Genomic DNA, 44,367 nt, shown 5'->3' on the forward strand with positions numbered 1-44,367 from the left:
GCCCTGGAACGTAAAACTCCTGAAACAGGACTGTCAATACGCGCGACACAGCGGGGAGTTCAGGGACCCGTACGGCGTTATCCGTTCGAGTCTTGACGGCGGGCAGGCCGTCGGGGCACGCTCCAGACAAGGTTCCTGAGAGCGCTCTCAGATGCGGTCTCACGCTCGTTCGAAGCCAAGGGAGGCTTCTCATGCCCATCGCCCGAGCCGCCAGAAGGGCCACCAGAAGGGCCGCCGTACGAGTCGGGGCGGTCGCGCTCGCCGGTTCCCTCCTCGCCGCCTGCGGATCCGGCGGTACGGACGCCTCGTCCGACGCCGCCGGAGGCGACATCACGCTGACCGTCGACCTGTTCGGCTCCTTCGGCTACAAGGAGGCCGGGCTGTACGCCGAGTACGAGAAGCTGCACCCCGGCATCACGATCAAGCAGACGGACACCGAGGACGAACAGGACTACTGGAAGAGCCTGCAGACCCGGCTCGCGGGCGGCGGCGGACTCGCCGACGTCCAGGGCATCGAGGTCGGCCGCATCGCGTCGGTCACGCAGCAGCAGGCCGACAAGTTCGAGGACCTGAAGCGTTACGGCGCGGCCGACCTGAAGGACGAGTTCGCCGAGGCCAAGTGGTCGGCCGCGACGACGCAGGACGGCCGGGTGCTGGGCCTCGGCACGGACGTCGGCCCCGAGGCGATGTGCTACCGCAGCGACCTGCTGAAGCAGGCGGGCCTCCCCACGGACCGCGAGGAACTCGCGCAGCGGTGGTCCACCTGGGACGGGTACCTGGAACTCGGCAAGCAGTACAAGGCGAAGGCGCCCGCGGGCAGCGCGTGGATGGACAGCGTCGGCAGCCTCTTCACGATCATGATCGGGCAGGAGAAGGAGCGGTACTACGACGCCTCGGGCGCGCTGGTCTACGACACGAACCCGGCCGTCAAGGCGGCGTGGGACGCGGCGGCCGACGCCGCGCAGGAGGGGCTGAGCGCCAAGCTCGACCAGTGGTCGCCGCAGTGGAACCAGGCGTTCGCGGCGGGGTCCTTCGCCACCCTGCCGTGCCCGGCGTGGATGCTCGGCTACATCAAGGGGCAGGCCGGTGACGCCGGCGCGGGCAAGTGGGACATCGCGAAGCTGCCGGGCGGCGCCGGCAACTGGGGCGGTTCGTACTTGGCGGTGCCCCGGGCGGCCAAGCACAAGAAGGAAGCGTACGAGCTGATCGCGTGGCTGACGGCGCCCGAGCAGCAGGCCAAGCTGTTCGAGAAGCAGGGCAACTTCCCCTCGGCGACCGGCGCGATCGCGTCCGTGGCGGACGCCAGGGACCCGTACTTCTCCAACGCCCCGATCGGGCGGATCTTCGGTGACGCGGCGAAGGCGGCGCCGGTCCAGGTCCTGGGCGTGCACGACAAGAATGTGGCGGACCAGATCACGAACGCGCTGAGCGAGGTCGAGCGCAAGGGCCTCGCCCCGGACAAGGCGTGGGCCAACGCGAAGCGGGGCGTGGCCAACGTGATGGGCTGACCTGGGCGACGCCGCGGACCGAGGGCGCCCACGGCAGCGCTGCCGGGACCGCCGTGTGCCTTCCCCGTGTCCCGGATTCCGTCCCCGGGCCCGATCTCCCCGAAGGACCACCGTCGCCCTCCCGTCGCCAGCCTCCCCGCCGGCTCCTCCCCGGGCCCGGTCCTGGCAGGCCCCGGCCCGACGGTGCTGCCCGCCGGCCGGTCCGCGGCCGGGGGCGGGGCGGCACGGATCCGGGCGCCGGTCGGCGGCGGGCGGGGTCGGCCGGGAACGGCTCGGGTGCGGCCGCTCCTCGGCGGGGGCGCGCCGTCGCCCGGTACCGCGCCGGTACGGGCCCTCCGCTTCGTGTACGCCGGCCCGGCACCGGCCGGTACCGGCCAGCTCGTGCCCTGAGCGACCTGCACCGCCCCGCGCCGGGCACCGCTCGCCCCGCCCCGCCCGGAGGGACGCCGACGGGCGGTCTCCGCGCCCCCGGAGCAGCCCTCCCCCACCACGGTCCGCCCCGCGGACCCCACCGGGCACCGGCCGCGCACCGCCTCCCGGCCCACGCGGCCGCACTCCGCCACCCACCGTCCGCCACGACACGAAGGGCCGCACCGTGACCCTCGCCGCGCGACGCGCCTGGCGCGCCGTCTCGCCGTACGCCTACATCACCCCGTTCTTCGGGCTGTTCCTCGCCTTCGGGATGTTCCCGCTCCTCTACACCGCGTTCGTGTCGCTGTACCGGGTCGAGCTGCAGACACCCGGTGACATGCAGTGGCGGGGCTTCGGCAACTACGCAGCGGTCTTCACCGACCCGTACTTCTGGACCGCGCTGCGCAACACCTTCACCATCGGCGTGCTCTCGACCGTGCCGCAGCTCGTGATGGCGCTGGGACTCGCCCATCTGCTCAACTACAAGCTGCGCGGGCGGACGTTCTTCCGTACGGCCATGCTCCTGCCGTACGCCACCTCGGTCGCCGCCGCCACCCTGGTCTTCGCGCAGCTCTTCGGGAGGGACTTCGGTCTCGTCAACTACGTGCTCGGCCTCGTCGGGTTCGGACCCGTCGACTGGCAGACCGGGACCGTCGCCTCGCAGATCGCCGTCTCCACCATCGTCATCTGGCGGTGGACCGGCTACAACGCGCTCATCTACCTGGCCGGCATGCAGTCCATACCGAGCGAGCTGTACGAGGCCGCCGAGATGGACGGCGCCTCCCGCTGGCGGCAGTTCGTGCACGTCACGCTGCCCGGTCTGCGGCCGACCATCGTGTTCACGGTCGTGGTGTCGACCATCGGCGCGACCCAGCTGTTCGGTGAGCCGCTGCTGTACGAGGGGTCCGTGTCGGGCGGCATCTCCCACCAGTACCAGACGCTCGGGCTGTACATGTACGAGCAGGGCTGGGGCTTCTTCCACCTGGGCCGGGCCGCGGCGATCGCCTGGGTGATGTTCCTGCTCATCGTGGTGCTCGTGGGGGCGAACGCCCTGCTCGCGCGCCGACGTTCCCGTAAGGAGGCCGGCCGGTGACCTCACGTGCCGGACGTACGCTGCACGGGGGGAAGCTCGCGTACGCGATCCTCGTCGCCGCGGTGCTCGTGTCCGCCTTCCCCTTCTACTGGACCATCGTCGCCGCCAGCCGCTCCAACGCGGACCTGGCGCAGGTGCCGCCCTCGCTGCTACCGGGGCCGAACCTGCTGCGCAACGTCGAGGCCGTGATGGAGGAGGCCGACATCGGCCTGGCGCTCCTGAACTCGCTGATCGTGTCGGGCTCCGTCACCGTCGGCACGGTGCTGTGCTGCACCCTCGCCGGATTCGCCTTCGCCAAGCTGCGGTTCAAGGGCCGGAACGCGCTGCTGGCGGTCACCGTCGGCACCATGATGATCCCGCCGCAGCTCGGAGTCATCCCGCTGTTCATGCTCATCGCCGAACTCCAGTGGGTGAACCAGCTCCAGTCGGTGATCCTGCCCGGGCTGGTCTCCGCCTTCGGGGTGTTCTTCATGCGGCAGTTCCTGGTGCAGGCCCTGCCGGACGAGCTCATCGAGGCGGCCCGCGTGGACGGGGCGTCCACGGCGCGGGTCTTCTGGTCGATCGTGGTGCCCATCGCCCGGCCGGGCATGGCCGTGCTGGGACTGCTGACCTTCATGGCCGCCTGGAACGACTTCTTCTGGCCCATCGTGGCGCTGTCCTCGCAGAACCCGACGGTGCAGGTCGCGCTGCGCCAGCTGGGCGGCGGCTACGTCCACGACCAGTCCGTGATCATGGCGGGCACCCTGCTGGGGACGCTGCCGGTGCTGCTGGTCTTCGGGCTGCTCGGCCGGCAGATCGTCGGCGGCATCATGCAGGGCGCCGTCAAGGGGTAGCGGCGCCTCCGCCGCGTGCCGCGGGCGTCCGCCCCGGGAAACCGGCCGCGCCACGCCGGCCTTCCGCGCCCCCGACCGGCGGCGACGGCCGGCCGCCCCCGACGCTCGCGCTCCCCGGCCAGTGGCTTCCCGGCGCCGACCCGGTGCCCGTGATCCCCGCCCCGGCTGCGGCGCCGTGCCGCGCGACGCCGCTCGTGCGCTCCGTCGGCTTGTCTCTCCAGTCCTCATCCACGAAGGAGTTGTCCGTCCATGACCACTGCGCTCCGCTTTCCCGACGGGTTCCGCTGGGGCACCGCCACCGCCGCCTACCAGATCGAGGGGGCCGCCTCCGAGGACGGCCGAACGCCGTCCATCTGGGACACGTTCAGCCGTCTCCCCGGCAAGGTGCGCAACGGCGACACCGGTGACGTCGCCGCCGACCACTACCACCGCATGTCCGAGGACGTCGCCCTGATGAAAGACCTGGGCGTGACGGACTACCGGTTCTCCGTGGCCTGGCCCCGGGTGCAGCCCACCGGTCGGGGGCCCGCCCTGCAGAAGGGCCTCGACTTCTACCGGCGCCTCGCCGACGAGCTGCGGAACGCCGGCATCCGCCCGGTGGCCACGCTGTACCACTGGGACCTGCCGCAGGAGCTGGAGGACCAGGGGGGCTGGCCGAGGCGGGAGACCGCCGAGCGGTTCGCGCAGTACGCGGCCCTCGTCGCGGACGGCCTCGGCGACCGCGTCGCGACCTGGACCACGCTGAACGAACCGTGGTGCACGGCCTTCCTCGGGTACGCCAACGGAGTGCACGCCCCGGGCCGCACCGAGCCGGCCGCCGCGCTGCGCGCCGCACACCACCTGAACCTCGCGCACGGCCTGGCGGTCGACGCGCTGCGGGCGGCTCTGCCCCGCGGCGGCGAGGTGTCCCTCACGCTCAACCTGCACGCGGTGCGGGCCCTGACGGAGTCCGCGGAGGACCGGGCCGCGGCACGGCGCGTCGACGCCCTCGGCAACCGGATCTTCCTGGACCCGGTGTTCCACGGGCGGCTCCCCGAGGACCTCGTGGCGGACACGGCCGGGCTGACGGACTGGTCGTTCGTCCGGGACGGCGACCTTGCGGCCACGTCCCGGCCCGTCGACTCGCTGGGTATCAACTACTACTCGCCCACCGTCGTCGCGGCGGGCCGGCACGAGGGCCCCTCACCGTGGCCTGGGGCGGAGCCGCACGTGCGGTTCGAGCCCGCGCCCGGTCCGCGGACGGCGATGGACTGGCCGGTGGACGCGAACGGGCTGCACGAGCTGCTGACCCGGCTGAGGGACGAGCTGCCGGGCGTACCGCTGGTGATCACCGAGAACGGCGCGGCCTACGACGACTACGCCGACCCGGAGGGCGACGTCCACGACCCGGAGCGGGTCGCGTACCTGCGGCAGCACCTCACCGCGGTGCACCGGGCCGTCGCGGAGGGAGCGGACGTGCGGGGGTACTTCCTGTGGTCGCTGCTGGACAACTTCGAGTGGGCGTACGGCTACGGCAAGCGGTTCGGCATCGTGCACGTCGACTTCGCGTCGCAGCGCCGCACCCCGAAGGACAGCGCCCGCTGGTACGCGGGTGTCATCGCGCGGAACGGGCTCGCCGACTGAGCCGGTCCCGTCTGCGGGCCTCACGCGCGTACGGGAGGTAGCGCAGCCGCTCGGGGAGCGCGGGTACCACCAGGCGCACGACCCGGGCGAAGCGCCGCAGCTTCCGCTCCTGGGCGTCGGTCCACTCCAGGCCGATCGCCTCGCGGGCCTCGGGCGGCATGAAGCCGACCGTGAGGAAGGAGCGGAAGCGGACGACGCGGGGCCGGAGCACCGGCCAGCAGGCCCTCAGGACCAGGCGCGGAAGCAGCGGCCCCCGGTCCGGCGGCGGGAGGGGGATGTCGGTCGCCACGAGTTCCCGCACGACGGGGGTCATCTCGATCTCCTCGGCGAGGACCTTGCGGTAGTACGGCCAGAAGTCCTCGATGCTCTGGGGCATGTCCCGGTCGTGTATCCCGAGGATCCGGCCGACCTGGAGCCACTCGGCGTACAGCTGCCGCTCCTGCGCCTCGGTCATGGGGCGCATGAGGTAGCGGGCGGCGTGGCGCTGGACGGGGAACCCGGTGGCGTGCACCCAGGCGTAGTGGGCGGGGGTGAGGGCGTGGTAGGCGCGGCCCCGGGTGTCGGTGCCCTGGATGGTGCGGTGGAGGCGGCGGAGCCTGCGGCCCTCCTCGGCGGCCCGTCCACCGCCGTACACCCAGAGCTGGAGGGAGCTCAGGGAGCGTTCGGCGCGGCCCCAGGGGTCGGTGCGGAAGACGGAGTGCTCGTCGACGCCGGCGCCGACGGCGGGATGGGCGACCTGGAGGGCGAGGGCCGCGGGCAGCATGAGCAGGGTGCGGAGGTCGCCCGAGAGGGTCCACAGCACTCCGCCGGGCGGCGGGGGCGCGGGGTCGGCGGCTGCCTTGCTCATCGGTGCTCCGGGGACTCGCTGCTCGCTGTCGGTTCCAGTATGCGATCACGGGCGGTGCGCGCGGGGCCGGAGTCCGGGTCCGTAGGGGCGGAGGCAAGGTGGAGGGGGGCCGGGGGTGGAGCCCGGCCCGGTTCTCGGGCGGGCTCCGGGTGCGGCCGGAGGCCGGAAGTCCGGGGCGGGGCCGATGAGGCCGGATCGCGGCCAGGGCTTGAAGTCCGGGAGGGGCAGGGCGACCCGGACACGAGCCTGAGGTGAGGAACCGTACCCCTGAGAGGACGGCGTCCGTGCGCAGGGGACACCCCGTGAGGGCTGCTCGGCGATCGGAAGGCCCGCCACCCGGCCCGGGGCTAACGGGCGAGGAACGTACGCAGCGTGGCGGCGAGCTCCGTGGGCGCGTCCAGTGCGATGAGGTGGGCAGCGGTGGCGAACTCGACCAGAGTGGCGTCGGGAATCTCCGCGGCGTATCGGCGGCCGATGTCCTGGAAGTCGGCGATGTCGAGCGCTCCCACTCCCACCAGTACGGGGACGGAGATGGCGGCGACGTCGCCGGTTGAGGGGCCCGTGGAGTACGTGTCCACGACGGCCTGGTTCATCAGGGACGTCCGCAGCGGCTCCCGGAGCCGGTCGGCAAGCCCGGCGGGGACGTCGTCCCAGGTGCGGTCGGGGCCCCGCAGCCACATGTCCAGGTTGACGCGGACGGCGGTGTCCAGGTCGCCCACGGCCAGGGCGGCGGTCTCCGCTGCGTCGTAGGCGATCATCTCCGCGGACCAGTGGTATCCCGGCCAGGGCGGGGCCAGGAGTGCCAGGGAGCGGACCCGGTCCGGGTGGGTGAGGGTGAAGTCCGCGGCCACACGGCCGCCCCAGGAGGCGCCCACGAGTCGGACGCGGTCGCGGCCGAGGTGGTCCAGGAGACGCCTCAGGTCGTCGGTTTCGCTGAACGGTCCCGTCGGGGGAGCGGACTCGCCGAAGCCGCGCAGGTCGTACCGGATGACGGTGTGCTGCTCCGCGAGGGCAGGCACGATCGCGTCCCACATGCGGTGATCGGCGACGCCTGCGTGCACGAGCACGACCGGCGGTCCGTCTCCGGCAACGCTGTAGGAGAGGCGACCGAGATCATCTTCGAGGGTGAGCATCCGCAGATGCTCGCACGGAGGCGGAGCGAGGACCACCCGATATCGCGGGTACTCCGCGCTTCCTTGTCTCCGTGAGGAGGAGGGTGCCCGACTCGCGCCGGTGGCCGACTCGCCGCGGTGGTCCGTCCGGCCTCTGCCGGGGCCTGGCGGGCGGCCACCCCTCACCCCTTGGCGCCGGGGTCCACGGCACCGGATGTCCGCCGCCGGGGGAGGCACGGGGCGGTGCTGCCGAAGGCTCGCGCCCGGCAGGGTGACCGGCGGCCGGGCGTCGACGGCGGACGACGGTCCGTGACAGACGGAGTCCGTGACAGACGGGGATCGGTGGCGGACAAGTGGCCGCCTGCGGCTCGGGAGCATGGAGCCTGATACCGGGCGCGGCCGGAAGCATCCGGCAGCAAGAGCGGGGGCCGCCGAGGGGCCCAGCGCTGGCTGCGGGCCGACGGTCAGGGGCACAGCGACGCCAGGGTCAAGGAGCAGGAGGGGCGCCGGAGGCCGACCGGAAGGGGGTGGCGACAGGAGTACCCGGCTTCCCCCGGTGACTTCTTCGTGAACGCGCCCTGTGGGCGCAAGATTTTCTCCATCCGAGGTCTACCGGAGAGTAACTGCGGCTGATTTCATGTGCGTCGCCGAGCCCCACCCCCCACCTCCACGAGGAGTCTCCCGTGCCCCGACCCCTGGCGTTTGTCATGTCCGCAGCGTCCGCTGGCGTCCTCGCCGCCGCGTCGCTGACCGCCGCGGCGCCGTCGGCCACCGCCGCCGCGACGCCCGAGCTGCGCGTCCTGTCGTACAACGTCTTCCTCTTCAGCAAGAACCTCTACCCGAACTGGGGGCAGGACCACCGGGCCCGGCAGATCCCCGCGGCGCCGTTCTTCCAGGGCAACGACGTGGTGGTGCTGCAGGAGGCGTTCGACAACACCTCCTCGGGCGCGCTCCTGCGGAACGCCGCCGCCGCGTACCCGCACCAGACACCCGTGATGGGGCGCGGGAAGACGGGCTGGGACGCCACCGGCGGGGCGTACTCCTCCCTGACCCCGGAGGACGGCGGAGTGAGCGTCCTGAGCAAGTGGCCGATCGTCCGCAAGGAGCAGTACGTCTACAAGGACGCCTGCGGCGCCGACTGGTATTCGAACAAGGGCTTCGTGTACACGGTCCTGGACGTCGCCGGCACCCGGGTCCACGTGGTGGGCACACACGCGCAGTCCACGGACCCGGGCTGTGCGACCGGCGAGGCGGCACAGGTGCGCAGCCGGCAGTTCAAGGAACTGGACGCCTTCCTCGACCGCAAGAACATCCCGGCGTCGGAGCAGGTCGTCGTCGCGGGCGACTTCAACGTGGACCTCCGCACGGCCGAGTACGGGACGATGCTCTCCGACGCGGGGCTGGTGGGGGCGGACTCCCGTACGGGGCACCCGTACTCCTTCGACACCCGGGACAACTCCATAGCGGCGGACCGCTATCCCGACGACCCGCGCGAGGACCTCGACCACGTCCTGCACCGCGCCGGACACGCCCGCCCGGCGGACTGGACGAACGACGTGGTGAAGGAGCAGAGCGCGCCCTGGACGGTGACGAGCTGGGGCCGGAGTTACACCTACACGAACCTCTCGGACCACTACCCCGTGGTCGCCGGCTCGTAGACGTACGGGGTGGTCGTGCCGAGCCGGGCGAAGCCGAGGCGCCGCAGGATCGGCCGGCTCATGTCCGAGGCGTCGACCAGGAGGTGGCGGTACCCGCGCTCCGCGGCGATCCGCGCGCGGTGGGCGACCAGGGCGCGGTACAGGCCGCGCCCCCGCCACTCGGGCACGGTGCCGCCACCCCACAGTCCGGCGAAGTCCCCACCGGGCGTGAGCTCCAGGCGGGCGGAGCTCACCGGGCGCCCGTCGGCGAGTGCGACGACCGCGGCGACGGCGTCCGGCCGGGCGGCGAGCTGCTCCACGAGCCGGGCGCGCAACCGCTCCGCGTCCGCGCCGAACGCCGCCTCGTGGACGTCGGTCACCAGCCGGACGTGCGCGGGGCGGGTCACGGCGAGGAGGGTGATCCCTTCGGGCAGCAGGGGCGTGGTGGCGAGGGCGGCGCTTCCGGCGACCATGAGCGCTTCCTCCGGCTCGGCCCGGAACCCTGCCGCGCGAAGCCGCTCCCCGAGGTCCCGGGGCCCGTCGTGGTCGTGGAGCTTCCACTCGAAGGGCCGTCCGAGGTCCGTGTAGTGACGGATCTGCGCGGCGATCGCGGCATCGGCGGTGGCGTCTGTGAGGCCGGACCACAGCACGCCGTTCCACGCGTGTGCCGGCCCCGTCTGCCGGACCACGCCCCCGTCGCGCTCCACCCGGGCACCGGGCCCGTCGGGGTGCGCGTTCCTGCGCATCGTGCGGTCATAGAGGTCGAGGACGGTCGCGAGATCCATGCGCGCACCCCATCAGCCCACCGGCGGGCGGGACAACACGTTTACCGGCGACGAGGCCCTCAGCGCCGCCCGCACCCCGGGTCACAGAAGGGCGCAGCAAGCGGGACATCCCGCCGCCCCCCGCGCCACGCCCCCGCAGTCTTCGGCCGCTGCGACGCCACCGCCGCCACCGCCACCGCAGGCCCTCGCCGAGGACTCCCAGGCGTCCGGGGCCGCAGGACCCCGCTACACTTTGAACGCGTTCATTTGAACGCGTTCAAAGGCGTGGAAGGTTGGGGGAAGCCATGAACATCGTGACGGACGGCGGGGCGCCGCGGATCCACTGGCAGCAGCAGGCCCCGGTGGCGGTGGCAGTCCTGGCCGCCGTGCCGGCCCTCGGCTGGGCGGCGGGCACGGACCTGCTGCAGATCCTCCTGCCCTGCGCGGCGGCGGTGGCGGCGCCGCTCTTCCTGGGCCGCTGCCCGGCCGCCTTCCGGGCGGCCTGCCTGATCACCGGGACCACACTGCTCGCCCTCGCCTTCCCCCTCGCGATCCTCGGCCTGTTCCTCCTTGTTCCGTCGGCGGTGCTGCTCCTGCTGGCTCCGGCCGCGCATCCCGAGCGGCGCTCCCCGGCAGGTACCGCCGCAGCCGTGGCCGCAGTGCCGGCTGCGACGGCACTGACCCTGGCAGCGGCCTGGTTCCTGATCCCGGAGTAGCGGGACGCCCCTGGCCGCGCCCTCAGTCCGGGAGGTCGTACACCGTCACCGGTATGCCGCGCGACGAGAGGCGCTCGCGGACCAGCGGTTCGACACGCGCCCAAGTGCCGCCCGCCAGGCCGCAGCCGATCCGCGGCATGTGCATGGAGGCTCCCAGGCCGACGGCCCGGTCACCGAGTGCACCCAACGCCGCGTTGACGGCCTCGTAGCGGACCGGGGTGCCCCGGCCGCCGACCCGCAGACCGTGCCGGCCCACCATGTTCGCCACCCACAGGTCCGGTTCCGCCCGGACCGGTTGGAGGGCACCCAGGCCGAAGTCGTTGCGGTCCCGCTCCCGGTACCAGCGGCGGAACTCCGCCTCCGGCCCGTCCCACCGCCGTGACACCGCGAGGACGAAGCCCCTGCCCCAGCCGCCCACGTCGTTGCACACGTGTGCGACGATCCGGGCTCCCCCGCCCACCGGAGCGGTGGCGTCCCCCTGCACGTACGCGATCCCCGTCATGCGAACCACCGTACGACCCGCCACTGACAGCGGCCGCGGCCCACACCGGGGACCACCCCGCCACGAGCGGCAACGCCCCTGCTCGCGCGTCCCGTTCAGCCGTCGAAGCGCCGGCGTGCGGTGTCGATGTGACCGAGGTACCGGTGCGTCCAGTCGCACATCCCGCCGATCGTCACCCGCAGGGCGATCCCCGGCTCCGTCAGGGCGTACTCGACCCGCGGCGGCACGACAGGGTGCACCGTCCGCTCGACCAGGCCGTTGCGCTCCAGCATCCGCAGGTTCTGCGTCAGCATCTTGTGACTGACGCCCTCGATCTCGTTCCGCAGCTCGTTGAACCGCAGGGTCCGCTCACCCAGCGCCTCGATGATCAGCATCGCCCACTTGTTCGCGAGGTCCGAGAAGATCTCCCGCGCCAGCGAGTCCGCGCGCCGCAGGTCCGCCTCGTCGGGCAGCCCCGTGAACTGCTTGGTCACCATCAGGTTCCCCAGTCACTCGAAAGTGCGTTCTTCCACGTCAGCGCACACTCTCCTACGGTTCCTCAGTAACCGCAAGAAACCGCACGGCCGCGTGGCCGGCGGGTGGGGGCCCTGCGCCCACAGGAACCGAGGAGGACGACCGCATGTCCGTCACACTGCTGAACCCCGCCGGACTGCCCGGGATCGACGTCTACCGGCAGGTCTCGGTCGCCACCGGGACACGGCTCGTCTTCGTGGCCGGACAGGTGTCCTGGGACGCCGACGGCAGCACGGTCGCCGAGGGCGACCTCGCCGGCCAGGTCGAGCAGTGCTACGTCAACGTCGCCACCGCGCTCGCCGGAGCCGGTGGCTCCTTCGACGACGTGGCCAAACTGACCGTCCACGTCGTCGACTGGACCCCCGACAAGATGCCCCTGCTCCTGGAGGGCATCCGTCGGGCCTCCACCCGACTCGGCGTCACCCCGACGCCGCCCGCCACACTGCTGGGCGTCGCGGCGCTGGACGTACCGGAGCACCTGGTGGAGATCGAGGCGACAGCGGTCCTCGACTGATCACCACCCCACAGGGGGCGGGGCGGGGCCGGGCCCGCCCCGCACGCCGCTGCCGACGCGGGCACCACCGGGAGGCGACCATCCGGCATCCGGCAGGAGCAAGTCCGGCGCCTCCCCGGCAGGCCCCCGCCTGCCGGACGGCGCTACTGGAAGCTGAGCCGGTGCGGGTGCGCCGGATCGGCGGGGCACGTGTGGACCCGCATGTACCCGCGGCCGAGGTGGACCCCGACCGGGTCCACGACGTGCGGGTCGCGGGCCGCGGACCGGTCCTCGACCGGCAGCCAGCTGCCCGAGGCCCCGTCGCACTCCCCGGCGGCGACGGTGAGCAGAGGCGGCATCGGCGTGCCGCACACGTCGCAGTCCACCGGTGCGGGGTCGGTCACATGCCACGTCGCGAAGCCCCCGACCTTCCAGCCCGGCGCGAGGGACAGATCGCTCATGTAGTCGACCTCGTCCGGCTCCCCCGTGCGGGAGGCGGTCATGGCCGCTTCGTACTCCTCGTACGACGCGTAGCTCACCGACGCGGAGGCACTACTCCCCTGCCCGCAGCCGTCATCGTCCTCGCCCTCCTGGTCGCCTTGGCCGTCCTCGTCGTCCTCGTCGTCCTCGTCGTCCTCGTCGTCCTCGTCGAGCAGGTTCTCCTCCCACTCGGCGATCTCCTCTTGGAGCTCCTCGCTCAGCAGACCGAAGTACTCGTGCTCCACTACTTGTTCCGGGTGGAGGACACACGGCGTGGGAACGCACTCCGCGCGGCCCGCGACCGGCGGCTCGGGCTGGGGGGCGAGCACCGCGCCGACGTCCGCCGCCCGGCGCCACTTGAGGACCACGTCGATCGTGCGGCCCCGCCCGTGCACCTCGAAGGGGCACCAGAAGACCTGCAACAGGTCGCATCCTTCGGGCCCGACGAGGTCCGGGATGTCACGCGCGTACAGCTGAGCCACGGCCAGCAGGGGAAGCGGCTCGTCGTCCCGCAGTTCCGGCGCATGGGCACCCGTCGTCATCCCGTCGAGAAGTCGCCGCTCCTCCTCGGTGAACTCGCGCCCGCTCGCCCGGTCCTCGATGCGGCGTCGCAGGCGTACGTCGGAGAGGAGGTGACCGGTGCCCTTGCGGTGCACGGCGGTGCAGACGGGCCACGGCTCGGCGGCCGGCCACAGCAAGGGCCCCGCGATCGAGCTCTCCTCCGCCTTCGGCACGCCGCGCCGCGGGTGCAGCCGCGTCGCCGTGCGCCGGTACGCGGCGAGCGCGGGGAACACCTCCTCGACGTCGAGGGGTCGCGGGGGCGTGGTACGGGTCATGCGGGTCCTCCTGGCCGTTCGGAGCACCGATCGTAACGACGCCCGCACACCGCCCCGTCGCGCCGTCGCCGCCTCCGCACGGGCGGGAAGGCGAAGCCGCTTGCCTCCCCGCGCGGGCCGCACCGCACACCCGGGCCCGCCGGGAAGGCACGCCGTTCCCCCGTCGCCACCGCGGGCCCGGCTGAGGTGGCCGTGCAACGCCACGGATGCGACGGCCACCACGGGCCCAGCGCTGTCGAGGCCGCGACCGGCACCAGCGGCGCGGCCGGCCGGCCGCGTCCGTACCGGACCTGCGGGCGGCCGCCAGCGGCGCCGCTCGGCGAACCGACGGATCAGCCGGTGCTCTCGATCGCCCGGGCGATGTCGGCGAGGTCCTTGGCCAGCGCGCGGGCGACGGCCTTCGAGCCGAGCGGGGCGACGAGCCGGCCGAGGAGGCCGAGCGGGCGGCCGGAGGCGGGGCGTGCCGTGAAGGCCATCCGTACGGTGGTGGCCTGGGGACCGGCGGGGATCAGGCGGAGTTCCGAGGTGTAGTGCATGCCGTGCGACGCGGCGACCGTCACGTACCGTTCGGGCGGCTCGCTTTCGGTCACGGTCATCTCCTCGGTCGCCCTCTTCCCCAGCATCCGCCGGGTCTCGCGCCAGCGGGTGCCCACGCCGAAGGAGCCTCCGGTGAGGACCTCGACGCTCTCCACTCCGGCAAGGAGGCGTGGCATGCCCCGCAGGTCCGTCACGGCCTCCCAGACGTGGCCCTGGGACGCGGCGACCCGACGCTCGACGACAACGGTCTGCTGGGCGGAAGCGGTCATGCCTCCATGGAAGCACCGCGCCCGGGAACCCGCGCGCGCCCGCCCGCGTCTCCCCTGCCATGACGGCCCCGGCATGCCCCGACTGCGGGCACACGATGGTCCCCCGGCCCGTGCACCACCTGCGCAACCACCGCGCCGGCCGTCCTGCACCGCCCCGCCCGGAGCAGTGGTTCGCATGCCGCAGCGGATGCGGCCGCATCGCCTGCCGCCGTTCCGACGACAGTCCGCTCGTCCGCATGAGCCGTCCGGCGGGTCACGACGGCCCGTGCCCGTTCTGCGGCGAGGAGGGCGAGAGCGTGATCAGCAGGCCACGGGAACGCGACGGCCGCTACGAGTGGTGGGGCGTCTGCCTGGCGTGCGGTACCAGCAACCCCCTCGGCGGGACCGACCCGCCCGCCTGGCGGTGACTGTTCCTCGACACCTTCGGACGCCTGGCGGAAGCCTGCCGGCGGCCGCCGTGCCCCCGCGACGGGCATGGCGCCTCCGTCTCGCAGCGAGCCGCCCCGGACACGAACGCCGACCCCGCCGCGGGGGCGGCGTGGGACGGGGGTGTCCGCGCGGGTGCCCGCCGGCGCCGCCAAGGACGCCGGCCTGACCGGACGTTCACCGGCCGCTCCGCGGCGTGGGTCGCTCCCGTGCGGGCAGCTCCGACCGGGCGAGCGTCCACGTCGACGGGGTCGAGGCGGCCACCGTCCACCTGAAAGCCCCCGGCCGCGAGCTCCGACGCGCGGGAGGGCCGTGCACCCCGGGTGCCGCCGGCACGGGTGCCCGCCCTGTCCGCGGGCTGCGGCGGCCGGGGGTGCCGGCTCGGCGCGGCGGGGAGAGACGAACGGGGGGCGGCAGCGGGTCGAGGGCGGCCGGGAGCCCGGCCGCGGCGCCCCCGCCCGCAACGCCCGTACGGTCACGCCGCGTCTCTGCGGTCCGCGTCGCGTGCGGCGTCGGCGGGGTGCCGCAGCCGTGCCTCCACGCGGCCGCCGTGCAGCCGGGTCTCGAACGCCGGCTGGGGCGCGGTCGCCGGGCCGCGTACGTTCCACCCGTCCGTGAGTCGGAACACGCTCCGGTGCCAGGGGCAGCGCACGCAGCCGTCGCGCAGCTCCCCTTCCGACAGCGGTCCGCCCATGTGGCTGCAGTGGTCCGCGAGGACGTGGACGCGGTCGTCGGGCTCCCGCACCACCATGACCGCCACATCACCGATGTGGCGCCGGACGGCCCGGCCCACGGGGAGGTCCGTGAGGTCTCCGACCGGGTGCCAGCCCTCCTCCACTAGGTGGGACACCTGTTCGGCGTGGTTGGCTCCCGATGCCTGCCGGTAGGCGAGGTGGCCGCCCAGGGCGCCGCCCGCGGCGACGACGGACAGCCCGGCCAGCCCCAGTGCCTTGCCGCGTACCGTCTGCCTGCGCCACCGCGCGATGTACGAGGCCGCGTACAGGGCCACGCCCGTCACGTTGGCCGCCGCGTGCACGAATCCGACGCGCTGCTGTTCCCGGGGCAGCTCCGCCCAGTCCACCCAGCCGGCCACCGCCGCAGGCCCCGCCGCCACGAGGCCGACGCCGACGAGGGTGCGCGCGGCCCGCCGGTGGCCGGGGAGGGCGTCCAGCAGGGCGGCGGACAGCCACGTGCCCACAGGCAGTTGCACCACCAGCGGGTGCAGGGGGTGGCCCAGCCAGCGGCCGTGGAGCGCGTCGCGCGCCCGCCCCAGCGGGGCTGCCTGAACTGCCGTGCGGACCGCGTCCAGCAGCTTGTCCGCCGCGGACCACCGCTCCAGACCGTCCACGCCGCGCAACACGCGGCCGGGGCCCTCCCTGGAAGGCAGCAGGTGCGTCGCTGCCGCGTCACCGAGTGTGTGGGACCGGTTCATAGGCGCCGGGTACCCGGTTCTCCCGAACGAAACGGCCGGACCCGCCGGGGCCGGGGAGACGGCGGGGGACGTCGCCGCTCACGCCCACGTTCCGGGAAGGGTGGCTCCTGGTCCCGGTCGGGCCTGCCCTCCGGGGCGGCCTCCGGGGTCCGCCCTGGGCGGGGCCCACCGCCTCCGCGCCCGGTTCCCGCGCAGCCGGGTCCTGCGGGCCGGGGCGGTGTGTGCATGCGCGGCGCGGACCCGCCGGGTGGGGCGTGCTCCCGGTGCGTGCGGCCTCCGTGAGCGCCGCGCGGCTCCCCGACTCCGGCGGGGAGCCGATGCGACGGCCGGACGGGCCGATCGTGTCCGGGCTGACGCCCGGTACTCCCCCGTACGCGCCGTGCGTCGCCCGGTCGTTGCGGAGGTGTCGCCGGCCGGAGGGTGCGGGCACGTCAGGAGGCCGCCCTCCCAAGGGCTTCGATGAGCTGGTCCTTGTTCATCTTCGACCGGCCGGCGATGTCCCTCCGCGTGGCCTGCTCGTAGAGTTCGTCCTTGCTGAGTTGCTCCAGCCGCCCCCGCGCACCAGCGGCGCCCTTCCTCTCGTTCCTCTCCCCCTTCCCGCCCGCCGGCCGCCTTTCGGGGTGCCCGCGCCCGGTGGACGGCTGCTCACGGCCCGCGCGGGACTGCTCGACGCTGCGCTGCAGGAGGTCCATGAGGCTGATGACGTTGCTGGGTTCGGGCGGAGCCTCCCCGCTGACGACCTCCCGTCCCTCCGCCTTGGCGTCGACCAGTTCCCTGACCCGTTCTTCGTAGGTGTCGTGGTAGTCCTCGGGGTTCCAGGGCACGGACAGGGCGTCGATCAGCCGGCGTGCGCTGTCCAGTTCCCTGCTCGTGGCCTCGCCGCCCTCCGGCAGCGCCGGCAGCTCCTCATGAGGGTCGCGGACCTCGTCGGCCCAGTGCAGGGTGTGCAGCACCAGCACCTCTTCCTGGGCGCGCAGCGCCACGAGGTGCTGCTTGCCGCGCATCACGAACGTGGCGACACCGGTCTTGTTCTCCTGCTCCAGCGCGCGGCGCAGCACGTCGTAGATCTTGGCGTACTCCTCGCCTTCGGGCGCGAGGTAGTAGGTGCGGTCGAAGTACACCGGTTCCACCTGGTCGAGGTCGACGAAGCCGGTGATCTCCACCATCTGGGACCTGCCGGGGGCGATCTCGTCGAGCTCGTCGGGGTCGACCAGCACGTAGTCGCCGCCTCCCAGGTCGTAGCCCTTGACGATGGCGTCGTAGCCCACTTCCTCGCCGGTCCTCTCGTTCACCCGCTTGTAGCGGATGCGGTCGGAGGTGCCCCGCTGCAACTGGCGGAAGTGAACGGTGTGGTCCTCGGTGGCGGTGAACAACTGCACCGGCAACGTGACCAGACCGAAGGTCAGCACCCCGCTCCAGATCGCTCTGGCCATCGCTCCTCCCTGCTTCGGTGCGTCACGCCCCGTGCCGCGTGCGTCCGGCGAGTTCGCGGGCGTGACCTGCCGGCTCACTCCGAGCCCACGGCAGTCGGTCCACCGATCGGTCTGCCCGCCGGGAAGCGGGCACTCCGGCGACAGCATGGCTGCTGGGGACGGATTCTGGTCGGGTCCTGTAGCCGCGTCCACTGATCCGGGCGTCGGGCCGGTTCTGCGCAACTGTTCAAGCCGGGAGCCGGTGTGCGGATGATGGCGTCGTGACCGTCGCCGAGATAGTCCTCAAGTATGTCGAAGCGCTCGTGTGGCCTTCGGTGGTTTTGATCTTTCTCCATCGATTCCGCAGGGGAATCGGCGAGTTGATAGCCAGGACGCGGAGCCTGGCGACACCCGCGGGGAACATCGAGTTCGCGGAGCGAGCTGGTGAACTGCTCGATCATGCCGCCGCAGACCAAGAGGAGCGTGTGCTCGCGCCTGCTCGGCGCGGCGTACTTCGACGGCTTGAGCGATCTGCGGAGTCCCTGCAGGACGGCAGGATCCTTTGGGTGGATGACCGTCCACGCAACAACATCGCCCTGGTTCGCCTCTTCGAATCGATGGGCATGCAGGTCGACCTTGCTCTCTCCACCGAGGAGGGCTTGGAGCGCTTGGAGGTGCGGAGCTACCACATAGTGATCACCGACCTCGAGCGCAACGGCGACGAGGACGCCGGGAACACTCTGATCAAGCGCTTGAGCGAGACGGGCATCGACGTGCCGGTCGTGATCTACTCGGGCTCGTCACGGCTGAGGGCGCAAGCCGACAGGCGGGCATTCGCCTCCACCACCGGCCCGGATCGGCTCATCCATTACGTGATCGACCTGATGGAACGAGCCCGGTTCGCCTGACGCTCGGTGTGCCGGCGACGGCGGCGAGGGCGCCAAGTCTGCGACGAAGGACTCAAGGGCCTGCCCGACGCCGCCGAGACCGTCCGGCCCGCACCACCAGACCTGTGTGGTCCACCGCTACCGGCGCTCCTTCCGCGATGTCGCCCGCCAGGGCTGGGGCAAGACCGCCGCACCGCTCAAGCCCGTCTACACGCGGCGACCGGGAAGTCAGCCCAGGAGCCGTTCGCGAAGTTCGCCGACGCCTGGGGGAACAAGCATCCGGCGATCGCGAGGCTGCGGGGGGGCCGCGCGGTGGGGGGGTGCCCCCCTGGGGGAGGACGTTGAGGGGCCTTGACCCTTGATCCTGGACACACGAGACACTGGATCCTGAGGATCTGAGAACGGACATCTCGTGGTCATGAAGAACTATCCGCCGCAGTTCGAGGCGGACGCGGTCGCGCTGTACCGGTCGCGGCCCGAGGCGACGATCAGGCAGGTCGCCGCCGATCTGGGGATCAACCCCGAGACCGTGCGGAACTGGGTCCGTGCCGCTGGTGCGAGCCGGCGGCGGGGGCGCCGGGCGGAGGTGCCGACCGAGCCGCCGACACCGTTGGAGGCGGAGAACGCCGCTCTGCGCAAGAAGGTCCGCGAGCTGGAGGAAGAGCGCGAGATCCTGCGCAAGGCGGCGAAGTATTTCGCCGGGGAGACGCGCTGGTGAACCGCTTCCGTTGGATGCCGTGGTCGCGTGGCTGGTCACGCCACCGCCGGAGAAACAGAAAGACCCCAGATCAACTGGGGTCTCTGCTGGTGTCCGAGGGGGGACTTGAACTCTCCTCTCGGGCACCAGCCCCCAACCGCTCTGACCTGGGGAGACGCCCGTCGACAGGCTTGATTTCGGCGGGCGTTTCTCCTGTTCTTTCCTGCTGTTTCAGGCTCTCTCGGGCCCCTGTTGGTCATGCGTTGGTCACGTGACCAACCTTCCGACCCTGGGCTGATCAGGACTTTTCGATGACCTCGAAGATATCGGCGTCCGTCTCCTGCTGCCATGCTGGGAGGTCGGGCCAGTCGGCGACGTACCCCGGCTTGGGGCTCTCGAAGTGCTTGAACATCTGCGCTGTCCAGCACGTCGCGACGAACCGGCCCTTCTGCTCCCGAGACAGCTTGGACGTGTTGCCGTCACTGACCTCGATGAACTGGCGGACCTGTTCGTAGACGGCGCCTGCGGCGTCGCGCTCCCACTGTGGGGTGTCCTCCCAAGGGGTGACGTACCCGGGCTTCGGCTCCCCGGGGAAGTGGCGGTGCACTCCTTCGATCCAGGCTTCCCGGAACACTCGTGCGCCTTCGACCTGCGACATGCCATCCCCTCTCGTCACGGCGTGCTCAGCGTGGCGATCTCCGCCCCCAGCTCCGCTACCCGGCGGTCCCTACTCAGGGGGCCGAACTCATCGCACAGGGCTTGGAGTCTACGGGCGACGTACCCGGACGATGATGCTTGGGCCAACTGGGTGGCTTCCCGTCCGTACGCGACGACCTGTTCAGGGTCACGGCGCTTCGCCCCGACGGCGGCAAGATCGGTCAGGACTGCGCCCCTGCGCCGGTACGACTGTCCGGAGGCAAGGGCGGTCTGGTCCAGTGCCTTCTTGAGGGTCTCTTCCGCCAGGTCGAGGCGGCCAAGCTGTACGTAGCGGGCTCCCCGCTCCTCGGCCAAGCGTGTGCCATCGAAGCGCAGCCAGCCGCCATTGGTGCTGTCCGTGGTCAGCTCCAAGACCCGCTCGGCCTCGTCCAGTGCGCGCTCACAGGCAGCCAGGTCGCCAATGCCGGCGTACGCCTCCGCTTGGACGGCCGCGACCCAATGGCGGGTGGCGAGGATGCTGTCCCCCCGCTTGGCGAGTCTCTCCGCCGCGCCGAGTATCTGCGCCGCTTCCTGGTACCGGTGCTCGTACACGTCCACGTAGGCGTGCCGCACGAGGGCGCATGCCCACAGGTCGAAGGCTCCTGCGTCCTTGCTGACGGACGCCGCGAGGGAGTACGACGCTGCCGCGTCGGCGTAGCGGTTGGCGTCGAAGGCGACTTCTCCGGCGAGCTGGAAGAGGTCGGCTGCCGCGTTCAGGAGCGGGCGGGAGTTGCCTCGGGTGTCCGCCAGCGCTTCGTTCAGTGTCGAGAGCTGGTCTCGGACGATGGGGTAGACAGAGCCCTTGGAGCGGGCTAGCTGGTAGACCTGCCAGAGGTGGCTGTTCATCCGAGCGAAGTCGGCGGGTGTGCCCCTGCGCACTCCATCGGTGAGAGCCTCTGCCTCATCTAGCGGCAGGGCGGTCAGGGCTCCGCTGACGGTGAGGATGCGGAGGAATTCGCGGCGGATCATTTCGTCGGGGTCTCCCGCGCCTTGATGGTCACTGGACTGCTGCCCTGCGGCCTCCTGGCTGACGGCTCGTGGCTGCGTCAGGAGGGCGTCAAGCTCGGTGAGGCTGACTTCAAGGGCACTGGCCAAGCCTCTCCGCTGGGGTGGCTGAGGTTTGATCCTGCCGCTTTCCCAGCGCCCGACCGTGGTGCGGTCCACCCCGAGTAACTCGGCCAACTTCTCCTGACTGTAGCCCAGGGCCTTGCGCCGTTCCGCCAGTCCCATGACGGCCCCTTCCCCTGACCTGAACGTGCGGCATTCGCGTGCACGGATCTGCCACAAGCCTGCCGCATTGATGCCGTGGAGTGCTTGGACTCCCTCCGCTTTTCTTGGGGTTGCCGCAAACGGGCACGGTGATGAACCTGCGGAGGGGCGCGGACATGGCAACGGAGAACGGCGTGAACCTCGGGTCGGGTGGGACCAGAGGTCGGCATCGCGGGGCGCCGCACGACCCCATCGGATCGGCGCTGACCGCCACCTGGGTGTTGGGCCACGTCCTGGCTCTGTTCCTCCTCGGCGCCACCGTGACTCAGCACAGCGAACTGGAAGACCTCGTGTCGCCCTTGGTCGATCGGTCGGTGCCGGACCAGGAAACGCCCGGCTGAGGGGACCTACGCGGATCACCAAGCGATCCGGCCCACGCTCCTTCCGGGCCGCACCACTCGCACCGGGAGGTTGCACCACCGTGGCGGGGACGCCACCCCTCCACGCCCTACGGATTTCGGACGGAGGTGAACACCATGGAGAACCGCTCTCAGCTCGACACCGAGCCGGAGGAGGAGGTCGTGACCCTGGAGGACGCGACGCGCCTGACGAAGGGCAACACCAACTCAAGCGTGGAGAACAAGCGCTCGCCCTACGGGGCCTGACGCCCGGCGGCGGCATTCCTGCGGGGGTGCCGCCGCGCCCTTTCCCACTCGCAGAAGGAGGTGACGGCATGCGTTGGTTCGGCGGGGCACTCGCCCCCTATGGCAAGACCCCGAGACCCATGGGCGCCGATGCCCTATGGCACAAGCCGGACGCTTGGACCGTGGGCACTACGGTGCGCCAGGCGGAGAGCGAGGGCGGGCGGAGGCTGGCGGTGTTCGGCCCGTGCGGAGCGACGAACCCGGAGCTGGAGCGGCTGGCCCGCTCCACGGACCTGCGAGAGCTCGACGCGGCGGCCTCGGCCTGGTCTGGCTCCTACGCCCTGGCCCTGGACGACGGCGCGGGATCGTTCACCCTGTGGGCCGACCCGGCAGGCTCCTGCCCCCTGTACGTGGCTGAGGTTGACGGCTCGCCCGTCTGGGCGTCCAGTTCCTTGGCGCTCGCCTCCCTGCTGGGGAGTCGGCCGGACACGGCTTGGCTGGCCGCCCACCTTGCACACCCGACCGCTTGCGTCCCGGGACGGTCGGCGTGGACCGGGGTAGCGCAGATACCGCCGGGCCACCGGTGGACGGCTCCGCGTGACGGGGCGCCGTTCTCCGTCCCCTACTGGCGGCCAAGCTCCTCCACCTGGTCGGAGGCGGTGGACAGGCTACGGCTCGACCTGGCGGACGGCGTGCTGATCCGGGTGAGCGGGCGGGAAGTCTCCTCCGATCTGTCCGGCGGTCTGGACTCCAGCACTCTCGCGGCCTATGCCGCGCAGTGCGGACCCGTCCTGGGGGTCACCTTCCACCCCAAGGGCCGGGAGTCGGGTGGAGACGTGGACCACGCGCGCACGGTGGCCCGTGCGTTCCCCTCCATCCGGCACCGGTTCATGGCCCTGGGCCGCGAACACCTTCCGTTCACCGATCTGGATGCCTTGGTGCTGACCGACGAGCCGGCACCGTCCGCCGTGACCATCGCGCAGCTCTGCCACGAGTTCGCTCTACTGGCGGAGGAGGGCGCCTCCGTGCACCTGACCGGGGATGGCGGTGACACCCTGTTCATGCCGCCTCCGGTCCACCTGGCAGACCTTGCCCGCTCCGGCCGCCTTGTCCGCCTGGCGCGTGATGCTCAGGCTTGGGGCCGCCTCTACCGTTCGAGCCCCTGGCCTGTCGTGACGGCGGCCTGGAGCGCGCCCGATCGACTGGCAGGCATGGCGCTCCCGAAGCCCTGGCTCACCCGCCAGGCGACCACGCTGGCCGAGTCGGTCATCTCGCCGGAGGCGGACGCTGACGGCTTGGGCTACGCCGACCGCCACCTTCTCGCCGAAGCACGGTACGTCGGCCGTACCGCCGCGACGGAGAACCAGCTTGCCGCCGTGTACGACATCGAGATGCACAACCCGTACACGGACGCCCGGGTTCTGGAAGCGGTGATGTCGGTCCCTGCCTCGGACCGATGGTCGGCCCGCCGGTACAAGCCGCTGCTTGCCGATGCGGTCGTGAGCCTGCTGCCCCGTGAGGTCGTGCGGCGTGGCTCTAAAGGGCTGTTCGCGGTGGACCACCACCACGGGCTACGAGCCAACCAGGCGAACGTCCTGGAGCTGGCTGACGGACACCTGGCAGACCTCGGACTTGTACGCCCGGCAGTCCTCCGCTCGCTTCTCCGGCGTGCCGTGCTCGGAGTGGACGTCCCCTGGGGACTACTCGAACCGCTGCTCGGCACCGAGCTATGGCTACGTGCCAGCGACACCGCAACCGAACGAGTCCGCTGGGAGGGCAGACCGTGAACGTCCCCGCTCCGAGCCGTCACACCCGTACCGCACTGACCGGAGCGGCGGGCGTAGTCGTCAACTACCGGACAGGAACAACCGTGGTCCTTACCGGCGACTCCCAATCGTGCTGGCTCGACTGGCTGGAACACAGCGAAGCACCCGCCCCCGTTACGGTCTGTCCCTCGGAAACCTCATGGGGGACGAGTGAGTCATCCGTTCGGCTGGACGCTCCGGCACCGCCCCCGTGGTCATGGCGCATCGCGGCGAGCGTGCTTCTCGCGGGCACCCTCGCCACGCGTCATCTGGGACGAGGGCGCACGCGCTTCGGTCGCCTGGTACGGCTGGCAGAAGCGGGCCGCAACCTCCCTCGCCCGACCCGGGCGCACGCCAGCCTGGCAGTCCGGTCGGTCCGCTGGGCCGCGCGCCTGTTCCCCGCCCGCGTCGCATGCCTGGAGGAGTCCACGACAGCCGCACTCCTGCTGGCGGCTGGCGGTTGTGGAGGAGCCTGGCGGCACGGCGTCGCCACTGACCCGATTCGCATGCACGCGTGGATCTGTGACGTTCACGGCCAGCCTGTCGAGGAACCGGACCAGACTGGGGACTACTCGCCCATCAACGGGCCAGAGCCAACGTCGAAGAGGTATCGATGACCGACCCGCACATCCTGCTCCCGGGCCAGCGCGTCAGCCTGGCTATGCCGGACCGCGACCACCTGCCCGACTACCACCGCTGGGAGAACGACCCCGGCACGATCCTGGGCTTCGGGACGCAGGTCCCCCAGTCCTGGGAGGTCCGTGCCGGCGGATGGGAAGCGGCCGGACGGAACCGGGACTTCCCCCAGTTCGAGGTGATCACGACTGAGGAGCGCACGCCGGTCGGTCTCACAACGCTCCAGATCGACTCAGCCGTGCGGACCGCCGAGTACGTCATCCTGCTTGCGCCGGAAGCGCGAGGCAAAGGGCTGGCCACGGAGGCGACGGCCCTGACGCTGCGGTGGGCATTCGAGTACGCCGCGCTGCGGATGGTCTGGCTGAAGGTACTGGAGCCCAACGCAGCAGGACTCACCGCCTATGAGAAGGCCGGGTTCAAACCCGCCGGGCGCCTGCGTCAGTCCGGCTACTGGCGTGGTCGGCCCTGCGACGAACTCCTGATGGACGCGGTAGCCGAAGAATTCCCCGCTGCCCCCTGACGTGACGAACTGATCCCGGAGCCCCGGCGAGCTTCCCTCTGCCGGGGCCTGGCGTCCGGCTTCCACACCCTTGTGCGCCCGTCTCAGGCGCTCTCACCGATGTGCCGGTACAAAGTCGCACGGGAGATCCCCAGCGCCTTGGCGATGGCGGTGACGCTCTCTCCCTTGGCGTGCCGGGCACGGGCTACGGCTAGCTTGTCGTCGTCCACAACAGAGGGGCGTCCACCGTGGTTGCCCTTGCGGGCCGCAGTGTCCAGCCCCTCCAACGTCTTCTCCCGGATGCCTTCCCGCTCCACCTCTGCGGCCACGGCCAGGACGGCGAACACGATCGCGCCTGCACCGTTCGGGTCGTACACACCCTGCAAGGGACCGGAGAGGAGTTCCAGTTGGATGCCGTCCGCTTGCAGGGTGGAGGACAACGTCATGAGCTCTGCCGCGTTGCGTGCAAGGCGCTTCATCTCCACCACCGTGAGGATCACCGGTTGGTTCGGGGCGGCTGTCTTGATCTCTCGCGCCAGAGCCAACGCCTTCTCCAGTTCCGGCCGCTCCTTCACGCGGGTACTGATCTTCTCGGAGAAGACCCGGTTGCAGTCGGCACGGGCGAGTAGATCCAGCTGGGACTGGAGTTCCTGCCCGACCGTGGAGCAACGGGCGTAGCCGATCCGTATCGCTGCGCCCGGAGTCGCCTCGGGTGCCTGCACCACGGGTGCGCCTTGCGTCCACGCCTTGCCAGGGTTGCGGTCGGCCGGGGTCTTCACGGCGAGTTCCGACTTGAGAGACGGCACGAGGGCGAAGCGGCCCGTGTGGTAGTTCGCTGCCACCTTGCCCGCTCCCGTCCGGCAGGGGCTACCGGCGGGGGCTTCGCACTTCGGGCAGGGGTGACGCTCGACCTGATCGGCCGGGGTGTTCGTGGTCATGACGTGACAGCGTCATAAACGTGTCTCGAAAGCCAGTCAGGCGGACCACAGGACCCCGAGAAGGTGTCGGCCCGCTGGCGGACGGCGCGTAACCGTCTGCACCTGCCGGAGAACTTCCGGCTGCACGACTGGCGGGCATCGAAGATCACGAACGATCTCGACAACCACGAGAACCCGGTAGAGGTCTCGGCCAACGCCCGGCACCACTCGCCGGGCTACACCATGGCGCGCTACGGCAGGCGTCGCGCTGAGGGAGCGAAGAAGCTGGCGGCTTCGACGAGTGCCAGCCGTATCGGCCTGTCATCCCTGGTCTGACCAGGAAGTTCGCTCGGCTGTTGGTCACGTGGTTGGTCACGCCACAGCCGGAGAAACAGAAAGACCCCAGATCAACTGGGGTCCTTGCTGGTGTCCGAGGGGGGACTTGAACCCCCACGCCCGATAAAGGGCACTAGCACCTCAAGCTAGCGCGTCTGCCATTCCGCCACCCGGACCAGGTGTCTTGCCGCTTTGCGGGGTGTTCCCCGCGGCGACATGGATAACTCTACCAGGCGTTCGAGGTGCCCTTCACCCACATATCCCGTGGTCAGGGGCCCTGGGAGCGGAAGGTGACCGGGTGCTCACGGAAGGGTCAGGGCACGTGGACGACCTGTCCCGCGTAGGAGAGGTTGCCGCCGAATCCGAAGAGGAGGGCGGGGGCGCCGGAGGGGATGTCCCCGCGGGCGACCAGCTTGGACAGGGCCATCGGGATGGAGGCGGCGGAGGTGTTGCCGGACTCCGTGACGTCCTGGGCGACGACGGCGTTGACGGCGCCGATCTTCCGGGCGACCGGTTCGATGATGCGGAGGTTCGCCTGGTGGAGGACGACCGCGGCCAGGTCCTCCACGGTGAGGCCGGCGCGTTCGCAGGCGCGGCGGGCGATGGGCGGGAGCTGGGTGGTGGCCCAGCGGTAGACGGACTGGCCTTCCTGCGCGAAGCGGGGCGGGGTGCCCTCGATGCGCACGGCGTGGCCCATCCGGGGGACGGAACCCCACAGCACGGGGCCGATGCCGGGGGCGTCCGCCGCCTCGACGACCGCGGCGCCCGCGCCATCGCCGACCAGGACGCACGTCGTGCGGTCGGTCCAGTCGGTGATCTCGGTCATCTTGTCGGCGCCGATGACCAGGGCGCGGCGTGCCGAGCCGGCCCGTACGGCGTGGTCGGCGGTGGCCAGCGCGTGGGTGAAGCCCGCGCAGACCACGTTGAGGTCCAGCGTGGCGGGGGCGTCCATGCCGAGGCGGGCGGCCACCCGGGCGGCCGTGTTCGGTGAGCGGTCGATGGCGGTGGAGGTGGCGACGAGGACGTAGTCGATGTCGCCGGGGGTCAGGCCCGCGGCGGCCAGGGCCTTGGCCGCCGCGTGGGCGGCCATCTCGTCCACCGTCTCGTCGGGCCCCGCGACGTGGCGGGTGCGGATGCCGACCCGGCTGCGGATCCACTCGTCGCTGGTGTCGACCATGGCGGCCAGGTCGTCGTTGGTCAGCACCTTCGCGGGCTGGTGGTGCCCGAGCGCGGCGATTCGCGTGCCCGTGATCACGGGTGGAACCCCCTCTGTTCTCTGCGGTTCGTGAGTGCCTCAGTCTGGTCAGCGACTGGTGGGTAACCCGTCGCGTGATCCCACAGGATTCCCGCCCGCCACTTGGAGGGACCGCAACATCGCCGGGTGAGAGGCGGCGGAGCCGCGCTGGTGGGGGGCGCGTACCGCGGTACGAAGGGCGCGCGTACCGTGCGGGACAATGGAGTGGTCGTGCCGTCGAGGGAATGCGGGGCTGGGCAGACATGGGACGGGTGACGGAGCGGCGCCGCGTCATCAGGGTGCGGGACGGCGTCGTGTCGGCCCGCCCGGACACGCTGGTCGCCGAGGAGCCCCTGGAGATCCGGTTGAACGGCAAGCCGCTGGCCGTCACGATGCGCACGCCGGGCGACGACTTCGCGCTCGCCGTGGGGTTCCTGGTCAGCGAGGGTGTGCTCGCCGCCCCGTCGGACGTGCGGAACGTGGCGTACTGCGCGGGCGCCACCGAGGACGGGCGCAACACCTACAACGTCGTGGACGTGCGGTTGGCGCCGGAGGTTCCCGTGCCGGACATCACGCTGGAGCGGAACGTCTACACCACGTCGTCGTGCGGGTTGTGCGGCAAGGCGAGCCTGGACGCCGTCCGTACGACCACCCGCTTCCCCCTGGAAGCGGCGCGGTCTCCGGTGCGGGTGGGTGTGGAGGTGCTGGCCGGGCTGCCGGAGCGGCTGCGGGCCGCCCAGCGGGTGTTCGAGAGGACCGGGGGCCTGCACGCGGCCGCGCTCTTCTCGCAGGACGGTGAGCTGCTCGACGTACGGGAGGACGTGGGCCGGCACAACGCCGTGGACAAGGTCGTCGGGCGGGCCCTCCGGGAGGGGCTGCTGCCGCTGGACCGCACGGTGCTGCTGGTGTCCGGCCGGGCGTCGTTCGAGTTGGCGCAGAAGGCCGTCATGGCGGGAGTCCCGGTGCTGGCGGCGGTGTCCGCGCCGTCGTCGCTGGCCGTGGACCTCGCCGCGGAGGCGGGACTCACCCTCGTGGGGTTCCTCCGGGGCGGCGACATGAACGTGTACGCGGGGGCCGAGCGGATCACCGGACTGTCCTGACCTACGGCACGCCCCTCAGACGGCCCATGCCGGTACGGGGGACGCGGAACCGCGGCCGCCGGCACGGGGCGCGGAACCGCGTCGATACGGGGACCCCTCCCCGTCGGCGCGGCCTCGTGTGGCGACGGCTCCGGAGCGGCGGTGGCTGCGGGTGGTGACCGTGGGACGGTGGCCCCGTGCGGGGACGGCCGCAGAGCGGTGAGCCGTCGGGCGGTCGCCGCGGAGCGGTGAGCCGGGTGCCGGGGTCCGGGGCCGGAGCGGTCGCCTTCGGGCTGCGGGCCCGCCGCCGTGGGCCTGCGACGAGGCACCGGTCAGCTGCGGCGGGTGGGCTCCGGCGGGTCGACCATCTGCAGCGTCAGCGTCGCCGGCGGCTCGGCCACGCCGGGGCCGCCCGCCGACACCCAGGCGAGGATGTCGTCCAGGCAGTCGTCGTCGAGCGCCCAGCCGATCCAGGCGGCCCGCGCCCCGCGGCGGCGCGCTTCGGTGGAGGGTTGCACCACCACGATGTTGGCCTGCCCGCACGGGCCGAGGCAGTCGCTCGTGCGGACGACGAGGCGGCCGCCGGAGGCGGCGGCCGCCTCCTGGAGCCGTTCCAGCTGGCCGGCGTGGTCGGTGCCGGGGTGCTTGCCCGCGTTGCCGCAGCAGCAGCCCCGGCACACCACCAGGGAGCAGGGGCGCCCGGCGCCGGGGCGTATCCAGGGTCGGCGGGGCGTGGTCACCGGGCACCGCCGGGGCGCGCGGGCGCGGAGGCGCGGGATCGTGTGGGCATGACATCACCGTATCGGGCGTGATCATGCTCTGGGGAGGGCCGGGCCGGTTCTCGCCAGGGCGGGGGCTGCCTGTGGCCGGGATCCACCGCCGGGTCTCCGGCCGACGGTGGGCGGTGGGCGTCGGTCCCCGGGCGGGTCCGCGGCGCGGCGGCGTGCGACGGCCGCGCACACCGCCAGCCGCATCCGGTGGACCGGTGTTCCGGGAGGACCAGCGGCAGGTGTGGGTGCCGAGCGAGCGAGCGAGGCCGGCGGCAGGACCCGCAGGGACGCGTCGTCACCGGTGGGGTGGCGGAGGACGCTGGACGGCGGAGACCGTGTGGCGGGATCGTCGCTGTGCGTGCGCGGTACGGATTCCGTGGAGATTCGCCCCTCCCGTTCCTTACCGGCGGCTCAGTAACCGGGGCGCCGCACCGTCGTGACCACGGGGTTGCCCATCTGACCTGTGGTGATGTCGGGATGATCGGGGCTCCGCCGACCTTTCGGCGGAACTCTGCGTGGGGTACCGTCACTCTCCGCTGTGCTGAGCGCCACAAGGAGCAGGCCCGTGCGCGAGTTGACAGTCCCCCCTCTGGTGACGGAACCGCTGGTCGGCGGGCTGGCCGACGCGGTGTTCGACCACGCCTCCAGCGATCCGGACCGGGTGGCCCTCGGGCGCAAGGACGCGGCCGGGCGGTGGACGGACGTCACCTCCGCGCAATTCCGGGACGAGGTGCTGGCCCTGGCGAAGGGGCTGCTGGCGCACGGGGTGCGGTTCGGTGACCGGGTCGCGGTCATGTCCCGCACCCGCTACGAGTGGACGCTGTTCGACTTCGCGCTGTGGACCGTCGGGGCGCAGCCGGTGCCCGTGTACCCGACGTCGTCCGCGGAGCAGGTGCGGTGGATGTTCCACGACGCCGCCGTCACCGCGTGCGTCGTGGAGCACGAGGACCACGCGATGACGGTCGGCTCCGTGGTGGACCGGCTGCCGCAGCTCAGGCAGCTGTGGCAGCTGGACGCCGGGGCCGTCGACCGGCTGGTCGCGGACGGGGCGCGGATCGACGACGAGGTGGTGCAGCGTCACCGGCGGGCGGTGACCCCCGACTCGGTCGCCACGGTCATCTACACGTCGGGGACCACGGGCCGCCCCAAGGGTTGCGTGCTGACCCACGGCAGCTTCATCTTCGAGGCGGACACGCTGGTGAGGCACTGGGACCCGGTCTTCCGTTCGCTGTCCGGCCGGGAGGCGTCCACGCTGCTGTTCCTGCCGCTGGCGCACGTCTTCGGGCGCATGGTGGAGATCGCGGCGGTGCGGGGCCGGGTGAAGCTGGGCCACCAGTCCGCGCTGAGCGCGGAGGCGCTGCTGCCGGACCTGGCGGCGTTCCGGCCGACGTTCGTGCTGGCCGTGCCGTACGTCTTCGAGAAGGTGTTCCGGGCGGCGCGGCGGGCGGCGGAGACGGAGGGGCGGCTCGGCATGTTCGACAAGGCCGTGGACGTGGCCGTGCGGTACGCGGAGGCGCTGGAGCAGCGGGCGTTCGGGCAGGGGCCGGGCCCTTCGGCGGCGCTGCGGGTGCAGCACCAGTTCTTCGAGCGGGCGGTGTACGGCAGGGTGCGCGACACGTTCGGCGGGCGGGTGCGGCACGCGATGTCCGGGGGGTCCGCGATGGAGCGGCGGATGGGGCTGTTCTTCGCCGGGGCGGGCGTGGCCGTGTACGAGGGGTACGGGTTGACGGAGTCGGCGTCGGCGGCCACGGCGAACCCTCCCGAGCGGACCCGGTACGGCACGGTGGGTCTGCCGGTTCCGGGCACGTCGGTGCGGATCGCGGAGGACGGGGAGGTGTGGGTGCGGGGGCGCAACGTCTTCTCCGGATACCTCAACGCCCCGGAGGCGACCGCCGCCGTGCTGCACGACGGGTGGCTGGCCACGGGCGATGTGGGCCGCCTGGACGCCGACGGCTATCTGACGATCACCGGGCGGAAGAAGGAGATCCTGGTGACGACGAGCGGCAAGAGCGTGGCGCCGCTGGCCCTGGAGGAGCGGGTGAGGTCGCATCCGCTGGTCGCTCAGTGCGTCGTGGTCGGCAACGACCGGCCGTACATCGCGGCGCTGGTCACCCTGGACCGGGAGGCCGTGGAGCACTGGCTGGCGATGCAGGGGCGGGCGTCGATCCCGTCGGCGCGGCTGGTGCGGGATCCCGCGTTGGAGAAGGAGATCCGCCGGGCGGTGATCGCCGCCAACACGCTGGTGTCGAAGGCCGAGTCGATCCGCACGTTCCGGATACTGGCCCATCCGTTCAGCGAGGAGCACGGGCTGCTGACGCCGTCGCTGAAGCTGAAGCGCCGGGCGATCGAGGCGGCGTACGCGGACGAGGTGGACGCGCTGTACCAGTGAGGCGGTCCGCGCCGCGGCCGCCTCCCGTGTGCCGGCTGCACCGGGAGGCGGCCGCCGGGCGGATCAGGGCCGGTGGCCGGGGGCGGCTCCGGGCACGCCGGCGGGCCGGCCGCCGCCGCGGGTCAGGGTGTACCCCCAGATGCCTGCGAGGGCCGCGAGGGCGGCGCCGCCGGCGGTCCACAGCCAGCGGGCGGACCACCAGCCGGACGACCAGCCGTCCTCCGGTTCCACCGTCGCCGCGGACCCCTGCACGAGGGGGGCCGCGAGCCGGCCGTCCGTGTCGGCGGCGGAGCCCGCGTCGTCCAGGGACACGTCCAGGGCCGCGCGGAACGGCAGGCCGCTGTCGGAGGCGCCGAGGTCCACCGCGGTCACCCGGGCGTAGTACGCGCCGGGCAGCGGGTCGTTCGACCAGGACTCCGCCCCGCCGCGCACGGTCCTCAGGTGGCAGGTGAGCTGCACGGAGGTGGCCGCGGCGGCGAGGGTCGCGCGGTCGCTGCCGTAGCGGCAGGCCTGGCGGCGGCGCAGCCCGTCGTACACGTCGATCCGCCAGGTGGCGGCGGCCGAGCGGGCGGAGGTGTCGGGCAGCTCGACGGTGGCGCGGACGGTGGCGCGGTCCCCGGTGTCGGCGGGGAACTGCCAGTACAGGTAGTCGCCGGTCGATGCCTGTGCGGTGGCCTGCTGTCCGGGGCGTACGGCGGTGGCCGTACGGAACGACGTGCCGGCCTCGGTGGGCGCGGGCGGTTCGCCGTCGGAGCCGGCCGACACGGTCGGCGCGGGCGTGCCGGCCAGCGCCGTGCCGGGGGCGGCGGCGGTGCCGAGGAACGCGGCGGCGAGCACGGCGGACGCCGTGAGGAGTCGGAGTCGGGCGGGTCGCATCAGTTGGTCCTCCAGACGGTGACGCGCCAGCGGGACACCCAGCCCCACAGCAGTCCGGCGAGGAAGCCGGCGGCGGCGAGGGCGGCGAGGAACCACCAGCCGCGGCCCAGGCCGAAGAAGGCGGTGTCGTCGGCGTCGGCGGGGGCGTCGACCACGGCGATGCTGAGTTCGACGGGCATGCCGGGGGTCGTCTTGACGTTCGCGGGCGCGGAGAACGAGTTGCTGACGCGCAGGCAGACCGTCTCGGCGGCGGGCTTGCCGTCACCGTCGGCTCCGTCCGCGTCGGCCCCGTCGTCCTCCGGCTTCGGGTGGCGCAGGCCGGTCGATATGACGTCGGTGCGGCCGTCCCCGGCCGCCTCTCCCCGTACGAGCTCGCGGCCGGCGAGGGTGGAGGCCCGCAGCATGACGCCGTAGTCGCGGTTCACGGCGCGGTCCGCGGCGACGCTGACCGCGGCGCGCAGTTCCTGGCCGGGCAGCAGCTCCACGCGGTACCAGCGGTGCTGGCCGAACTCCTCGCGGTCGCTGTACAGGCCGGGGGTGAGGACGGGGGCGCCGTCGCACCGGTCGGTGCCGCGGGTGGCGACGGGCTTGACGGTGGGCTTCGCGGCCCGGTCGACCAACTGGCTGACGCGTTCGGACAGTTCGTCGGTGTGCTGGACGGAGGTGTACGTGCCGCCGGTGGCTTCCGCGATGCAGATGAGCTGGGCGCGGGTCTTGGCGTCGGGGACGAGGCCGAGCGTGTCGATGGTGAGGTGGATGCCCTTCGCCGCGATCTCCCGGGCGACCTCGCACGGGTCGAGGGGGGCGCAGGTGTCCTCGCCGTCCGTGATGAGGACGATCCTGCGGGTGGCGTCGCCGCCTTCCAGGTCCTCGGCGGCGCCGAGGAGGGCGGGGCCGATGGGCGTCCAGCCGGTGGGGGTGAGGGTGGCGACGGCGGTCTTCGCCTCGGTGCGGTCGAGCGGACCGACCGGGTAGAGCTGCCGGGTGTCCTTGCAGCCCCGCTTGCGGTCGTCGCCGGGGTAGTCGGCGCCGAGGGTGCGGATGCCGAGCCTGACGTCCTGCGGGACGGCGTCGAGGACCTCGTTGAACGCCTGCTTGGCGGCGGCCATCCGGGACTGCCCGTCGATGTCGCGGGTCCGCATGGATCCGCTGACGTCCAGGACCAGTTCGACCTTGGGTGATTCCTTCGCGGCGGGCTCCGACGCGCCGTCGTCGGCCCAGGCGGGCGCCGCGGAGAGCCCGCCCGTCAGGCCCGTCAGTGTGACCAGCAGGCCGCACACGGCGGCCGCCAGTCGCTTTCGTGTGATCATCGCCGGATCATATTGACCGGGCTCACGCCTCCCCAACTCGCCTCCGGGGCGGGTGGTACGCCGCACGGCAGTCGAGCACGCGGTGCATGACGGAGGCGGGCAGAGCCGGGTTCACGCCCGCTTCATGCAGGAACTCCCGCTCGGTCGGCAGCCGTACGTGGACCTGGGCCGGAAGCCGCGCGTGACGGGCCGTCAACGCGCGCGGCGGCTGCCCGGGTCGTCGAGGGGACGCACGGCGGAGGCGGGCGCCGGCCGGGGTCGGCCGCGGCGCGCCGCCGCGGCCTCCGCGTCCCGGTCCGGAGGGCGGCGGGGCGCAGGCGGTCCCTCGGCGAGGTGGACGGACACCCGTTGCTGCTCGGTGGGTTCGCGGCGCACGGACCCGCGCGGTCCCGTCCCGTCGGGGCCCCCGCCGGAGCCTTCCGGTGGGGGCCTCGACGGGCCGCCGGTGCGGGTCGTCGCCGCGTCAGGTGGCGCGCCGGGCCGTGTGGACCGTGCGGGCCGTGAGCAGGTGGAGGTCGGGACGGTGGTGCAGGGACTCCGGGTCGTCCGGGTCCGTGAGGCGGTCCAGGGCCGCGCGGTCGTCCTCGGCGAGCCGGTCGTCCAGGGATTCGTTCCGGCGGGTGAACTCCGCGACGACGTGGTCCCGTACGGCCGGCGGGACGGGCGCCGGGATGTCGAGGAGGAACGAGCGCGTGCCGCGCGGGGCGAGTCCGGCGGCGGTGAGCAGCGCCCGCCAGTCCTCGGCGGCCTGCCGGCTGCCGGGGAGCGCGGCCCGCATCTCCGCGAACCACTCGGCGGCCGCGGCGTCCAGCCGGGCCTCCAGGTCGGGGCGGCCGAAGCCGATGTCCCGGGGCAGGCGGCGGGTCGGGAGGCCGCCCTCCACGAGCGCCAGCAGGCCCCCCGGCCGCAGCAGCCCCGCCAGGCCGGACAGGGCGGCCGCCTGGTCACCGAGGTGGTGCAGGGACTCCCCCGCCCAGATCAGGTCGGCCTCGCCCAGCCTGTGCAGGTCGCCCGGCAGGTCGGCGAGCAGGGTCGTCACGCCCCGGGTGCGGGCGCGCTCCAGGAGTTCGGGGGTCGCGTCGACGGCGACGACCTCGGCGTACGGGAAGGCTTCGGCGAGCAGGGCGGAGACGACGCCGGGGCCGCTGCCGACGTCGAGGACGCGGCGGACCGCGCCCATCGGGAGCAGTTCGGTGAGCCAGGTGAGGGCCTGCCGGTACATCGGGGTGCGGAGCTGCGCGCCGCCCTCCAGCAGGGGCAGCAGGGCCGTCCAGTCCATGTGGGCGGTGTGGTCGTGCGCGTGGGGGCGGGTCGCCTCGGTGTGCGTCATGGGGACAGGGTGCTGACCGGCGAGCGCCGGGGCGAGTCAGCGTGCCGTTCCGGCACGCGCGGGTTGCGCCGGACGCCGGTCCGGTACTCCTGGGGGCTGACGCCCCGCTCCCGTTTGAAGGCGGCGCTGAACGCGAAGGCGCCGCCGTAGCCGACGCGCCGGGCGACGGCCTCGACGGTGGTGTCGGTCTCCCGCAGCAGGTCGGCGGCGAGGGTGAGTCGCCAGCCCGTCAGGTACGCCATCGGGGGTTCGCCGACCAGTTCGGTGAAGCGGCGTGCGAGCGCGGCGCGTGAGACGCCGGCCTGGGCGGCGAGCGCGGCGACGGTCCAGGGGTGGGCGGGGTCGTCGTGCAGCAGCCGCAGGGCGGTGCCGACGACCGGGTCGCCCGTGGCCCGGTACCAGGCGGGGGCGGCCGCTTCCGGCCGGGAGAACCAGGCCCGGACGGAGGCGATGAGCAGCAGGTCGAGGGTGCGGTCGAGGACGACGCTCTGGCCGGGTTCGTCGCGGCTGATCTCGTCCTCCAGGACGGGCGTGAGGGGGCAGTTCCAGGAATCCGCGGGCAGGTGCAGCAGCGGTGGCAGGGCGTCGAGGAGCCGCCGGCCGACCTCGCTCTCCATCCGGTACGTGCCGACGAGCAGGGTGTCGGGGCCGCCCGCGGCGTTGCCCCAGGTCCGCACGCCGAGCCGCATGGTCTCCTCCAGCGGCTCCCCGTGCAGGGTGCGGCACGCCCCGCCGGGGTCCACGACGGCCTGCGGCGGGGTGTCGGGGGCGCCCGCGACGGTGTAGGGGTGCGGGCCGCGGACGACCGCCACGTCTCCGGTCCGCAGCCGTACGGGCCCGCCGGCGCCGGGATGGCCGGGGACGATCCACGCCTCTCCGCCGGTGACGCACATCAGGCACAGGGGGGCGCGGTCCTCGATGCGCACCGACCAGGGCGGCGCCATCACCATCCGCAGCAGGAAGGCCCCCCGGGCCCGTGGTCCGTCGAGCAGTCCGGCCAGTGCGTCCATGCGGGTCAGCGTAGACGCACGCGTAGGCAACCGAGCCTCTGGCGCATGGATCGTCCAGCCGGGGACGGCGAAGCTCGTACCCATGAACGAGAACACGAGCAGGGACACGGGCAACGGCACGAGCGGCACGGCGGCGGGCACGGCCGGGGGCGCGGGGGCGCCGCGGACGGTGCTGGTGACGGCGGCGACCGGGAAGACGGGCCGCCGGGTGGCGGATCTGCTGGACGCGCGGGGCGTGGAGGTGCGCAGGGGCTCCCGGAGCGGTGCGCCGCGCTTCGACTGGGAGGACCCGGCGACCTGGGGTCCGGCGCTGGGGGGCGCCGACGCGGCGTACGTGGCGTACTACCCGGACCTGGCGGCGCCGGGCGCGGTGGAGGCGCTGCGGGAGTTCGGACGGGTGGCGGCGCGGGAGGGCGTGCGGCGGCTGGTCCTGCTGTCCGGGCGCGCGGAGCCGGAGGCGGTGCGGACGGAGCAGGCGCTGCGCGAGGCGCTCGCGCCGGGCGGGGAACTCGCCGTGGTGCGGGCTGCGTTCTTCACGCAGAACTTCACGGAGGGACTGATGGCGGAGGGGGTGGCGGCCGGGCGGATCGAGTTCCCGGCGGGTGGCACGCCCGAGCCGTTCGTCGACGCCGGCGATGTGGCGGAGGTGGCGGTGGCGGCGCTGCTGGAGGACGCGCACGCGGGACGGGTGCACGAGGTGACGGGTCCGCGCCTGCTGACGTTCGCGCAGGCGGCGGCGGAGTTGTCGGCGGCTGCGGGCCGCGAGGTGGCGTACGTGCCGGTGTCGCCGGAGCAGTACGCGGAGGGGATGCGGGCGTACGGGCTGGCGGCGGAGGAGGCCGACTGGCTGGCGGGCCTGTTCTCGGGGCTGCTGGACGGGCGGAACGCGTCGGTGGCGGACGGGGTGCGGCGGGTGCTGGGGCGTGAGCCGCGGGACTTCGCGGAGGGGGTGAAGGGCGCGTTCGCCTCCGGGGTGTGAGAGGGGTCGTGAGCCGGTGACCCGTGGTGGCCGGGCGCACGGGGGCCGGGGGCCCCGGGCGCCCGGCGCGGTTGCCTCCGGGCCTGTCGGGCCCGGAGGGCCGGCGGCGCTCTTGCAGGACCGCGAAACCATGCCGGGGCGGGGTCCGGAGTGCCGGGGCGGGTACGGGTCGCGGGGTGTCAGGCGGCGCCGTGGACGGGGGCGATGGCGTCCACGCGGGACGCGAGCTCGAAGTCGCGTTCGGTGACCGCGCCGCCGGCGTCATGCGTGTTCACCGCGAGGGCGACCGTGTTGTAGCCGAGGGTGAGGTCGGAGTGGTGGTTCAGCTCGTCCTGGATGCGGGCGACGTGGACCACCATCGCGGTGGCCGCGAAGTGGGTGGAGAGGCGGTACGTACGGGTGATGCGGTCGCCGGTGAGCGACCAGCCGGGCAGTTCGCGCAGCCGGTCCTCGATCTCCTTCTGCGACAGCGGCTCCGTGGGCATGGGGCGTGTTCCCTTCCGTGAGGTCCCGACCGACCTTACGGTTCCCGGGCGGGCGCCGCCGGTCAACACGGCGGCCCCGCCGACCGCCGCCCGTATACCGTCTGCCGTATGACAACGGTCGTGACGGGCACGGGAGTAGGCGCGCTGCTGCGGCAGTGGCGGGAGCGGCGGCGGCTCAGCCAGCTGGAGCTGGCGCTGAGGGCCGGCTCGTCGGCCCGGCACATCTCGTTCGTGGAGACGGGGCGGTCCCGGCCCAGCGAGGAGATGGTGCTGCGCCTGGCCGAGCACCTCGACGTCCCGGTGCGGGAACGCAACGCGCTGCTGCTGGCGGCCGGTTACGCGCCCCGGTACGCCGAGTCGCCGCTGGACGCGCCGGAGCTGGAGCCGCTGCGGGAGGGGATGGAGCGGCTGCTCACCGGCTACGAGCCGTACCCGGCGCTCGTGGTCGACGGCGCGTACACGGTGCTGGGGGCGAACCGCGGCGTCACGCTGCTGCTGGAGGGCCTGCCCGAGCACCTGCTGACGCCGCCGCTGAACGCGATGCGCGTCACCCTGCACCCGGAGGGGCTGGCTCCGCGGATCCGGAACCTGCGGGAGTGGCGGGGCCACCTGCTGGCGCAGATGGAGCGGCAGCTGGCGCTGGTGCGTTCGGAGCCGCTGCGCGCGGTGTACGAGGAGGTCGCGGCGTACCCGGTGCCCGCCCCGGAGCCGTTCGGCACCGAGGGGGAGCCGGCGGCACCGCATCCGTACTTCGCGCTGCCGCTGCGGATCGAGCACGCCGGGCTGGTCCTGTCGTTCGTGTCGTCGATCTCGACGTTCAACACCCCGCTGGACATCACGGTCGCCGAGCTGGCCATCGAGACGCTGCTGCCGGCGGACCGGGAGACGGCGGCGTACCTGCGGTCCGCTGCAGGGTCTGAGCGGTGACGTCACCGCTGCGGCTCCGCGACGGTGCGGCTCCCTCTGGCGCGGCCGCGCTAGAGGGAGCCGCCCGCGCGGAGGGCGGACCACTGGAGCGCGGCGAAGGCGGCGACCGTCACGGCCTGCGCCGGGACCCAGAGGGTGCCCGCGGTGGTGGGCTCCAGCCAGGCCGCGAGAGCGACGACGCTGAGGGCGGCCCAGAGGGCGTTGGCGTCGACGATCAGCCTCACGGCCGTGGCGGAGGGCCGCGCCGCGACGAGGCCGACCGCCGTGCTGTACAGCACGAGGAGGACGCCGAGGGCCGACAGCAGCGTGGCGTCGACGCCGAGCAGCCTGCTCAGCGGGGCGGACGCCACCGCGTAGGCGAGCCCGTTCGCCCCCGTGACGGCGGCGTCGAGGGCCAGGAAGCGGCGCAGCATGGTTCGCGGCTCGGTGGTGCGGGCGAGTCCGGCGAGCAGGGCGTGGGACATGGCGGATCGGCCTCCTGCGAGGTCGTACGGGTGGGGTGGAGCCGGCCGCCGGGGCGCCCCCGGGTCGTGGGCCGTCCGGCGGCCGGCAGGGAAACCTTGCCGGTCGGCCGGGGGGCGGGTCGATTACCGCGGAGGTAAGGGGGTCCTCTGCGGGACCTCACTGGAGGACCCTGGTTCCGGGGCCCCGGGGCGCCACTCGGTACGCCGGCGTCCGCCTGAGTCCCCTCGGTGTCGCGGTGCGTGGCTCCCTGTCGGGCTCCCCGGCCGGTGGGGGCGCTGCGCAGGGATGTCGGGGCACGAGCAGGGCGGCGGCCGGGCGTTGACGCCGCGGCTCGTCAGGGCAGAGGGGTGCGGTGCAGCGTGACGAGGAGACGCCAGACGCGGTGCGTGATCGCGGCGGGGGTGGCGTCGATGAGCCCGTGCAGCCAGTCGGCGAGGACTCCGGTGAAGGTCGCGGCCACGGCCGTGGCCACCAGATCGGGCTCCGGTGCGCCGGCCAGGGTGCGTTCGGTACGACTGCGTGCGCGCAGGTCCTGGTGGAGTACCTGGCCGAGTGGGCCGCCGCCGCCCGGCCTCAGCAGTTCCCGGTAGAGGCCGGCGTGCGGGGCGAGGCTTTCGAAGAAGGAGAACAGCGCCGGAGGCGGGACGGCGGGATCAGGTGTCCCGCGCCAGGCATGCAGGGAGTCCACGGCGTCGCGGACCACATCGGCACAGGCATCGACGGCCAGTGCCTCCAGGTCCGTGTAGTGGAGGTAGAACGTGGCACGGCCGACCCCGGCCCGGCGCACCAGTGAGGTGACGCTGGCCTCCGCCAGCGGACGGCTGGTGCACTCCTCCAGCAACGCCCGGCGCAGCTTGGCCCGTGTCCGTGCGGTACGGGGGTCCTGCTGCTGGGACATCACCGGGCCAGCAGGACGGCGACGAGCGTCACTGCCCCGGGCAGTGCCTGCGCGGTCAGGATGCGCCGGTTCGCAGTGAGGCCGCCGTACAGACCGGCGACCACCACGCAGGCGAGGAAGAAGACCTGGACCCGGAAGCCCGTCGGGTCCTCGGCAATCAGTCCCCAGACCAGTCCCGCGGCCAGGAATCCGTTGTAGAGGCCCTGGTTGGCCGCCAGAGGCGCTGTGGCACGAGCCGTGGCCGCATCGAATCCGGAGAGCTCGCGGCCCGGCCTCTTCTCCCACAGGAACATCTCCAGAACCAGGATGTACGCGTGCAGGGCGGCCACCAGGCCGACCAGCACCTTCGCAGTCGTCTCCATTGCTGTTCCCACTCCTCGGGCTACTTGGACAGATGTCCAGAATACATGGACAGTCGTCCAGAATGCTCGCACGCGTACGGGCGGGGCGTGCGTGCAGTCCGCGGGTCGGCCACCTCAAGGTCGAAGGCGTCGCGTCGGCCGCCGGTTCCTTCCCCGTCTTCATCGGTGACGACGAGGACCACGGCGGCCCGCTTCGCCGGCTGCGGGTGACACGGCCGGGCATGCGCCCCGGAAGTACCGCCCGCGGCGCTCGGCGGCGCCGACCCGGCACGTGGACAGGGCCTCTCCGCGCCGGGGGCGGCACACCGGCCACGGGTCGGCGGGTGGGAGGCGCCGGCACCGGGGACTGCGGAGGTGAGGGGCGTGGGCGGAGAGGCGGCGGGGGCGCCCAGGTCGGCCGCCGCCCGGGTGGGAGCGGGTCGGTGCCGGGCGGTGGGGGGCCGCGCACGCGGTGGTTGCGGTGACCCGTTCGGTGGGGCGCGGGGGCGTGGCGGCGGGGCGTGTGAAGCAGGGCTGTTGTACCGGTTAAGAAAACCTCGATGGACTCCGGGCGTCGCACTCGGCAGATTGGTCGCGTTCACCACTCCCCCTTCCCCTGTCTCCCGCATGGAGTCGCCTCGATGAAGGCCCTTGTCAAGCAGAACGCCGAGCCCGGCCTGTGGCTCATGGACGTCCCGGAGCCCGAGTACGGCGCGGGCGACGTGCTGATCAAGGTGCTGCGTACCGGCATCTGCGGCACCGACCTGCACATCCGCTCCTGGGACGGCTGGGCGCAGCAGACGGTGTCGACGCCGCTGGTGCTGGGCCACGAGTTCGTCGGTGAGGTCGCGGCGGTCGGCGCCGACGTGCAGGACGTGGCGGTCGGCGACCTGGTGAGCGGCGAAGGGCACCTGGTGTGCGGCAAGTGCCGCAACTGCCTGGCCGGGCGGCGCCACCTGTGCCGTGCCACGGTCGGTCTGGGTGTCGGGCGGGACGGGGCGTTCGCGGAGTACGTGGTGCTGCCCGCGTCGAACGTGTGGGTGCACCGCACGCAGGTGGACCTCGACATCGCGGCGATCTTCGACCCGTTCGGGAACGCCGTGCACACGGCTCTGTCGTTCCCGCTCGTCGGCGAGGACGTGCTGATCACCGGCGCCGGCCCGATCGGCATCATGGCGGCGGCCGTCGCGAAGCACGCGGGCGCCCGGAACGTGGTGATCACCGATGTGAGCGAGCCGCGCCTCGAACTGGCGCGCAAGGTCGGTGCCACGCTGGCCGTGAACGTCGCCCGCGGCAGCATCGGGGACGCGCAGCGGCAGCTCGGGCTGCGCGAGGGCTTCGACATCGGCCTGGAGATGTCGGGCCGCCCCGAGGCGATGCGGGACATGGTGGCGAACATGACCCACGGCGGCCGGATCGCCATGCTCGGGCTGCCGGCCGACGAGTTCCCCGTGGACTGGGCCAAGATCGTGACGTCGATGATCACGATCAAGGGCATCTACGGCCGGGAGATGTTCGAGACGTGGTACGCGATGACGGTGCTGCTGGAGGGCGGACTCGACCTCAGCCCCGTGGTCACCGGGAAGTACGCGTACAAGGACTTCGACGCCGCGTTCGACGAGGCGGCGACCGCCCGCAGCGGCAAGATCATCCTCGACTGGACCGTCTGACCGCCCCACCCCGACCTTCCCGCACCGGCCCACCCCGCCCGTCCTGCTAGGAGCAGCTTCCATGTTCGCGTCCGTCCGTGACGAACTCCGCGCCGCCCTCGACGAGATCCGCGACGCGGGCCTCTACAAGCCCGAGCGGGTCATCGGCACCCCGCAGTCCGCATCCGTCGCCGTCACCGCGGGCGGTGCCCCCGGGGAGGTGCTGAACTTCTGCGCCAACAACTACCTGGGGCTCGCCGACCACCCCGAGGTGGTGGCCGCGGCCAAGGAAGCCCTGGACCGGTGGGGCTACGGCATGGCGTCGGTGCGGTTCATCTGCGGCACCCAGGACGTCCACAAGGAGCTGGAGCAGCGCCTGTCGGCGTTCCTCGGCCAGGAGGACACGATCCTGTACTCCTCCTGCTTCGACGCGAACGGCGGTGTCTTCGAGACGCTGCTCGGTCCGGAGGACGCGGTGATCTCCGACGCCCTGAACCACGCGTCGATCATCGACGGCATCCGCCTGTCGAAGGCGGCCCGCTACCGCTACGCGAACCGCGACCTGGGTGAGCTGGAGGCCCGGCTGGTGGAGGCGGCGGGGGCGCGGCGCAAGCTGATCGTCACCGACGGCGTGTTCTCGATGGACGGGTACGTGGCGCCGCTCCGGGAGATCTGCGACCTCGCCGACCGGTACGGGGCGATGGTGATGGTCGACGACTCGCACGCGGTCGGCTTCGTCGGGGCGGGCGGCCGCGGCACGCCGGAGCTGCACGGGGTGATGGACCGGGTGGACATCATCACCGGCACGCTGGGCAAGGCGCTGGGCGGCGCGTCCGGCGGCTATGTGGCCGCTCGGGCGGAGATCGTGGAGCTGCTGCGGCAGCGGTCGCGCCCGTACCTGTTCTCGAACTCCCTCGCGCCGGTGATCGCCGCCGCGTCGCTGAAGGTCCTCGACCTTCTGGAGTCGGCGGGCGACCTGCGGGAGAAGCTGGACGCGAACACGAAGCTGTTCCGCACGCGGATGGCCGAGGAGGGTTTCGAGATCCTTCCCGGGGAGCACCCGATCGCCCCGGTGATGATCGGGGACGCGGCGGAGGCGGCCCGGATGGCGGAGCTGCTGCTGGAGCGCGGCGTGTACGTGATCGGGTTCTCGTACCCGGTCGTGCCGATGGGACAGGCCCGCATCCGGGTGCAGCTGTCCGCGGCGCACTCCGCGCAGGACGTCGAGCGGGCCGTGCGGGCGTTCGTGGACGCGCGTGCCGCGATGGCCTGATGAGCCGGGCCCTGGGCCCGGCCGGGCCCCCGCGGGCGCGGTCCCGCGTCCGCCCGGCCTCGTACCGGCCCGGGGTCGGACCGACCGGGCCCCACGCCGGCCCGGTGCCGTCGCATACCTGACCCGGCCCCGGCTGCGGACCGGGGTGGTCCGCGCACGGCCCGCCGTCGGCCCGCGCACCGGCTTCCGGTTCGGCCGGTCGGTGTCCGCGGGCGGCCCGGTGGCCCGCGCGGCCGGGTGACAATGGCAGGGTGATCGACCCCCGCCGACTGCGCATCCTGCGGGCGGCGGCGGACCACCGTACGGTGACCGCCGCCGCCGCAGCGCTGTATCTGACCCCGTCCGCCGTCTCCCAGCAGCTCGCCGCCCTGGAGCAGGAGACCGGGCACACGCTGCTGACGCGCAGCGGCAGGGGCGTCCGGCTCACCCCGGCCGGGGAGATCCTGCTGGGGCACGCCAACGAGGTGCTCGCCCAGCTGGAACGGGCCGAGGCGGAGCTCGCCGCGTACGCCGACGGCACTGCGGGCGAGGTGCGGATCGCGGCGTTCGCGACCGGTATCGCGGAGGTGCTGGCCCCGGCCGTCGCCCGGCTCGCACGGCGCCACCCCGGCATCCGCCCGCGGGTGCGCGACGCGGAGGGCGACGCCTCCCTGCCGATGGTGCTGGACAGGGAGGCGGACCTGGCCGTCGCCGTGGAGTACCGGGGTGCGCCCCGCGAGGACGATCCGCGGCTCGCGCGCGTGCCGTTGTACGCGGAGCCCTTCGACGCGGTGCTGCACGCGGGGCATCCGCTGGCGCAGGCACCGGAGGTGGCGCTGGCGTCGCTCGCGGACAGCGACTGGATCGGCCAGTCCGCCGGCAATCCGTGCCAGGACATGGTGCTGCTCGCCTGCGAACTGGCGGGCTTCGCACCCCGGCTGGTGCACGTGTCGGACGACTTCCGGGCCGTGGCCGCGCTGGCGGGCGCGGGCGCCGGGGTGGCGCTCGTGCCGCGCTCGGCGCTGCGCGGCATCGGGCTCAAGGACGTCGTGGTCCGCCCGGTGGCGGGACCGGCCGCGTTCCGGCGGGTGTTCGCGGCGGTCCGGCGGGGCGGCGAGGGCCATCCGCTGATCCGGCCGGTGCTGGACGCGCTGGCGGAGTCGGCCGCGGGTCTCTCGCAGCCGGACACCGCCTGAGCGGTGTGCGGCGGGACACGCGCCCGCCGGGCCGGCCCGCAGCCGACGGAGGGTGTGCTGCGTGGCCGCCCGGCAGGCGGGTCGGGTGGCGGGTCACGAGTCGCTGCGGCTGGGGCCGGTGGGGCCCTCGTGGGCGGGCGGGGCCGGCGGCACGGGCGCGGCCGCTGCCGGCTCGTCGCCGCGGTGCTGCCGCGGCGCGTCGGGGGCGCTGCCCCGGGTGGCTTCCGCCCGTACCAGGGCGGCCAGGGCGGCGAACGGGTCGATGGGCATGGGGGCTCCTCGGACGGTGCGCTGGTGGGGACTGCGGGTGCCGGGCTGCCGGTCAGCAGCGGATCACCACGCAGCGCACGGTGCGGAGCGTCGGGTGCGGGCGGCCGGGGGCCGCGGGGCACGTCGCGGGGCGGGGT

Annotated in this window: 46 protein-coding genes and 1 tRNA gene; 23 read left to right on the forward strand and 24 right to left on the reverse strand. The window is 73.0% G+C overall.

What is annotated here, in order from left to right:
• The first annotated feature begins 191 nt into the window (after window positions 1-191).
• The 4 genes from BJP40_RS11595 to BJP40_RS11610 all read left to right on the forward strand — a co-directional run bounded on the left by BJP40_RS11595 (window position 192) and on the right by BJP40_RS11610 (window position 5,468).
• Entirely contained in the window at window positions 192-1,508 is a 1,317-nt protein-coding gene (locus BJP40_RS11595) for an ABC transporter substrate-binding protein (RefSeq protein WP_071273242.1), read from the forward strand.
• A gap of 595 nt (window positions 1,509-2,103) precedes the next feature.
• On the forward strand, window positions 2,104-3,012 hold the full coding sequence (locus tag BJP40_RS11600; protein ID WP_071280296.1) for a carbohydrate ABC transporter permease: 909 nt from the start codon (window positions 2,104-2,106) through the stop codon (window positions 3,010-3,012).
• A complete protein-coding gene (locus BJP40_RS11605) occupies window positions 3,009-3,845 on the forward strand; it encodes a carbohydrate ABC transporter permease (protein WP_071280297.1) in 837 nt (278 codons plus the stop codon). Before BJP40_RS11600 ends, BJP40_RS11605 begins: the two co-directional genes overlap by 4 nt.
• A 249-nt stretch (window positions 3,846-4,094) precedes the next feature.
• On the forward strand, window positions 4,095-5,468 hold the full coding sequence (locus BJP40_RS11610) for a GH1 family beta-glucosidase (protein WP_071280298.1): 1,374 nt from the start codon (window positions 4,095-4,097) through the stop codon (window positions 5,466-5,468).
• On the opposite strand, the gene BJP40_RS11615 is transcribed toward BJP40_RS11610, so the two are convergent.
• On the reverse strand, window positions 5,440-6,315 hold the full coding sequence (locus BJP40_RS11615; RefSeq protein ID WP_071280299.1) for an oxygenase MpaB family protein: 876 nt from the start codon (window positions 6,313-6,315) through the stop codon (window positions 5,440-5,442). The two genes, BJP40_RS11610 and BJP40_RS11615, sit on opposite strands and share 29 nt — an antisense overlap.
• 347 nt (window positions 6,316-6,662) lie before the next feature.
• The gene (locus BJP40_RS11620; protein ID WP_071280332.1) at window positions 6,663-7,448 is read right to left on the reverse strand and encodes an alpha/beta fold hydrolase; all 786 of its coding nucleotides are present in this window, start codon (window positions 7,446-7,448) and stop codon (window positions 6,663-6,665) included.
• A 686-nt stretch (window positions 7,449-8,134) separates the two neighbouring features.
• Here BJP40_RS11620 and sph point away from each other — a divergent pair.
• Window positions 8,135-9,085 carry a sphingomyelin phosphodiesterase gene (gene sph, locus BJP40_RS11625; RefSeq protein WP_071280300.1) on the forward strand — a complete coding sequence of 317 codons (951 nt, stop codon included), beginning with the start codon at window positions 8,135-8,137 and terminating at the stop codon, window positions 9,083-9,085.
• Here the strand turns inward: sph and BJP40_RS11630 are convergent.
• Window positions 9,061-9,849 carry a GNAT family N-acetyltransferase gene (locus tag BJP40_RS11630; protein WP_071280301.1) on the reverse strand — a complete coding sequence of 263 codons (789 nt, stop codon included), beginning with the start codon at window positions 9,847-9,849 and terminating at the stop codon, window positions 9,061-9,063. The two genes, sph and BJP40_RS11630, sit on opposite strands and share 25 nt — an antisense overlap.
• A gap of 284 nt (window positions 9,850-10,133) precedes the next feature.
• On the opposite strand from BJP40_RS11630, the gene BJP40_RS11635 reads away from it, so the two are divergent.
• Window positions 10,134-10,544, forward strand: a complete 411-nt coding sequence (locus BJP40_RS11635) for a hypothetical protein (RefSeq protein ID WP_071280302.1) — start codon at window positions 10,134-10,136, stop codon at window positions 10,542-10,544.
• A 22-nt stretch (window positions 10,545-10,566) separates the two neighbouring features.
• Here the strand turns inward: BJP40_RS11635 and BJP40_RS11640 are convergent, their stop codons facing one another.
• Window positions 10,567-11,046, reverse strand: coding sequence for a macro domain-containing protein (locus BJP40_RS11640; RefSeq protein ID WP_071280303.1), 480 nt, complete (start codon window positions 11,044-11,046; stop codon window positions 10,567-10,569).
• A gap of 95 nt (window positions 11,047-11,141) precedes the next feature.
• Window positions 11,142-11,522 carry a helix-turn-helix domain-containing protein gene (locus BJP40_RS11645; RefSeq protein ID WP_071280304.1) on the reverse strand — a complete coding sequence of 127 codons (381 nt, stop codon included), beginning with the start codon at window positions 11,520-11,522 and terminating at the stop codon, window positions 11,142-11,144.
• A 143-nt stretch (window positions 11,523-11,665) separates the two neighbouring features.
• On the opposite strand from BJP40_RS11645, the gene BJP40_RS11650 reads away from it, so the two are divergent.
• Window positions 11,666-12,073 carry a RidA family protein gene (locus BJP40_RS11650; protein WP_071280305.1) on the forward strand — a complete coding sequence of 136 codons (408 nt, stop codon included), beginning with the start codon at window positions 11,666-11,668 and terminating at the stop codon, window positions 12,071-12,073.
• A gap of 143 nt (window positions 12,074-12,216) precedes the next feature.
• On the opposite strand, the gene BJP40_RS11655 is transcribed toward BJP40_RS11650, so the two are convergent.
• Together BJP40_RS11655 and BJP40_RS11660 are read right to left on the reverse strand one after the other, a co-directional pair.
• Window positions 12,217-13,368: a hypothetical protein gene (locus tag BJP40_RS11655; RefSeq protein ID WP_071280306.1), complete on the reverse strand. Its 1,152-nt coding sequence runs from the start codon at window positions 13,366-13,368 to the stop codon at window positions 12,217-12,219.
• Window positions 13,369-13,700: 332 nt separating this feature from the next.
• Complete coding sequence (locus BJP40_RS11660; RefSeq protein ID WP_071280307.1) at window positions 13,701-14,174, reverse strand: SRPBCC family protein; 474 nt, start codon at window positions 14,172-14,174, stop codon at window positions 13,701-13,703.
• Window positions 14,175-14,410: 236 nt separating this feature from the next.
• Between BJP40_RS11660 and BJP40_RS34175 the strand changes: the two genes are divergently transcribed.
• Window positions 14,411-14,581 (forward strand): hypothetical protein, encoded by a 171-nt coding sequence (locus tag BJP40_RS34175; RefSeq protein ID WP_177204357.1) that lies wholly within the window; start codon window positions 14,411-14,413, stop codon window positions 14,579-14,581.
• Window positions 14,582-15,075: 494 nt separating this feature from the next.
• Here the strand turns inward: BJP40_RS34175 and BJP40_RS11670 are convergent, their stop codons facing one another.
• A complete protein-coding gene (locus BJP40_RS11670) occupies window positions 15,076-16,032 on the reverse strand; it encodes a Rieske (2Fe-2S) protein (protein WP_079171092.1) in 957 nt (318 codons plus the stop codon).
• A 431-nt stretch (window positions 16,033-16,463) separates the two neighbouring features.
• The gene (locus tag BJP40_RS11675) at window positions 16,464-17,465 is read right to left on the reverse strand and encodes a Ku protein (protein WP_071280309.1); all 1,002 of its coding nucleotides are present in this window, start codon (window positions 17,463-17,465) and stop codon (window positions 16,464-16,466) included.
• Window positions 17,466-17,725: 260 nt separating this feature from the next.
• Here BJP40_RS11675 and BJP40_RS11680 point away from each other — a divergent pair, with 260 nt between their 5' ends.
• Window positions 17,726-18,352 carry a response regulator gene (locus BJP40_RS11680; RefSeq protein ID WP_071280310.1) on the forward strand — a complete coding sequence of 209 codons (627 nt, stop codon included), beginning with the start codon at window positions 17,726-17,728 and terminating at the stop codon, window positions 18,350-18,352.
• 397 nt (window positions 18,353-18,749) lie between these two features.
• Window positions 18,750-19,049 (forward strand): transposase, encoded by a 300-nt coding sequence (locus tag BJP40_RS11685; RefSeq protein ID WP_079171098.1) that lies wholly within the window; start codon window positions 18,750-18,752, stop codon window positions 19,047-19,049.
• Window positions 19,050-19,326: 277 nt separating this feature from the next.
• Here BJP40_RS11685 and BJP40_RS11690 read toward each other — a convergent pair whose 3' ends face one another.
• Window positions 19,327-19,686 carry a hypothetical protein gene (locus BJP40_RS11690; RefSeq protein WP_071280312.1) on the reverse strand — a complete coding sequence of 120 codons (360 nt, stop codon included), beginning with the start codon at window positions 19,684-19,686 and terminating at the stop codon, window positions 19,327-19,329.
• Window positions 19,687-19,700: 14 nt separating this feature from the next.
• Window positions 19,701-20,954 (reverse strand): helix-turn-helix transcriptional regulator, encoded by a 1,254-nt coding sequence (locus BJP40_RS11695; protein WP_079171095.1) that lies wholly within the window; start codon window positions 20,952-20,954, stop codon window positions 19,701-19,703.
• Window positions 20,955-21,109: 155 nt separating this feature from the next.
• On the opposite strand from BJP40_RS11695, the gene BJP40_RS11700 reads away from it, so the two are divergent.
• The 5 genes from BJP40_RS11700 (at window position 21,110) to BJP40_RS11710 (ending at window position 24,538) form a co-directional block, all read left to right on the forward strand.
• The gene (locus tag BJP40_RS11700) at window positions 21,110-21,334 is read left to right on the forward strand and encodes a hypothetical protein (protein WP_143065935.1); all 225 of its coding nucleotides are present in this window, start codon (window positions 21,110-21,112) and stop codon (window positions 21,332-21,334) included.
• Window positions 21,335-21,469: 135 nt separating this feature from the next.
• Window positions 21,470-21,598: an albusnodin family lasso peptide gene (locus tag BJP40_RS32895; protein ID WP_107408137.1), complete on the forward strand. Its 129-nt coding sequence runs from the start codon at window positions 21,470-21,472 to the stop codon at window positions 21,596-21,598.
• A 119-nt stretch (window positions 21,599-21,717) separates the two neighbouring features.
• The gene (locus tag BJP40_RS11705) at window positions 21,718-23,364 is read left to right on the forward strand and encodes an albusnodin/ikarugamycin family macrolactam cyclase (RefSeq protein ID WP_371258627.1); all 1,647 of its coding nucleotides are present in this window, start codon (window positions 21,718-21,720) and stop codon (window positions 23,362-23,364) included.
• Window positions 23,307-23,999 (forward strand): lasso peptide biosynthesis B2 protein, encoded by a 693-nt coding sequence (locus tag BJP40_RS31655; protein WP_079171097.1) that lies wholly within the window; start codon window positions 23,307-23,309, stop codon window positions 23,997-23,999. Before BJP40_RS11705 ends, BJP40_RS31655 begins: the two co-directional genes overlap by 58 nt.
• Window positions 23,996-24,538, forward strand: a complete 543-nt coding sequence (locus BJP40_RS11710) for a GNAT family N-acetyltransferase (RefSeq protein WP_071280314.1) — start codon at window positions 23,996-23,998, stop codon at window positions 24,536-24,538. The genes BJP40_RS31655 and BJP40_RS11710 overlap by 4 nt, the downstream gene beginning before the upstream one ends.
• Window positions 24,539-24,621: 83 nt before the next feature.
• Here BJP40_RS11710 and BJP40_RS11715 read toward each other — a convergent pair whose 3' ends face one another.
• Window positions 24,622-25,359: a recombinase family protein gene (locus BJP40_RS11715; protein WP_256220713.1), complete on the reverse strand. Its 738-nt coding sequence runs from the start codon at window positions 25,357-25,359 to the stop codon at window positions 24,622-24,624.
• Between the two features lie 159 nt (window positions 25,360-25,518).
• Here BJP40_RS11715 and BJP40_RS11720 point away from each other — a divergent pair, with 159 nt between their 5' ends.
• On the forward strand, window positions 25,519-25,770 hold the full coding sequence (locus tag BJP40_RS11720) for a hypothetical protein (RefSeq protein ID WP_071280316.1): 252 nt from the start codon (window positions 25,519-25,521) through the stop codon (window positions 25,768-25,770).
• 88 nt (window positions 25,771-25,858) lie between these two features.
• Here the strand turns inward: BJP40_RS11720 and BJP40_RS11725 are convergent.
• Together BJP40_RS11725 and BJP40_RS11730 are read right to left on the reverse strand one after the other, a co-directional pair.
• Window positions 25,859-25,946 (reverse strand) — tRNA-Leu (locus BJP40_RS11725).
• A gap of 137 nt (window positions 25,947-26,083) precedes the next feature.
• On the reverse strand, window positions 26,084-27,022 hold the full coding sequence (locus BJP40_RS11730) for a beta-ketoacyl-ACP synthase III (protein WP_071280336.1): 939 nt from the start codon (window positions 27,020-27,022) through the stop codon (window positions 26,084-26,086).
• A gap of 245 nt (window positions 27,023-27,267) precedes the next feature.
• Here BJP40_RS11730 and fdhD point away from each other — a divergent pair, with 245 nt between their 5' ends.
• Window positions 27,268-28,104, forward strand: coding sequence for a formate dehydrogenase accessory sulfurtransferase FdhD (fdhD, locus tag BJP40_RS11735; protein ID WP_071280317.1), 837 nt, complete (start codon window positions 27,268-27,270; stop codon window positions 28,102-28,104).
• Window positions 28,105-28,415: 311 nt separating this feature from the next.
• On the opposite strand, the gene BJP40_RS11740 is transcribed toward fdhD, so the two are convergent.
• Window positions 28,416-28,823 carry a (2Fe-2S) ferredoxin domain-containing protein gene (locus tag BJP40_RS11740; protein ID WP_177204358.1) on the reverse strand — a complete coding sequence of 136 codons (408 nt, stop codon included), beginning with the start codon at window positions 28,821-28,823 and terminating at the stop codon, window positions 28,416-28,418.
• Window positions 28,824-29,418: 595 nt separating this feature from the next.
• Between BJP40_RS11740 and BJP40_RS11745 the strand changes: the two genes are divergently transcribed.
• A complete protein-coding gene (locus BJP40_RS11745) occupies window positions 29,419-31,242 on the forward strand; it encodes a long-chain fatty acid--CoA ligase (RefSeq protein ID WP_071280318.1) in 1,824 nt (607 codons plus the stop codon).
• Between the two features lie 63 nt (window positions 31,243-31,305).
• Here BJP40_RS11745 and BJP40_RS11750 read toward each other — a convergent pair whose 3' ends face one another.
• From BJP40_RS11750 to BJP40_RS11765, 4 genes are all read right to left on the reverse strand, one after another.
• Window positions 31,306-32,118 (reverse strand): hypothetical protein, encoded by an 813-nt coding sequence (locus tag BJP40_RS11750; RefSeq protein WP_071280319.1) that lies wholly within the window; start codon window positions 32,116-32,118, stop codon window positions 31,306-31,308.
• The gene (locus tag BJP40_RS11755) at window positions 32,118-33,428 is read right to left on the reverse strand and encodes a VWA domain-containing protein (RefSeq protein ID WP_071280320.1); all 1,311 of its coding nucleotides are present in this window, start codon (window positions 33,426-33,428) and stop codon (window positions 32,118-32,120) included. Before BJP40_RS11755 ends, BJP40_RS11750 begins: the two co-directional genes overlap by 1 nt.
• Window positions 33,429-33,891: 463 nt before the next feature.
• A complete protein-coding gene (locus BJP40_RS11760) occupies window positions 33,892-34,758 on the reverse strand; it encodes a class I SAM-dependent methyltransferase (RefSeq protein ID WP_071280321.1) in 867 nt (288 codons plus the stop codon).
• Window positions 34,755-35,768: an AraC family transcriptional regulator gene (locus BJP40_RS11765; protein ID WP_071280322.1), complete on the reverse strand. Its 1,014-nt coding sequence runs from the start codon at window positions 35,766-35,768 to the stop codon at window positions 34,755-34,757. Before BJP40_RS11765 ends, BJP40_RS11760 begins: the two co-directional genes overlap by 4 nt.
• A gap of 82 nt (window positions 35,769-35,850) precedes the next feature.
• Here BJP40_RS11765 and BJP40_RS11770 point away from each other — a divergent pair, with 82 nt between their 5' ends.
• A complete protein-coding gene (locus BJP40_RS11770) occupies window positions 35,851-36,747 on the forward strand; it encodes an NmrA family transcriptional regulator (RefSeq protein ID WP_071280323.1) in 897 nt (298 codons plus the stop codon).
• 179 nt (window positions 36,748-36,926) lie between these two features.
• On the opposite strand, the gene BJP40_RS11775 is transcribed toward BJP40_RS11770, so the two are convergent.
• Complete coding sequence (locus tag BJP40_RS11775; RefSeq protein WP_071280324.1) at window positions 36,927-37,232, reverse strand: 4a-hydroxytetrahydrobiopterin dehydratase; 306 nt, start codon at window positions 37,230-37,232, stop codon at window positions 36,927-36,929.
• Window positions 37,233-37,340: 108 nt separating this feature from the next.
• Here BJP40_RS11775 and BJP40_RS11780 point away from each other — a divergent pair, with 108 nt between their 5' ends.
• Window positions 37,341-38,159 carry a helix-turn-helix domain-containing protein gene (locus BJP40_RS11780; RefSeq protein WP_071280325.1) on the forward strand — a complete coding sequence of 273 codons (819 nt, stop codon included), beginning with the start codon at window positions 37,341-37,343 and terminating at the stop codon, window positions 38,157-38,159.
• Between the two features lie 50 nt (window positions 38,160-38,209).
• Here the strand turns inward: BJP40_RS11780 and BJP40_RS11785 are convergent, their stop codons facing one another.
• The 3 genes from BJP40_RS11785 to BJP40_RS11795 all read right to left on the reverse strand — a co-directional run bounded on the left by BJP40_RS11785 (window position 38,210) and on the right by BJP40_RS11795 (window position 39,884).
• Window positions 38,210-38,623: a hypothetical protein gene (locus tag BJP40_RS11785; RefSeq protein ID WP_071280326.1), complete on the reverse strand. Its 414-nt coding sequence runs from the start codon at window positions 38,621-38,623 to the stop codon at window positions 38,210-38,212.
• 335 nt (window positions 38,624-38,958) lie between these two features.
• Complete coding sequence (locus tag BJP40_RS11790; RefSeq protein WP_071280327.1) at window positions 38,959-39,522, reverse strand: TetR/AcrR family transcriptional regulator; 564 nt, start codon at window positions 39,520-39,522, stop codon at window positions 38,959-38,961.
• The gene (locus BJP40_RS11795; protein ID WP_071280328.1) at window positions 39,522-39,884 is read right to left on the reverse strand and encodes a DUF1304 domain-containing protein; all 363 of its coding nucleotides are present in this window, start codon (window positions 39,882-39,884) and stop codon (window positions 39,522-39,524) included. Before BJP40_RS11795 ends, BJP40_RS11790 begins: the two co-directional genes overlap by 1 nt.
• Before the next feature lie 620 nt (window positions 39,885-40,504).
• Between BJP40_RS11795 and tdh the strand changes: the two genes are divergently transcribed.
• The 3 genes from tdh (at window position 40,505) to BJP40_RS11810 (ending at window position 43,960) form a co-directional block, all read left to right on the forward strand.
• On the forward strand, window positions 40,505-41,533 hold the full coding sequence (tdh, locus tag BJP40_RS11800; RefSeq protein WP_071280329.1) for an L-threonine 3-dehydrogenase: 1,029 nt from the start codon (window positions 40,505-40,507) through the stop codon (window positions 41,531-41,533).
• A 61-nt stretch (window positions 41,534-41,594) separates the two neighbouring features.
• The gene (locus BJP40_RS11805) at window positions 41,595-42,785 is read left to right on the forward strand and encodes a glycine C-acetyltransferase (protein WP_071280330.1); all 1,191 of its coding nucleotides are present in this window, start codon (window positions 41,595-41,597) and stop codon (window positions 42,783-42,785) included.
• A 251-nt stretch (window positions 42,786-43,036) separates the two neighbouring features.
• Complete coding sequence (locus BJP40_RS11810) at window positions 43,037-43,960, forward strand: LysR family transcriptional regulator (protein WP_071280331.1); 924 nt, start codon at window positions 43,037-43,039, stop codon at window positions 43,958-43,960.
• 93 nt (window positions 43,961-44,053) lie between these two features.
• Here BJP40_RS11810 and BJP40_RS34180 read toward each other — a convergent pair whose 3' ends face one another.
• The gene (locus tag BJP40_RS34180; RefSeq protein WP_177204359.1) at window positions 44,054-44,230 is read right to left on the reverse strand and encodes a hypothetical protein; all 177 of its coding nucleotides are present in this window, start codon (window positions 44,228-44,230) and stop codon (window positions 44,054-44,056) included.
• Window positions 44,231-44,367: the final 137 nt, after the last annotated feature.

Source organism: Streptomyces sp. CC53 (genome assembly GCF_001865245.1).
Taxonomy (GTDB): Bacteria; Actinomycetota; Actinomycetes; order Streptomycetales; family Streptomycetaceae; genus Streptomyces.

What these genes read in the sequence shown, in the direction of transcription:
- BJP40_RS11770 (WP_071280323.1), top strand. Translation starts at nt 35,851, where the DNA reads ATGAACGAGAACACGAGCAGGGACACGGGCAACGGCACGAGCGGCACG.
- BJP40_RS34175 (WP_177204357.1), top strand. Translation starts at nt 14,411, where the DNA reads ATGAGCCGTCCGGCGGGTCACGACGGCCCGTGCCCGTTCTGCGGCGAG.
- BJP40_RS11705 (WP_371258627.1), top strand. Translation starts at nt 21,718, where the DNA reads ATGGGCGCCGATGCCCTATGGCACAAGCCGGACGCTTGGACCGTGGGC.
- BJP40_RS11615 (WP_071280299.1), bottom strand. Translation starts at nt 6,315, where the DNA reads ATGAGCAAGGCAGCCGCCGACCCCGCGCCCCCGCCGCCCGGCGGAGTG.
- BJP40_RS11685 (WP_079171098.1), top strand. Translation starts at nt 18,750, where the DNA reads ATGAAGAACTATCCGCCGCAGTTCGAGGCGGACGCGGTCGCGCTGTAC.
- BJP40_RS11675 (WP_071280309.1), bottom strand. Translation starts at nt 17,465, where the DNA reads ATGGCCAGAGCGATCTGGAGCGGGGTGCTGACCTTCGGTCTGGTCACG.
- BJP40_RS11695 (WP_079171095.1), bottom strand. Translation starts at nt 20,954, where the DNA reads ATGGGACTGGCGGAACGGCGCAAGGCCCTGGGCTACAGTCAGGAGAAG.
- BJP40_RS11700 (WP_143065935.1), top strand. Translation starts at nt 21,110, where the DNA reads ATGGCAACGGAGAACGGCGTGAACCTCGGGTCGGGTGGGACCAGAGGT.
- BJP40_RS11595 (WP_071273242.1), top strand. Translation starts at nt 192, where the DNA reads ATGCCCATCGCCCGAGCCGCCAGAAGGGCCACCAGAAGGGCCGCCGTA.
- BJP40_RS34180 (WP_177204359.1), bottom strand. Translation starts at nt 44,230, where the DNA reads ATGCCCATCGACCCGTTCGCCGCCCTGGCCGCCCTGGTACGGGCGGAA.
- BJP40_RS11690 (WP_071280312.1), bottom strand. Translation starts at nt 19,686, where the DNA reads ATGTCGCAGGTCGAAGGCGCACGAGTGTTCCGGGAAGCCTGGATCGAA.
- sph (WP_071280300.1), top strand. Translation starts at nt 8,135, where the DNA reads ATGTCCGCAGCGTCCGCTGGCGTCCTCGCCGCCGCGTCGCTGACCGCC.
- BJP40_RS11750 (WP_071280319.1), bottom strand. Translation starts at nt 32,118, where the DNA reads ATGCGACCCGCCCGACTCCGACTCCTCACGGCGTCCGCCGTGCTCGCC.
- BJP40_RS11660 (WP_071280307.1), bottom strand. Translation starts at nt 14,174, where the DNA reads ATGACCGCTTCCGCCCAGCAGACCGTTGTCGTCGAGCGTCGGGTCGCC.
- BJP40_RS11620 (WP_071280332.1), bottom strand. Translation starts at nt 7,448, where the DNA reads ATGCTCACCCTCGAAGATGATCTCGGTCGCCTCTCCTACAGCGTTGCC.
- BJP40_RS11780 (WP_071280325.1), top strand. Translation starts at nt 37,341, where the DNA reads ATGACAACGGTCGTGACGGGCACGGGAGTAGGCGCGCTGCTGCGGCAG.
- BJP40_RS11645 (WP_071280304.1), bottom strand. Translation starts at nt 11,522, where the DNA reads ATGGTGACCAAGCAGTTCACGGGGCTGCCCGACGAGGCGGACCTGCGG.
- tdh (WP_071280329.1), top strand. Translation starts at nt 40,505, where the DNA reads ATGAAGGCCCTTGTCAAGCAGAACGCCGAGCCCGGCCTGTGGCTCATG.
- BJP40_RS11655 (WP_071280306.1), bottom strand. Translation starts at nt 13,368, where the DNA reads ATGACCCGTACCACGCCCCCGCGACCCCTCGACGTCGAGGAGGTGTTC.
- BJP40_RS11795 (WP_071280328.1), bottom strand. Translation starts at nt 39,884, where the DNA reads ATGGAGACGACTGCGAAGGTGCTGGTCGGCCTGGTGGCCGCCCTGCAC.
- BJP40_RS11755 (WP_071280320.1), bottom strand. Translation starts at nt 33,428, where the DNA reads ATGATCACACGAAAGCGACTGGCGGCCGCCGTGTGCGGCCTGCTGGTC.
- fdhD (WP_071280317.1), top strand. Translation starts at nt 27,268, where the DNA reads ATGGGACGGGTGACGGAGCGGCGCCGCGTCATCAGGGTGCGGGACGGC.
- BJP40_RS11765 (WP_071280322.1), bottom strand. Translation starts at nt 35,768, where the DNA reads ATGGACGCACTGGCCGGACTGCTCGACGGACCACGGGCCCGGGGGGCC.
- BJP40_RS11775 (WP_071280324.1), bottom strand. Translation starts at nt 37,232, where the DNA reads ATGCCCACGGAGCCGCTGTCGCAGAAGGAGATCGAGGACCGGCTGCGC.
- BJP40_RS11635 (WP_071280302.1), top strand. Translation starts at nt 10,134, where the DNA reads ATGAACATCGTGACGGACGGCGGGGCGCCGCGGATCCACTGGCAGCAG.
- BJP40_RS11710 (WP_071280314.1), top strand. Translation starts at nt 23,996, where the DNA reads ATGACCGACCCGCACATCCTGCTCCCGGGCCAGCGCGTCAGCCTGGCT.
- BJP40_RS11640 (WP_071280303.1), bottom strand. Translation starts at nt 11,046, where the DNA reads ATGACGGGGATCGCGTACGTGCAGGGGGACGCCACCGCTCCGGTGGGC.
- BJP40_RS11670 (WP_079171092.1), bottom strand. Translation starts at nt 16,032, where the DNA reads ATGAACCGGTCCCACACACTCGGTGACGCGGCAGCGACGCACCTGCTG.
- BJP40_RS32895 (WP_107408137.1), top strand. Translation starts at nt 21,470, where the DNA reads ATGGAGAACCGCTCTCAGCTCGACACCGAGCCGGAGGAGGAGGTCGTG.
- BJP40_RS11760 (WP_071280321.1), bottom strand. Translation starts at nt 34,758, where the DNA reads ATGACGCACACCGAGGCGACCCGCCCCCACGCGCACGACCACACCGCC.
- BJP40_RS11805 (WP_071280330.1), top strand. Translation starts at nt 41,595, where the DNA reads ATGTTCGCGTCCGTCCGTGACGAACTCCGCGCCGCCCTCGACGAGATC.
- BJP40_RS11610 (WP_071280298.1), top strand. Translation starts at nt 4,095, where the DNA reads ATGACCACTGCGCTCCGCTTTCCCGACGGGTTCCGCTGGGGCACCGCC.
- BJP40_RS11630 (WP_071280301.1), bottom strand. Translation starts at nt 9,849, where the DNA reads ATGGATCTCGCGACCGTCCTCGACCTCTATGACCGCACGATGCGCAGG.
- BJP40_RS11790 (WP_071280327.1), bottom strand. Translation starts at nt 39,522, where the DNA reads ATGTCCCAGCAGCAGGACCCCCGTACCGCACGGACACGGGCCAAGCTG.
- BJP40_RS31655 (WP_079171097.1), top strand. Translation starts at nt 23,307, where the DNA reads ATGGCTACGTGCCAGCGACACCGCAACCGAACGAGTCCGCTGGGAGGG.
- BJP40_RS11785 (WP_071280326.1), bottom strand. Translation starts at nt 38,623, where the DNA reads ATGTCCCACGCCCTGCTCGCCGGACTCGCCCGCACCACCGAGCCGCGA.
- BJP40_RS11650 (WP_071280305.1), top strand. Translation starts at nt 11,666, where the DNA reads ATGTCCGTCACACTGCTGAACCCCGCCGGACTGCCCGGGATCGACGTC.